This is a genomic window from Paenibacillus oleatilyticus, assembly GCF_018998565.1.
In the GTDB taxonomy this organism is placed as follows: domain Bacteria; phylum Bacillota; class Bacilli; order Paenibacillales; family NBRC-103111; genus Paenibacillus_G; species Paenibacillus_G oleatilyticus.
In genome coordinates, this window is record NZ_JAHNZO010000038.1 from 1 (window position 1) to 55,840 (window position 55,840).

Genomic DNA, 55,840 nt, shown 5'->3' on the forward strand with positions numbered 1-55,840 from the left:
GAATTAGCAGTATTATTGGTGAGTGTTTCGAGGATTAATTGTAGAAAATAAAAGCAAATCCTCCGCCTGTCGGATGGGTTTGCTTTTATTTTTGAATAGAAGAACCGAAGTAATCTTTGTTACTTAGTCAGTGGCTGGCCCGACGCTTTCCGCAGCTCGTTCGCCAGCCAATGAACATAATTGGCCTGCTGTTCATACGCTGCGGCCGCGGTACCGTCTCCAGCCTGTTCTGCCTCCTGCCGTTTTGTGTCCAGCTCCTTCCATGCCGGACTCATCCAAGTATCGATAACTGTGTTGGCTACTCCTGCATTTAGCATAGGCTCCTCCGCCTCCCCTTTCGTACATTCTTGATATTCGGCTACTACATCAGCGATGAATTGCTCAAACGTCTTCCCAAGAAGTTGGAACGCATTCATTGGGTCCGTCTTCCGGGACGGGTCTAAGATGTAATGACCGGTGATGTCCGTCGCCGGATTCAGGCCGTATCGATAACAGGCGTAGGCCAGCACCCATACGTACCGTTTGTACGCCTCCTTCAGATTGAGTCGAGGGCCATAGCAGAGCTCCACGCCACCAGCTGCATCGTTCGAGTTGCATCCGTAAAGCTCGTTGTCCGTAGTTACGTTATAGACGACGTGATACGCCTTCTCCGCAGCCCCCGTCAAAAACGGGATGCATTCAATAATCTCCTGGTCGTCTACAAAGATGTGCGCGGACGCTGTCGTTTCGTTTCGGCTGCGCTCGTAATACGATACATTTCCTGCCGCTGTTGATCCGGGGTTTCCTGTATCGTGAGCAACCATAAAACGAACGCCCGGCATCGGAATGCACGGGCGTCTTTTGCTTGGGCCGGAAAGGTATCGTGGAACGATATCAAATTTCATTTTGAACATTGGTCGTACCTCCTATTTAGGGCCAAAGTGTTTGCGGCGGTGACATTGGGTCCGGCGGCGCATCTACCGGGGCGGATTGTACTGTCTGCTGTAGAGCTACTACCTTCCTTTCTGCCATTGCAAAAGCAGTCACGGCATCAATGAGAAGCTGCAAATGGTCAGGCATCGGCGCTTGCTGGGATTGCTCTACTGGAGCATCGGGAGTTTCTCCGATTTTAGCTGCAGCCTGTGCTTTGTGCGTCAACACAGCCTTTTCGATGGCCGCACGAATAGCTGCCGGTGCCATTTGAATACCGGCCTCACCCAAATGCTTGCTCACATAGTCGATAGCGATGTTCAGCTTTTCAGTGCCTTTTTGTCCGGACATAGACGTTTCTACGATAGCAAAAGCTTCTTCTGCCACGCGGTGAAGCATCTCCCTTTGTTGCCCTGTTGTTTTAGTCTCGATCCAAGTTATTACATACTTTTTGAGTCGAAAAAACAAAGTGATAGCAACGAGGGCTACAAGTCCAATCACAAATTGTACGATTTCCGAAATGAACGGTTGAAAATCCATGGTTTTCTACACTCCTTTTAAATAAATTTGGTTACTCTTCCGGCTGTCCCGAAGCCCTGCGAAGCGCATTCGCAAGTGTCCGCTGCCATTCTCGCAGCGTTTTGGCTGCTTCCGCTCTTTCGACATCTCCTGAAATGAGTGCCGCCTGATACGAGGCATCGTGAGTCGCATATGCGGGTTTGAGATATCCGTCGATGATATTGTTTGCAATTCCCTGTTCCAGCATGGGCTTGTTTGCCTCCTCATCCAAATATTCGAATCTCGGTATAATTCCACGTAACTTCTCTGCGTAGTCTGGATCGCCATCGATTTCTTTCGGCGCATCAGTCGCATATCCGCATGCATAAAGAGCGTCGGCCTGTGTGTACGGGTCCGGCGCATCGATCACTCGTTGATATCGTTTAGGATCGTTACGAAATAGAAGCGCTTGGTCTTTTAGGCAATCGTAAACACTGTCATACGCCCGCCAGTCGGCCCGCTGCTTCGTGTCATTGACGCCATTGATTACTTCTCGCGTCTTTGTATTCACGCTGCGACCACGCCAAAAATCGGTCTGTTTACCGACGCCTACCTTGTAACCGACAATGTTGTTCCACTCCGGGTTATTTCCTCCCGTTTCAAGCAGTGTTTGCGCCATTAGTACCGATGGGAACAGCGGACCGCCTTCTTGCCTAATCCGGACCGTAATTGGCGCGACGATAGTAATGAACTCGTTCCTGTTCATGATGTTAGTCCTCTCTTTCTTGCCTTGGTACAGCGTCTAGCCGGTCAATCCGCTTATGAGCCTGTTTGGATGATTCCTCCACACGAGTCACACGCTCGGCCAAATCGTCGATTCTTTTCCCTTGTGTCCGCTGTTCAATCCTGATATCATCGACGCCGCGCTTGATGTACTCCACATCCGAATGAAGGGCTCCGCCGCTCTGGGCGTCATTTTTTATCTCCTGCTGAATTGCCCGGGCCCTCCCGGACCAACCGACGAAGATGCCGCTAATCGCGGCCACTACTGCAGTGATAGCTGTTAAGTCCATTTCAATCCACCTTCCTGCTCCTTATGAGCATAAAAATAGCCCCGATTGCTCGGAGCTTATTTAAACTTTTTAAGGTATTCTGCGAATTTCAGGCGCATTCTATCGTGACCGCCATCAGACGGATGGACGCCATCTTTCGTCGTGCCTACATCCCATTTGCTGGCGTCCTTCGGATGCTGAACGGCGGATGCGGTGTCTATTGTACCAGTGAGCAGACCAGGTGCCGGATTCGAGAGAAGCCAAGCGTTTGCCTGATCGCGGTCCGCCCCCTTCGAAAACTTTGTGCTTACGGCGGTTTGGTTCTCATGTGTCGCCCAAGCATCGGTTGAAGTGGTGCGCGGCGGAATGGTGAACTGATAGATTTCCTCGATACCGAAGTCTCGGAGAAGTTGCCATGTTGCTGTGATATCCGCTTTGAACTGATCAAATGATTTCCCCATGAGGTCATTCGTGCCATAGTGAACGAACGCTCGACGTCCGTATTTCAAAAGGCCTACGCGGAACATTGCCTTTCCGTTTGACCGGAAATCGTAGCTGCTTTCCCCGCCTTTTGCAACACGTATCCAAGGGAAATCGGTACCGAGTCCAGCAACGATAAACCCACGGTCTTGGGGGTTGTCGCCAGCGCCTTGCCCGATACTATCGGAAACCACAATGTTTCCGGGAACATCTGAAGGCCCTACAATCGCAATGGGATGATATACAAACTGGCCGTGTGTGTCCGGTGTCCCGGAATCCACTATGTTCTCATTTTTCAGCCCTTCACCGCGAGAGTTGTACGCGACAAGGCCGCGCGGGAATTTCCCGCCTTCCGGAACGGACACGCAAGTATACATGTAGAATCCGGTGCCTTTTTTTCCGTTGACACTCACCATATCAGATAGTTGTTTTGCTCCAGGGTCAAGAATGAATGTCCTACTCCCGCTCGATGTGAAGACTGGAATTCGTTTGGTACTCCCTATCGGGTACTCAATTGCAGCGCTGACCGAAATTTTATTCGGAACTGGAACGTCTTGGTCGTAAAAATTCCCAAAAACAACGGCGATTTCGGGCCGGTCCTCGGTGAATTCGTGATATGTTTTGGATGTCTGCTCTTTCACTACAGGATCGTCTACTTTTGTAGGATATACTCCGTTGCAAAGGTGACTGCCTCGCGTCGCCACGGCTTGAAGAGTACTTTTAGATGGTCCATTTTCATTTTTTTCCTCAACTAAACCTTGTTCCACAAGTTTTCTTGTGTGGCTCGACAAAATAGAGATGTACTCTTCATGAGGGTGATATGAACGGTTTGCGAGTGGGTCAAAAAAAGATTTAAGTGCCCTATACATTTGAATACTCCTTTGAAAATAAATTAGCCCCGCTAGGAACGGGGCCAATCTGAAACTATTTGCTGCTGGGTTATACGCAGGATCTTGTACGATCGTTTTCTAGAACTGTCACACCTCCTTCTGCTCGGTATGTTCGTACGGGATATCCGGTCGTGTATCAGCCACGAACGCCACGACAGCAGTCCTATCAGCGGTAGCGAGTGCGTTATAACTTGTGTCGATAATTGTTTTAAGGTCATCGGCCTCCGAATTCGAATAGCGGGTAATGCAGGCGCGGCCTATAATCCGGATTTTGTACGGTTCCATCGACATAGTTTACACGGCCCCTTTCGCGAAGAAGTCAGCAAGGGCTGTTTCGAGGTCCGCTATACGCTGTTCCTGTATTTGCTTTTCTGTCCGCCCGAGAAGATGCCGCTTGTCGTCAAATAACTTCGGATCAAACGGATCGTCGGGACGAAAATTTCCTTTCGAGGTCGAAACGTAATACCGCGTCTCATAAAGGATCGTTTCTTCCTCTATTGGATCGCCTTTTTCGTCGTATCCCACGTTTGTTTTGAATCGAATTGTTTCAATCTGTTCTGAACGGATCGTTCCATCATCGGTGACAAGAACGTCATGTGTGACTCCTCGGGCAGTTCCTGTCGATCCAATGATATCTTGACCGTCGATCATTTTTACGTCATCAACGAAGCCCACATATTTGCCGTCTTTGTACAAAATAGCAATCATCGGATCACACCTCCTCCTGCGGTATTTTCGGCGGTTGCGCCACTTGGTTGCGACCCATATTTCCCGATAGTTGAGGCATCGAACGCCCCCAGGACGTAAGAGTTCCCACCTCCGGAATTAGTTGAGGAAAACACTCTTGATACATCACTAGATATGATTGCATATTGCCGGTTTGAGATATCACAGCCACTTACGGAAACAAGACTCCGGCTCACTAGAATCCCAATAATTCCAGTGGCTGGTACATTGGTACGGCAATGCGATATGTTGACATTGGTACAACTGTATACATTAAAAGCTGCGACGTTTGGATTAAGTAATTTAAATCCACGCACCGAGACTTTTGCAGTAATGTAGTGAAGCACAAAATCATTAACCTGATAGTTATCGGAAACGGCCGTATCCCCAAAGATCTCCAAAAACCCTTTACCAGTAAAGCCGCGTATGAGAACGGATTCGTTGTAAATTCCGGGCGCGACGTTTATCGTTGCCGCGTGATTTAGTATCTGCGGAATGCGGTTTACTGCTGCTTGTATCGTTCGGAGGGCTGCCCCTGCCGTTAGGCCATCGTTTGCATCATTTCCAGAAGGCGACACGTACAGCGTGATGTTTCCGCTGCTCGCTGATATAGCTCCGTCATCTATCGAACCGCCTGATAATACCAGACGGTTCGTGGTACCAGTGGGCTGCGTACCTTCTACACCAAGACTTGCGCCATGGGCCGCTTGTAAGCCGTACACATTGCCCAAGCCGGAACAAAAGCCTGCGTGTACCTTGCTCGCATAGTCGCTGAAAATCGCAGCCCTTTTTGATGAGATTACAGCTGAGTAAATAAATGCCGTTGATTTTTCAAAGTATACGCCGTCGTAGGACGTATCGACATTCACCGATTTAATGGCGTTCATTTGTAAGTTTGTGCACCCGCGAATGAAGAAAGCACAACCAAACACGCTATGTTTTCCAGTCGCTTCCGCTGTATCAACAAATGTACGTAACGTCACACCATCGAACGCAAAGGCCTTTGCCATATAGTAGGATGACGAATCCGATTTTATCCATAATGCTCCCGCACCTGTAAATCCAGCTATCGTCACCTCTTCGTTATAAATGCCAGCCGTAATGATAATTTCGTAAAGATGATTTACAACTTGCGGTACGCTGTTCACAGCCTTTTGAATCGTCTTAAATGCTGTCGCTGTTGTTTTTCCGTCATTTGCGTCATTTCCTGTTGAGGCATTTACATAGAGCTTAAGCGGCTCTGTTGTTTTCAAGGAATCAATAAGCGCTTTGTCTGCTCCACTCAAAAAACCATTCGCTCCGTTCGCAACTGCTAATGCGTGTGCATTCCCGCCGCTGCCAATATGAGCACCTAACGTTGCGTCAATTATGTCCATGTTTCCGTTTGCGTCGGCAATGTTGTAATTTTCAGAACCAAGCGGCTTTTTCAAGTTAAAATTAGGTGTGAAATTAGGCATCAAGAACCTCCCTATTCATGGAAGCGCAGTCGCACGTAATTGGTCGTGTGTGCGACTGGACAATTGGTCATGTGTATACGATCGTAATTGATCATATTGGTTATAAAGAAAAGCGTATACTATCGCTAGATGCGCGGGCTTTATCTCCTCGACAGCAATTCGAACATCATCCATATTTGAAGGGATACCAACCACGCTACGGAACGTTACTTTGATTTCGCTATTTACAAACTCAACGTCAACGCCCCCATCAGTCCAACTATCAATAACAAGCTTAATCATGGCAGCATCGACTTTTCCAGTGCCCCGCATTTTGGATTTGATGACAGATCGCCGTTCCGATAGTGGTTTGTTTAAATCAGTCGGAATGCCCAACTCGCGTTCGAAGATCGAAAGCGCCCAAGTCGCTGAATCGACAGACAACTGTAATTGTAAATCGCCTGTCGCGTCCTCGCGCTTATTTATCTGATCCGCGTCAGCGTCAAATATGGCTTTGTACACTCCTGATTTACTCATAAACCCCTGAAGACGCCCCCGAAGACGTTTTAGCAGATCAGTGCCGGTTGTACTCAAATTATGGTCACCGTCCCTGTAACAGCGACTTCCTCATTGCCGATTGTAATCCCTGTTGTTCCTCCATTAACCGTCAGACCACTATAGTCTTGTGCGCCTTCGCTGTTAAGGATCGCTGCTCCAATACGTGCATAACTCACAACGGATTCTACAAAGGCGATTCCCTTGAGGTATGTCGTTATCGAGTCTACGATGTTGGATGTAACCTGAGCCAGTGTGTACCCGGACTTAATAGATACGGTCGCCGCGACGTTAATGTTAACACCTGTAGCGCTGACTATCGTAGCATATGCGCCGATTGGGGCAACGCCATTTCCAAGCCCCGTTACTCCCGGATCGATATAGTTCTGTGCGGCTGTCACAACGGCGTTTGAAGCTGGCTTTTTGTCGCTGCCGATGATCACCACCTTGACTGTGTTTGCGCCGTTCCAAAGCGGTACAACGCGGGCATCTCCAACGCCAGAAACCTCTTTAGCCCATTGTTTGTAATGGGCTACATTCCCGCTTGTGGCAGGTGTGCGTATTCGTTCGTAGTACCGCTTTAGCAAATCTGCATCGGACTCCGTATCGAATCCGTCCTGTGTTGGATTCTGATTGTTTACGGCTGTAAATCCTGATATAGTCACGGGAAAAAGCGTTATCGTATTAGCTGGTACATTACCGCTGCTACCCGGAACAACGGCTTCGACACTTATTGTGCCGCTGTTCGTTACCGACTTTGTTTCCGTCGACCGGAACCGGATTCCCCCCATAGTCTCAAAAAGATCGCCTTTCGTAATGGTACCGGTACCGGTCAGGACTACGCTCCCCTTCGAGTGGGTCGCTGCCTTGCGCTCGATCCCGGTACGCTCCCTTACGCGCTGGGCCAGCTCCACCCCGGTCAGGTTGTCGATATTGAGTTTACCCTTCACTGAATCTATAAAGATATCCATTTTTGCTAGTTGCTCCGCTACTGGGGATAGCGAGTCATAGATAAAGCTTCCAACGGACCGATCATATGAAGATGGGACCAACGCTAGCAGGGCCGATAAAATCTCATCCTTGGTTGCCACCTTCGACTCCCTCCAGCTCTTTCAAGATCACGTCAAACAATCGGTCAGGAGATTCATTGTACTTCTCGACAATCTTTCGCGTTACCATACGCTGTATTTCACCGTTTTTAATTGGTGCCGGGAATAAGTGTCCATACGCCTCAGAATATTTATTTTGCCCCCGCAGCGCTGCCGAATGAATCCCGGAGATTACAGTGCGGCTGACTTCTTCCACAATCGGCTCTACAACATCTACAAACAACGTCATAACGTCCTCTTGCGTTAACCTGATCTTGATTAGCTCCGCCAATTTGTCATCCGGCATCAAACAGTCACCGCCCCATCTGTTTCTCCGTATATACTTCCTACTCTGAAATTGATAGTCAGGCGCGCGCCACTCTGTGAAAATGAGAAGCTATCGACCAGAGTGATAGCGTCGTTTTGAAGAAGTGCCGCACGAATCATACGTTCATACTCGGCACGAGAGAAGTCTTGGTGAAAGCTTCTGCCGATCAATGTGTGGTGTTCGCTGCCGTATGTCGTCCCCTTGTAAATGAGTGTGCCCGCGACTGTACGCAATGCCTTTTGAATCCATACTTTCAAATACTCAATGCCCGTAAGTTTGACAAGTTTTCCGTCTATAAGGCGGAAATCACCAGTGGTAAAGTCCCAATCGAATGTTGCATGCACTGCCTCGCTGGTCGTACTTTCAATCACTTCATCAGCAGTGAATTGCAGATTAGCTATCTGCGGCAATGACATGACATCACCCCACCTTCCAAAGAACGTACCAAATTTTCAAATATTCATCCGGCGAGATAACAACCTTATCCCCAACAGCGAATGACAGTTTCCATGGTATTGTTTCCTCCACCATACTGCCGTTCGTGTTCATATAACGGTTCGGGATTTGGTACCCAGTCGTGTATACCTCCGGCAGAACAAGTTTGTCCTCGGTCAAGATGACATTCTCTCCCCACTGAATTTTTAGTGGGTTCAATTCCACAACCTCGCCTGTTCGCAGCGCTACACTGGGCGGGTTTTGGTTTGCTTTATTCATTTCCACCAACTTACGCGCTAATTTATCGATAGCATCCATGACGCGCCTCCTATTTTACGTCTTCCGGGAGAACCAATTCGATCTGCATCATATGGAGTTGTTTTGTTACTTCGTGCTTCGCGGTCATGATCATATATCGTCCTTTCATGCCCGTGATAGGCTCCGTCACATCGAGCAACCTTCCAGCCTTAAAATCAACGTCTCCCAGCAACGTAAGTGAGTTTGTTTCTTGAACACGATTCAAGCGCTCAAGCAGTATACGAGCGACTTCACGGGCTTTAGCTGCGTCTTCGGCGTCGATTTTGTATACTGACTCCAAAAGACCGTATTTTCGAATTGATTTCTCGTCTTGATTCATTGCCACGACTTCATATTTTGGTTTGTCTTTGTCCTTGCTGTCACGCTCGATCATGATTTTTACGCGGTTTTTCATCTCTTCTATAGATCTTTTCCGGGACGCGGAGAGCGGATTCGAAAATACGTCGTACAGTTCAACATTCCCTGCCAGTTGGAACGTGCCTGTGATTACTAGTTCTTCCATATCCTCGAAATATATTTTTCCTTCGCGCAGCTCAACATTGTACCGTTTACCACTACGTTTCTCATGCAGTTTGTAAATTTCATCAATGATTTCTGCTGGGCTTTTTTCAATATACAACTCTTCAATCAGCGTTCCCATTTCTGGAATAGCGCCGATCTGCATACCGAAGTCGTTTAGAATGCGCCTGATCGCTTGGGATGCGGGTATTTTGTTGAACTGATATACGGATTTCGACTTCCCCAGATACCAAGCATAGTCATATACAGAATACTTTATCGCTTCCCGATTGGATCGGCTCTCCGTAACGATGACTCCACGGTTCACCTCTTTGCTGCCCTCGTATAAAATAACAACGTCGCCGATATCACATGGATTTTCCGCAAAATACCGGGTATCGTTCCAAATGATCCCGAATTCCATTGCCGACATCATCGAAAGATTGGAATCCCACGTGATCGAGTCAACGATGGGTGTGATATCGTAGGAAACGTCACCCGCGTTTTTAATTAGGATTAGTTTGAACAAGCAAAATCACCGCCTATTCGTGTCAACAAAAGCGAATTCTTTCATGGTCATCGTATACCCAATATCTCCGTCTTTCTTCACGTTCCACTCTAACGAGTCCAGAGTTACAGCAATGTTCAAATTCTGTTTTCCGGACGAATCCGTGATAACAAGCCGGAGTGGTATCCGCTTTTCTCGCCAGCGTTCGATTGTGTCAATGTAGTCCATGCCCCACATTTCCCGGCTCTGCAAAAAAGGATAGTCATGCCCCTTGATCGGAAAAAAACTGGAGAACGAAACCTCTCGAAGTTGGCGGAGGCCGATTCGGTTCAAGGATTGTTGCAACCCAGTGACTTCTTCGCTACCGAATGTACTTTTTACGTTGTATTCGGATGGCGGTACCGGAAGCTGCATTACCTCTTCGTTGTTATTGATGGAAATAAACACCTGAATCATTAGGAAGACCCCCAAGCGTGACGTTCCACCCTAGCGAAAAGGGAGTCGGCTATCTCCAAAGCTGTCATGTCTTTCAGCTTGGCTTTTGTGTTTTCCTTCGTGGAATCCGTATTCACATCAGTTGCCGCTGTGTTAGCGTTTAGTGCACCTATTAATTCGTCTGTCTTCTGATCTGCTTGTGCTTGCTTCTCAGACTCTTTTTTGTTTTGCTCTGCCTCCGCCTTCTTTCGTTGCGCCATGATATCATCTTGACTGAATTTACCACCTTGGAAATTAGCCTGCGGGAGAATGTTCATATCTTCGCGCCATTTTGGAGCCTGCGCGTTTGCTTTCGCTGCTGCTATAGAGATTTGTGGTACAACGTCAGGTATATCCTCCCACCGTACTGGCTTCTCGTCAGCTTTAGCACCTCCGAAATTAACCCTGTCCAGTCCTTTGAACTCAACGGTTCCAATTCCAAGGTTGATGCCAGCCTTTCCGGCTAGGTTTTTGGCTTCGGTAATCAATGTGTTGATCCCGCCAACTGTACCTTTTATCATGTCTTCCAGGATTCCGATGAATGAGTTTGCCCCCGCTTCTGCAAAGCCTACGAGCGCGTTCCATACGCTTTTCCCGGCTTCCTTCACCTTCTCCCAAGAAAAGATAAAGGCCTTTGCAACGTTGTTTGCTGCGGTTATGAATGCGGTAATCCCTGCCTGCTCAGCTTCAACAAGCGCGTTCCACATGACAATCCCGGCGTATTTGATCGAATCCCAGACATATACATATACTTTGAGCACGGTGTTCACGAAGGTGAAATACTTGTTCGCTGCCCATTCTGCAGCGTCTACAAGGACATTCCACACTTCCATTCCCTTGAGCTTGACAAGTTCCCAGTTCGCTATTAAGTAGGTCCCGGCCGCAATGACCAAGCCTATTGCAAACGATATCCAGCCTAATGGCGTCATCTTCAAAGCGGTGCTCCACGCCCATGTCGCCGCCGTAACAGCTAACGTCGCTGCTTTTGATACAACAAGAGCAAGAGTGAATGCGCCGAGTGCGGCAGCGATTCCATAAACGAACGGGCCGATGAATGACCAGTTGTTTTTTATAGTATCCGCCACAGAAGAAATGCCCTGAACTAGCACGGCAAGTTGTGGTGCTAATCCTTGGTTGATCGGCGCCAGCACATCTGTAATGATTGCCCTACCTATATCCGAAAGTATGCTTGTGACTGTCTTTGGCTGATTCGTATCTATGTCCTGCATAGTTTGGTTTAAACGGGAAAATCCAGTATCAATATTAGAGAGTGCGGCCACAGCCACAGACTCAAGGTCTTCCCACTTGGTTCCGAACAATTGGACGCCGACGGTGTTTTTTAAGAGTGGATCTTGGATGCCCCCTAACGCCGTCATTACTTTTTGAAATGCAGCTTTCGCCGCTTCTCCTCCTGCTGCAAACTCTTTGTCGATACCCTCCATACGTATCGTTTTAAACGCTTCGGTTGTCGTCTTAGATCCGTCTTTTGTTTTGATTACGAATTCCTTGATTGCGTCGGCCACCATATCCGTATTCCGCGCTCCGGATTTAAGACCCGAGTTAAGTACGGAAAGCATCTCTTCGGCACTCAGGCCAATAGCCTTGAAATGTGGCGTGTACTCATTGAGCGTATCAAGAAAGTCACCGGACTTATTTAGCCCCTTTTGAAAACCTTGAGCAATTAGGTTTTGTGCCTCAGTTGACGACACCCCAAGGTTTTTCATGAGTTTAGATGATGCGTCGATGGTTTCTTTCACATCTTCGCCGAACGTTTTTTGAAGGAGCAGAGCATTCTTTGTTGCATCTTTGAGTGCCGCTCCCGTAAATCCTGTCGCTTGTGATACCCTAATAACCGCAGCAGCAGCGGACTCCATGTTTTCCGTCAAACGGCTGTCCTTGAACAACTGGTTAGTTACATCTTGCAATCCGGCTAATTCAGCTCCAGTGGCTCCAGTAGCGTTCTTTAATTTCGCGCTCGCCTCCGTAGCCTCGTCTCCAAATTTCACCATCGCTGCCCCAGCGGCGGCTATGCCGACTGCGGCAGCAGCCCATGCCGCATTTGCGATGCCTTTCAATTCCTGCAAGTTGTTCTTGTACGCTACCACGCCGCCATTAATTTTATTCAGAGTATTGGTCACGCCGTCGCGCAACACCATTGTTTTGGATATGTCTTTTGCTCCCAATATTCACCACCTCTTTTCTGAATAGAAAAAAGAGCCTCTTTTTACAAGAGACTCTTTGTCATTATTTGAAGCAACCTGTTACCAATGCTTTATACACCTTATCGTCGATTTCAAGCAAACTACGCTTCCCGTCTTTGAATTGAATCGCTACGATATGCGTCCTATTGTTTCTTCCAGTCATGCCACCAATAACTGCAGCAAAAGGCCCTAATAACAAGCCTCCTGCCGCCGCTCTACCAACTGTACTCAGCGCTCCCTTTTGTGTGGATTCGTCAAGTACTTCGTATGATTCTACGGTGTCACTAGTTAAATCCATAGGTCGCTTCAAAAAACCCATACTCATACTTGCAACATTGCTGACCGAAACCAAGACTTTACCTTTGTAATCTCCCGCAATCACCCTGTTCGATGCCATGTCAAAGCTCCTTTATTTAGTTTTATACCCCTTTCTCCATAGGCATCATAAATCCTTCTTTTTCCAAGGAAATTATTTCACACTCCACTTCCGGGCCTCCTCATCAAAATGAACGGCCATAGAACACATCATAAAACGTTTCGTCGTAAAATCCAGATTAAGTAAGTATTCTATAGCGAATCCGCGCTGTACGTAGTGGTGCAAAAAGTACAGGTCAGAGTCGCTTTCGATTAGTTTTTTAGTTCTTCGTCAACCTTTTTAACACCGCTCGCGTATCCTGCTAGTTGTAATGCATGGCCGGATACAGCACTGATTTCGCCTGGACGGAAAATGTACCCAACAATATCCGTCGGCTCTACGCATCCGAATTCCATTTGGAGCGTGGTGTCCTTCAAATTTGGTTCTACCACGCAATGATAAGTAATATGAATGTCTGCCATATCGGACTTTTCGCCTTGTGCCATCTCGATAGCTTCGAGGGCAAGATCGCGACTAGGCTCCTGAATGACGATTTCCGCATCAAGCGATTCGACATACAGTTTCTGTCTGCGCTTCGATTTATTTTTGAGCGCCTCTTTTTGTTCAAGCAGCTGTTGAATAGTCAATTGTTTTCCCATGGGTATTCCTCCTATTTATCGGGGTGTAATAGTATCCATCATTTCATAGTCACTGAATGCAAATGGAACCTCTTCGCTGCCAAGGGTCTTTTGCTCAAATTTCAGCAAAAGCATCTCGTTTACGGTGACGTCGTGCAACGCCACGCGTTCCGTACCGAATGCGTCCGGGTCTGCCACCTTACCAACCAATTCAAGCCGCGGGTATGTGCCGTTGCGAATACCGTCAGCCATAATTCGCTGTACGCGTGAGTATACCTTTTTAATCGTCATACTGCCTTCCCCGGCCCACCCCGTTGCTTTCTTGAACGTTGCACCTTCTCCGGCAAAGTTTACATCCTCATAATTAATTGTTGCCTTGGCCTCAAAGCTATCTACCTCAGCCCACAGTTCTCCATTCACCCACAATCGTCCATATGTGCCATTGATAACTCGTCTCGGATCAGGTCTTGCCATGTCTTCGCCCCCTTTCTACCTAAACAGAAATTGCCATCGTTAAGTCCTCGACGGCATCTAAGAACTTGAGATTTCCGGACAGAAACACCTTCGACTGGAAACTCATTTCCTTCACTTTTTGGTCGTCCCATGTGCTCGTGTCGGTGCCGATTCCCTGCCATGCCAGCCGCTGTGCGTTGATGTCAACGCCCACAGAGTTGTTTGCTGACGGGTCTAATACATCCCCCTCAAGTCCCTTTAAGTAGGCATTTACGGCAGCGATAAGCAGCGATTGATTGTCGTAGCTATTAACCACCTTGCCTACGTAATCATTTTCAAACGTTCGCGTAATGTCTTCTTGGATAAGGTCGTGACCCTCAATGACCTTGATTTTTTTCCAATCGGCACCTTTCGAGGTTGTGGTCGTCGTCAGGCTGTTTACACCGCGGGCAATTTTGATTTTTTCGCCATCATTAATCAAAATCAACTTCCCTGCGTCAACATCGGCATCAGGAGTTGCACTTTCCGTGATACCGGAAACTTCCGACAGAACGTAGTATGTTGCGCTCCGATTGAGTGCAAGCCCGGCGAGAATTCCGGCGATGCGCGCCGTATATTGAGAGGCTGAATATGTGTTCGATTCGACTTTGATCCCGCTAGTGGCAAAATTAATAACCCCTTCATGATCCGCGGATGCTTCTGGCAACACGGCTTTGAAGGTCTTCTTATTTGCATCGCGCCATGTCTTTACTTGTGTTGATATTGCCGTCACATCTGCAGTGGCAATCCCCGGAATCGCAAGATAGTTCCACTTTTTTACAGAGAGCCTTGTTAGTGCCGCGTTGTAGTTTGTCGCTGCAGTAGCAAGACGTTCAACAATGACTTTAGAAGGTACACCGAGAAATGCATCTTTGATATATCTGAGATTATCTGCTGTCCAGTCACTCGACTGTACATCGGAAACAGATGTGTATTCTTTAGTATCAAAGGTGCCGGTGCTATCCTTCAAAATGAGAGCTACAACCCCGCGCTGACTTCTTTGGATAGCAGATACAGCCAGCGAGGAGAATGTGATATTTATTGTCGGCAGTGGCAAACTGAATCCCTCCTACAATTTACTCATAATTTTGTGAAATTCTTCTTCCAAGATGCTCGTCCATTGGTTGTTGATCTCTGCCGCTGCTTTGTCGAATACAAAATACCCCTTTTGGAATCCATGTTCTTTCCCGTTCTTATCTACGATCCTATGCCCTTTTTCAATCAGATGAGCATGCGGTGCTCTGCTATATACTCGGATTTTGTATTCTCCGCTTGAGGCATCAACCCATACCTTACCTCGTTTAATGGACCGGAAATAATTTCCTTTTTTCTTCTTGACGCTCGTTCTTGCGCGTCTGGCAACAATGGCGCGGGCCTTTGTGCCAGAACGCCGCATGAGCGCCTTGGCTTCTTTGGGAAATAATTTTTGAAGATCGGATAATTCACGGGAGAATGCCTCTATTTTTTTCAGCCCTTGAATATCGAAGTCACCCATTGTATCCCAACTCCTGCATTTTTTCTCCAGTCTCTTCCGGGGCAGCGTCATCGAAATATGCGAAACGGAAATCGTAGTGAAGGACCCTGTCCATAACAAACGTCTCTGCTTCATCAATTGTAATCGTGCGGCCGAGAACAGAGAAATTTAGTCCGAACATTTTCTCCAACCTATCCTGTACATCGTATACCTCTTCCTTGAATTCATTCCGATCTGTTGGAAAAAAGAGAATCCGGCATGTCATATCACGTTGGAGGGTGAACTGAAACGTCTCGCTTGCATCAGTATCGATCTCAACAAAAAAAGAAGGGCGTTCAAATCCTTCTTCAACATCGCTGCTTTGAATTGATATGTCCGGGAATTCAGCAGAAATCCGCTCATTTACAGCCTTGTTCAATTGCGCACGGGTCAGCCTTGCCACTATGGAACCACCCTCTCCGTATGCAAAGTGAGAGTTTCGTGACGGTTGTACGGATCTTCGATATACCTGATATCGTATCGTTGTCCTGCAATCATCAGGAACATGTCCGGCCTGATTCCTTCCCGGTATCGAATTGTGACCTTGGCATTGTTTGTAGTTTCGATAACCCGACCGGACACATTCGCGGTGCCCCCGCCTACAAACTCAACTTGTGCAGGTAACGTGAATAACCTCTCCTTGCGAGGAGATTTTTCGCTCATGCTGTTTTTTACGGTAGTGTTATACCAAATTTCAACCGAATCCCGCAGTCTCGATAACCCGGTTTGTACCAAACTCAACGGCTGACAAATAAGCTCGATTTCTCGTTCATCTTCCCCGGTATGTGTTCGAATAATTTCGTAATCCATGCCGTTGTACGATAGGCGAGGCTCGTTTGCATATTCGTATGTCCAAACGACAAACGCTACTTCGGGACGTAGGCCATTCGCAAAAGCCGGGTAAAATTCGGATCGGTTTATAGACTTTCGATCCGCTAAAATACTGCGTCGTGTGCCTTCAGACACCATGTCCGTATCCGATCCAGTGACATAGGTCAATGGGATAAGTTGTATAGGGTATTTCCGCCGCCTGCTCATGTCATGTCACCGTAGATTTGATCGCTATTTGGGCTAAAAGCACATGGAATACGGGTGAGAATGCTACGTCTCCGCCTTTCAGGTTCCAAAGGTCGGTTACCCCCACTACAAGGCAGCCAATGGCAAGATCGCTGTTCAACATCGAATCCGATACCCCAGCATTTTTCATATACACTTTAACGGCACGCAGCTTCTGAGTGAGTACATTATCAAGTGACGCGTTGTCCAAGGAGATATCTAGTCCTTTTTTGCACTCTATAAGAAGCTCCGCGTCTGTCATGATTCGGCCTCCGCTTTCTTCTGCGTCTTCGGCGTTGCGGAGGCTTCAGTCCTGGCTAAAAGACCTCCAGCAATTAGACGCTCCACGTATTCACTATCTTCGTACGTTTCCCCTACTTTATACGCTCTTTGTGTGTATGGATCAAAAAATGCTTTAATTACCTGTAACATATAATCACCATCCTATGACTGTGTTAGCGGGAGTCTTAGCTCCCGCCGTCTACGATTTCTTAACTCTGACAAAACCTTTATGCATTGTCACGTTTCCGCCAGCCCAAACAGAACCGCGGTATGCGATTTGTCCCGATTTGAATTTGTAGTCTCGGGATTCCTCTACCGTAATTTGTGAGAATACAGGCAATTCATATGCGGCCGGGAAGCCGTATGCCATACAATGAGTGCCAGAAGCTGTTCCTGCTGCCGACATTTGCGGCGCAGCCGAGTTAAGGAGGAACGGCACCTTGTACGAACGAGAAGCAGAAATAGTGCCGACGTTACCATCCAATGTGATCTCGTATAGTTTTTCGCCCGTAGTGCTTCTGATCGCAGCGAAGGCAGCGAGGTCGTTTTTGTTCAAGACCAAGAAAGCGCCACCTTCCACGTCTTCCGGTCCGCCATAACCAAACACGATACGATCCAGCGTATCCGCGTCAATAGCCGCAATGCTGATATCCGTAGCCGTCGGAATGACTTTTGCTGGGGCATTGAAGATACCTGTCAAGGAGTTTGCGCCACCGGATCCCACCAAAATTTGACGCGTGATTTTTTTTCGCAATGCTCTACCAATGCTCATTGCAACACGAGATTGGTAATCGATGTTAGGGAGCTTCTTTGTTTCGTCCGTAATCTCCGAGTAGGCCGTGATCTTTGCTTTATTAAGAGTGACATAATCAAAAGCCGGGTCCGCATCTGCATAGTTCCCATCCTCCAGTGTGTAGTCGCCTTCGCCGTCGGAAACCTCAAATCCCGCAGTGTAACTTTCTCCGCCGATCAGCGGTACCGCGTTGACAACATCAATCAGAGAAGAGATTTCATTGAATTTCGGAGCCAAATCAGGCTTATATTTCTTCTCGGTAACCAGTGTTCCGCCACCGACCGTAACCGCACGGAACTCGGGGAACTCGTCTACCGTAAACGTGACAGCGCGCCCTTCTTTTAAGTAAGCACCTCGTTCTTCGTACCTCTCGTTCAATTCCTTTTCGCGCTGAGCTTCGTTATTGTGGTCCCCATAGGCAAAACTTCCTAGTGGACGGAATTTTCCGTTAGGCATGCTGCGGAATTCGTCGCCTTCATGCGCTTCCTGACCTCGTGTTTCCGGCTCCTCTTGGTTTTTACCACGGTCTTCTGTCGCCTCGGCTTCAGCTATCAAACTACGCAATTCAGAAATTTCATCGTTTAATTCCGAAAGCTCAATGTTAATCGACCTCAATTCCGCGACATCCTCCGATGCAGCCGCACGCTGGGATAGTGAGGATTTCCGAGTTTCCTTCTTAGCTAACATGTCCTTCAATTTTTTGATATCCATAAGTTCCACCTTAACCTTTCGCTAGTATTTGAGCTTTAAATTTTAAAATTTCCAACTCTCGCTGCTCGTTATTGGAGTTATCCAACCCCTTAGACCTTGCGTTGTCCAACGCAAGCCGGGCATTATCCAATGCCGTTTTGTCGCGAGCCTGTATATCAGTTCCGGTATATGCCGGAAACGTAACAGCGCTAGTTTCTATTACTCTTTTAATTTTTTGTATGCGTCTCGTAGGCATATCAGAGTCGAGGTTCTCCCACTTTTCTTCTTGGATATAAAAAATAAAAGACATTCCTTGAATGTCTCCTCTACCTACAGCGCTATGCAATGCTCTCGACTCGGTATTGTTCTCTGTATCCAATTTTGCCTTGATGAACAATCCCTTAGTATCAACTGATAGTTGTAATGTTGAATTTGCGTTGTTTCTACGGCTACGTGCTAAAGGAATCTTTTTCAAGTCATGATTGATACTGAATAAAACGTCATCAAAATTACAGCCATCGAACGCCCCTCGTTCTATCACTTCAAAAAACCAACCACCTATGTTGGTTTTTTGGTCAAATACCGCCGCGTGACCTTCGATGGTTTTTTCGTCTGCATCAGCACGGATATCTGGCATTTCGAAACTTCGTGCTATAGGATACACGCTGCCCTCTGCCTTCTCAGGTCTGTTCGGCATTTGGTTTTCCACCTTTCATCTGGTATTGATTGATGATTGATTTGTCAATGTAGTTCAGTGATTGCGTCACGCGCTCGCCCCCCTCAACTGGCGGATAACCCAAAAGAGCAAGCTTCTGATTGTCCTGCAGCAATCCTTGCTCGCCAGCAATCTTAAGCAATTCAAGCTTCGACTTCATGCTCATGTACTGCATATCCCGCTGATAAAAAACGATCTCGTTTCCGACTGATAGCTCTCGATCTGTGAACAACGTTCGACTAAAAGCCTGTCCGAATCCTACGACAATCGGCTCCAAAACCCGCTCGTAGAAAGCTTGGTATTGTTCGTCTGTGTAATCCCCGGAAAGAATCGCAAGAGACACGCCATACCATCGTAGGATACGGCTTTCAATTAGAGCCAAAGTATCTTTATCTAGCAGCTTCGGATCAGGCTTTAGGTCGATGTATTCTCCTTTTAGGTCTAGCGGTAGAATCCCAGATTCTGAACTTCGGATAGCTTGCTCAAATCTCTTCCGCTCTGCTTGTTGCCCTGCGTCGTCCATCATGGTATTTATTTTTAAGATTCCGCGTATTAGAAGGCTTGTTTGAACAGCTCTATCCACGCCTTTCACAACGTTGTGGTCAATCTCCAGCATTTTCAGCAGGGCCTCGTTGTCTGGCTGTCCTGTCCTCCCTCCGCCCATAATGTCGTTTACCGAAAACTTCTTCCGTAAATGAATCACGTCTGCATAGGGGAGTGTGTAGCTATCGCCAGCACGGAACTGCATTCGAACGAACAATTTCCCGTTCTCGTCCTCTATAAACTCAACTTGCGTCGGCTGCAGGGGATAGAATCCTGTGTAAATCCGGCGCATGCCACTAGCTTCTTTCACTAATTCAAACATTGGATATACAAAGGCGTTATAATTCAAAAAAAGTAGCCAAGTTACCTTTTCAAGAAAGTCTCTCGTTGTCATCAATGGGTTCGGCGCATATTTGAATAGGCGATTAATATCACTAGCCGGTATAGTTTGCATTCCGCCGTTGTCTGTTCGGATGTGTTTCGGTTGAAGTTTCGAGATTTCCGTCGCGATACAATCTACAGCCATTTGAACGAGGTCGCTTGCATATATGTTTTCGCCAAACTGGGAAAAAACGGGCAGTTCGCCGTTCATCATTTTCACGTAGCGCGCCGCACCATTTGGTGCCTTCCTGAATTTCTTAAAAACATCCCACAGAGCCAAAACAATCACCCCCTATCTGAGCAGATTAGTAAATTCTGTCCGGTGCTTTATATACATGGCGTAGGCTATGATCTTTGTCACCGCGCCGTCTATCCGCAGGTTTTGCAACCCCTGCGTTTTTACCGGCATGACACGGCCCAAATTATCAACCTTAATCCCTGTGTTCCCGAGGCACCATTTGTCAATTGGATTCCCGTCATACACAACGAGGCTGCTTTTCAAGTCTGCCTCCAGCAGCTTCATAGGGTTGCTTAGGCCCCAGTCCATACCCACGGTTTCCGTATCAAATCCGTATCCGTCAAGTTCTTTCATCAGGTATTTGGCATTCCACTTGTCCAGCCCGATCTTGAATACGCGTATACCCAATTCCTTGTATAGTTTCACGTACCAAGCGGTGATCATGGAATAGTCGTTCTCGTTGCCTGGACAAATCTCAACCAGCCCCTGTTTCGCCCAATCGAGATAATTTTTTCGATCCTCTTTGCTTCCCTGCTCTACTTTCGACTCCGGGATGAAGTACTTTGTCAAGAAGTACTTTTTGAGGTCATTCTTCCGCATAAGCATCGCCTTCGCACAACATAAGTCCGTCGTTTCGGACAAGTCTACAGCGCCGAGCGCAACGTGATCGCGAAACTCTTCGACGTTGAAAACTACGTCGCTTTCGTACTCGTTCTGTGTCAACCATGCCGCCGCATTGTTTGTCTTCCAGTTGAAGTCCTTTGCTAACATAAAAATCCGCTCACCCTTGTCTAACTGGGCTTTGCGGATTTGGTCTTTCAGGTATTTGACTTTCTTGATATTCCCCAAGCTTGGGTTTGATTTTTGCCAGCTGCGTTCATCCTGCCATATCTCGTTCTCGCTGTCCTGCGTATAGAGCCATGAAAGAAGCGTAGCATCCTCCAGTTCACCAGCGAGGACTGCACGTGCGTATTTTAGCTCGTTGTCCAAATATCCGTCGTTCACGAATCCTTCGGTTGTAATGTTGACGAACCACGGCTCGTCTTTTGTGGATTGCGACTGATCGATGGACTTCGCAATGACGTTGGTTTCCATCTCGTTTGACTCGTCAAGGATCGCACCATCAATGTTCCGGCCCTCCTTGTTCCGCGTCCGATCCGAGAGCTTGAATATGCGTGACTTGTTCTTGAGATTGTATATCCCTTTCAGGTTCTTATGTGTTCGCTTCCCTTTCGGGTCAAACATTTCCCGGACGTTATTCACTTCCTCGAACACAATTGACGCTTGCGCATCGTCGTTTGAGGAGCATACTATGTCAGTTCCTCCAGCGCCACACATAAACTCCGTGAATGCAAGCGCGCTTGACAATGTGGAATTGTGAGTGACCGTCATGCGTTTACCTGCTAGGTATAGGTGTTTAGGCGAATCTACGGAGATACATTTTGTTGGAACACTTGGTACCTCGGCTATGTTTATTATGCTTTTGTTTGGACTTTTGTTTTGCGTTTTAGCCGTCCAGATAACCGGCACATAATACCGTCTGCAAATAAAATCCTCTGCGATAGATTTTGTCGTAATGTCGAAGTAATCATGATGTCCGCTACGCTCCCGTTCAGTCGTTACATACCAGATATGGTCCGCATCTGAAATGATTTTTTCGCCATCCTCAAACGTAATCTCATAGCAGTTATGTCCGACAAACACATCTGACGTAGCCACGACTAGCACCGGTCGTCCACACGCGTCGTAAACGGTATCGCCAACTTGTATCTGGCCCATCGTTTTCCATCCGTGAGGTGTTGGGATGGGGGTATCCAACGCTAGGGCCTTCCCGTTCTTTCGACTGACTAGCAAGATCGCCTTTTTAAAACGCCGCAGATAAGGTTTATTCGGTTTTTCACCGTAGTAAGCCTCGTATCCTTCATTCGTCCACTTGAATGAGTAGAACGCCTCGATAAACGCCTTCTGCCACAATTCCAAAATGAACGGCATGCCATAAAACGGGGACTTCGTATGCCGACAAAAGCGCTCAATGAACTCGATACGGAATTCGGCATCTTTGGTATCGTAAATATATGCCGGGTTATCAAGGTCTGCAATGAGCGCGTCTAGCTGCATAATCAAGTCCCGCCCGGCCACAATCTCGCCGCTCTTAATCTTGCTATGGTATTCGACAAGATAGGACATGTTACATCACGTCATTTCCGCTCGTTCATGAATTTATCAAAATCGTCATCATCCTCAACAGTATTTTTTTGCAGAATACCATTTAGGGTCTTGATGACTACTGCGTAGCTGTTAACGTTTTTTAGGTACTGTAGCGCCCCCTCAACAGGCTTTTGGATAGCGGCATTCTGTGGGTGAACCTTCACCATTCCTGTCTGCCCCAAAACTTCGCGAAGAGCTTTGTTTTCGACACACAGAAAGGCAGCATCCTCCATAAGCCCCTGAATCAGTTTAGCTTTGTTTTCTTCTACATCAGCGAAAAGTTCGCTCAACTTCGCCAACTCTTGGGCATACAACTCAGCCTTGTCCATTTTTCTCAGCCTTTCGATCTGATTTCAAATTTTTAGGTTCCTGTGAAAAAAGGGGAGGGAGAGCGGTTATCGCGCCTAGCCGCCCCTTTCTGGCCCCGGGGGGTGAGGTTGTTGTCCTCACTTCTCCGTAACAGACTGGTAGTCAGAATCCAGGCGCAAAATAAGTCTCACAGTATCGTAGTCTATCTTTACCCCGTCGTCGTTCGCTCGCCTAATGATGTACCCTATCCTTGTATCATCTTTATGTTTTGCTTCTTTCCATCCTTTTGGTGGGGTTTGTATTTTAACCATGGCTTGATCAGCGCACCTTTCTGGCTTGAATTCTCGTAAAGGAACAATCTCGCCGGAACATTTTGGGCAGTACATTCCATCTTTCAGTTGTTGTGTCATCATGGTCCAGTCACAGTATAGGCATCCATACTCCATTATGCTACTCGCTTTTGTCTTGGTAGATTGGTTGATTGGTGCGGCTAGTTCAACCAAATCATAAGTTGTAACCGACATAGAATCGATTCCCAACCCAAGGAGATACTCCAACATCGTTTGAGCTTCCTCTACGATAACTCTCTTGATATCCATTCGTTTCAATTCATTTGGTGTGATTACCTTAACATTAGAGAATTTTAATCGTTTAGCCACTCCTTCAAGGAATCGTTTCATGTTGTTATCTCTTGTCAGTATAGGAATACTTGTTGCATCTGCCCTTTCGAGTACCCTTGTTGTTTTCCCACTATTTCGTTCGCCAGCGTAAACAGCCGGGTAGAAATCTTTAGGGTCCATGTTTTCATTCATCAAATTATCACTCCCTATATTCATCGAACCATTTGCTAATGTACCCTTCATATTCTTTCTGCCGGTGACGCAGCGATTCATCCATGCTCAATCGTTCAAGGCATTCAGCTTGTGTAGCTTCACAATAGATCATCTCAGCCCCGAGGTCGTTTGCTAAACGCTCGCGCCGTACCTTATCGGCGTACCCACCAATTACCCACGCATTCAACCATTTTCCATGTCGGGTCTTAACGTGATCGAGAAGTGCGTTATGGATGCCTATTACGTTTTGAAATAGATTGTCTGGCTTGTCGTACCTTGGAAGCCCGGAAACTGCTGTATATATTGCATCCATGTCAACGATGATATCTCCACGCTTCATGCTCTGGTGAACGATATCCATATGTCCGGCTAGTGGAGGACCGTATACTAAATACACCTGCTTACGGGCGCTGCTGTGGTAACCAAATCGCTGATGCTCCTTATTATGGCAATCCCAGCATGTCAGGCTAACTTTATCCGGGTTTAATGCTATTGCCACGTCATGCACATTTTCCGGCGTCAATTCCGTCTCGTGGTGACCAATTATATCCGACGTTTTCGCTATTATGCGTCCGCACTCCTCGCACTTATTTCCTCGTTCTGCAATAAGTCCCAGCCTGAAACCTCGCCATTTCCGAGAAGCGTAGAATGTTTGGAGAATGCTGTGACTTGCCATCAGAACACCTTCATTTCCGTGGCCTTAATGTCGGCTCTCATTTTGTCCAATTTCAATTTCTCCTCCTCAGTCATATAAGGAAGATATCGTTCGAGCTTTTCCAAAGCCCTCATTTTGTCGTGAAGCTTCACGGACACTCCTTCTCTGGTCTTCTTGACTTCGCTAATGACGGTGCTATCTATTTCATCAGCATTTTTTAGAGCTACATAATTGAACTTTTCGGTGATAGGTTCACCATTTTCGTTCAGAAGGACTTTCCCCTCATCATCCCGCAGCGGAATGTCATGTAGACCAAATTCCATTACATCCGAGATATCGGCAAAAGCAATCTTCATTAGCTCCGCAATAACCCGTTGGACCTCAAGTCCGAGTTCACCCGTTACTATTTCTTTGTATCTTTGAATTTCTTCCTGTATTTCAGGTTTTCTCAGGATTTCCCAACCTATGGAGTAGGCCGTCTTCTTGCTATAGCCCACAGCGATTGCAGCTCGGGTAGCATTAAAGTCTCTAAGATATTCCAAAACAAAAAGCCGACGCTTTTCCGTAAGATCGATTTCTCTCTCCGGTTTTGGAGACGGCTTTTCACGTTCTGTATTTAATTTGGAACGTTCCATATTCTCAGAGCGCTCCGCTTCTTTTTTTGGAACGTTCCGTTCCGTATTTCTGACATGGTCAAACTCTTTGATTAATACCTCACGAGGTTTATCTCCTTGGTAAGGACCAACATATCCGCGCTTTTCCATTTCATCAATTAACCGCGCAGATCTTGTATAGCCAATCCTCATCCTTCTCTGCAGTAGTGATGTGGATGCTTGCTGTAATTCGACAACTATTCGAACGGCGTCTACAAATAATTCATCTTGCTCTCTGTATTCACCGGCGTTTTCCAGATCGTCCCGTTCCGTATTCCCGTCTGAACGCTCCGCTTCTTCCGCTATACAGACTAATCGTTTGTCCCACTCATCCTTTGCTTTCCATCCCCTGACAGTTCCGTCAGATATGCCGAGTTGACGTGCGATCTCGACTGGATTTATCTGTCCATTGCTATCTTTCCATATTTCGAACGCTTGATCGCGCTTTGGATCGCGTTTCCTTGGCATCTACAAATGTCACCACCTCCAGTTATTGTGTTGGTTCTTGATCTATCGAATGAAGGCGGCTGTCAAGAAAACACCTGTCCAAACCAGGGCGCTTATTACCACCCCATTAAATATGCCTCTTGCTGCGCTCAGTTTATCGTTCATGATTTCACCGACCCCTACGCTTTATTGCATGCAACCAAGAGCTTGCCCGGCGGATCTTTGATCCCCTTTTTCCTCACGCGGCTCACCCTCCCCTTCGCCATCGATGCGTGATAATTACCCAGCACAAAAAGAGCCGCATTTCTGCGACCCTATGTGCAACCCAATTTTTATTTTTCGTATCCTCGTTCCTTCGGCAGCAACCCGGCCATAGCCGGACCACTGAACAAGGAATGAACATATTATTTTGAGTCGTTTGTCAGAGCAAGGCATCTGAACCTCCGATTAACTTACGGATACCGCGCCTACTTTTTTCTCTGGCTACTTTGTCCTTAGACGTTTCGCACGACTTATGAAGTTGTCAAGGTACAGTATCGTCTGGAGTTGGGTTTTTGTTCCCGTCTCCATGGATATACTGTACCTGACATTTAACCCTCAAAAGTCCCGAAAAAGTACCACTTTACCGCCAGCCTAATTTTTCAGCAATTTTAAATATGATTTCATCTCTCCAACGAATAGCAGTTGTCCGCCCTACATTTAACTCCATTGCTATGCCGTCCCATGTTAGAAGCTGTGGGCGAGTCCAAAACAGCATTTTTATTAGTGCCTGTTTCTCGGGTGGAAGTTGTTCAACTACATTTTCAATCGCTTCTGTGATTCGCTCCATCTGTTCAACCGTGCGATGCATAATTATAAGAGTCGCGGTACGTTCGCCATGCGCTTGCAGCAGCTCGTTTTTGAGCTTTACAATTTCTTTTCTTGTATCGTTGTATGCATAGAGTTCAGATTCGATATGATGAAAGGTGCCTTTCCTGATTTTAGGTTGCGTCAAACGTCTTCACCTCTATTTCAAATGGACAATTTGTCTTTTTGTAAGGTATCAAGATAGAACTCGCAAAATACTAATTTACAATAAAGGAAAACACTGTTAATATAATATTGTAGTAAATTATTCCATTTAAAGGAGATGATTTACATTGAAGAAAATGGTTATCAACGGCTTGTTGGCCCTTTCGCTTACGGCCGGGATTGTAGCTTCTCCTATCGGAGATTCTACTGTGCAGGCGCAGACAACAAACGGTGTTCAGTCAACACAAGCACAAGTACAGCCATCCGGGTATTATCGCTCTATTTGGTTTGAACATGATGATTTAAGGTATAATGATGGGTGGTTTACAGCGCGAGATAAATTAACAGTTACTAGCAACACAAACTACACACTTCAAGTTAAGCAATACACCTATTTCAATGACAATTCAAGCATTGATAATGTAGAATATTGGGTACTTAATGAAACACCTGGCGGCTCGGGTAATTATGGTTTCAGACTGAAAGGAAACGGAAAACATGTAAGAAACTTCACGCTACCACCGGGAAACTACAAAGTCGAATACAGAAGTAACCATAAGACCCCTGTCGAGATTAGAGGCGACCTCTTCCCCTCATAATCCTTGCCGTTCCCCCACTAACCATGTGGGGGAGTCGTCATTTACACTAATCCCCTCACCCTTTCTCTTGGGATACCTCTCCTCGCGCCCACCTTGCGAAGCTGTGAAGAGACAAGGTTTCAGTAGTGCCTTTATAACGTCCTGATACCTGAAGGAATAAGATTCGTTTTCCTTCGCGACCATCAAAAATTTCAGTAACCTTTCTTGCTGAATATGACCGAGGTCCTTGCTTTCCATTGTGGTAGGTCTTGCCTACTTCGATTTCATTTGGACTCATGTCTCGCTTCCTCCGCTCTCCCCGAATCTATCCCTCAAAAGGCTTAAATTCAATTCCGACCAACTTGCAAAGCTCTTCAATTGCAGCATCATATCCGTGGTGAAGTGAGACGATGCGCTCTCCATATTGCTCACGTTGATAGTACAAATCTTCAATGAGTTTTTTGATCTTTTCTTCCATGTTCATTTACCTCCGTCCTTTACAATCAATTAACTATCCCTAGTACATTCAGATTGTTATACTATCCTTGAACCACTGTAAACCCGACATATCTAGCGGTTCGGCGCCTTTGCTTTGGCCCCGATTAAAATCCGAATCAGCAGTCTAGCTAACTGCTCCCTTTGGTCGAGGTTTAATTACAGTGGTTTGTTCATTTACCTCCGCTCTCTGGCTCGATATTCTCTGGATTGAATGCATCGGTTACCCAGATTACGCCCCATGGATGAGCGAAATTATGAGTCACCTTGATCCGGCGCCCAGATTTTGAATACCCTGCAAATCGTGCGTCGTGGAGCTTGCGCTTTTTGTGCCTTACCAGTTGGCCCTCATAGTATTGTTGGTTCATCCATATACACCGCCTATTCCCATTTATTTTGATGCATGAACAGCCTTTTTTACCGTTGTGAGAAAACCAGAAGACATTGATTTAACGTCGACTTTTGAGTAGCAAGAAGGTCGTTCCATGCTATCGCAAAGTGGTATCCGTATCTCCATGGCACACTGTTCAAACACTTTGTACGTTCCCGTTTTCTTTCCGCACATTACGCAAGGACGTCTTTCGGTTGAAGAACTATGCCATACTTTCATGCCATTCACCGCCTATTCCTTGTATTTCTGTATTCATCACTAAATTTCATCAATTTCATTAACTTCATATTCGTCCACTTCAATTTCGTCCAATTTCGCGGTGTCTCGCCATTTGCTAGCTTGGTCCAAAAGTGCAGTTCGGTCGTGTTCAGTCATCGCATCGAACTCTTCTTCCGTCATGTCTATCTCTGCCTCAAATTCAACTGTTAACCATACCGTTCCCGTTACTTTAATCACTCTGTTTCTCCTCCTTCAGGATCGTTCGTTCATTTCCTTAATGTAATCTTCCGTTTGGCAATCCGCACAATCTTTATACTTAAGCCCGTGTTTGCAGCTATACTGCAAGGCGTGGTAAAATCCATGATGCTTTTCTGTATTGCAACAGTGTTCTTTCCCATTGAATTTTCGAGTGCCATTAGCTCCATAATCAGGTCCGCATACTGGACAAATTATCATGCTGATCCCCTCCTATTCAGTTTCTTGTGATGCCTTGATACGGACCAAGGCGTCAGCAGCCATATGAGCAAGTGCTATAGAGGAACGTTCACCTTGTGATATTTCTTTCAGGGTTTCGACTGCCACTGCAAGTTTGGGGGATAACCGGCACATCTCACGTTCATGATGCAAAGAGACTCTCTGCTCTTCTTCTAGCTTGATTTTGGTTGATTTTAGCTCATCGACAACAGCAGATAGAGATTCTTTTAAAACCGAACTCTGCTCCCCCAGCGCCTCCATCTCAGCTTTCAGGTTGTCGTATGCCTTCCATGCTTCTGCGGCACTGGCTTCGGCCCGATCCGCTCGCTCCCGGTGCTTGTGGAGAGCCTTACAAGCTGCTTCGTATGCATCAGGTGTTGGGTACTGCTGGAGAGCTTCGCGTTTCCACTTTTCAAGATCCACAGACTGCTGCTGGACGATTTCCGTTAGCTTCTGGAGCCATGTGGTGGCCCTAGCGATTAGAACCCTCTTCCACAGCCCTGGCGGAGTTACTTCTCTAGCCGCTTGGACCTCTTCCAGCAGCTCCGTGATCTGTTCTGGAGTGTATTTCATGGCTTTTCACCTTCACCTACAATAACTTTGATGCATGCTATGGCGGCATCGCTTGAGTGCCAGTAGCCGATTTCCCTTCTTACGTCGTTCAACATTTTTTGCAGCGCTTCGTATTTCATCAGCAATTCCACATACTGCCCGTTTGTATAGTTCCGTCCTTCTGGACCGTGGTCGTCTCGTTCTTTGGTGAGGCGTTCGATCTCAGCAAGCAGTTTTAAAACGGTTCCGCGTACGTATTCTTCGGAGTATTCGACAGGTTGCACGCGGCCTTCCTCGTCTACTGGATGCGTCCGAAACTCTTTTCTCAACTCCGCAAGCTGTTTGTCGTTGAAGTACATGCTCATCCCTGTTCCCCTCCGTCTTCCAAAATAGCAAGAATCCTGTTATATGCTTCTTTCGTTGTAGGGTATGGACCATGCATCCGTTCATGGATCACTACGATAAACTCTTCTTTGGTTTTGATTACGCCGATACCGTCAATTACTGAGATATCCATCTATTCCCCTCCTCTCAAGGCTAGGAGAGCAGCCTTACATATGGCTTCGGGGGCTGTGTCAGCAAAGATAGCAGGGGAGTTAGGAACTCCATATTTTCCAAATGCACAGCGAATGCTTCCTTTTGACATCCCGCATTCGATAACTCCCCAGTAAGATTCGTTCATCTTCTCCATCACTTCCCATGCTGCGGATATATCGGTGGAAGGCGAGTAGTCAATCCTTGGTTCACCATCTTGGTCAAGGTAGTATTCTTTGCGGATCAGGGTTCCAACACTTCTCGCCGGGACATATTTGAACTCCATAATTTCTGTTGCAACGAGTAAATCCAATTGGTAGGGCTTCATATCCCGTATCTGTTGTTCTGTATAGGTCATTGGCTTTTGGCCTCCTCTAATAGATGTGGATGCTCGTGGATGTTGCCGATGACTTCCGCCATGTCGATATCTTCCCAGAAGGTTTCAAGGTCGACGGACTCGCGACCTGTCACATCGAATTTCGCTTCATCTGCGTGCCACTCAATTACGCCCGTACTGAGTTCGTACCCACTTTGTGATCTAGTGCAGGGGTCCGGAAATTGAATGATATCTCCTTCATAAATCTCCTGCCCGTTCGGGTATTCCTTGGTTCGCTTGCTGTCTCGTAGGCCAGTCCACTCGTCGCGCCCCTGTAATTCCCACTCGAATCCTAGACTTTGTCGCAATGAGGTGTAGAAATCCTTGGAACCCTCAATTTGTTCCATACTCAAAACAAGTGAGCATGTTTCCCCAATGTGATTTTTGAACCGATAGCGAAACTTGTATTCTCTCATCCGTTCCATTCCTCCCTATTGTGGGGAGAAGGCTTATTTACCTTCTCCGGTATCAAATTCATTCACACAATCCATACTGGCTGGAGCAAACAGGCACATTGTCAAACTCTATTGCCTTGATCAAGTCATATTGCTTGCCGCCATATGCTGTTTTCGACCATTCCACTTCATCATAGATGCCGTTCCCATGACCATTTGCCGTCGGAAATAAGGTTGCCGCTTGTCGCTTGGAGGCCATTTTAACGAGGCGTTCCCATTCTGCTACGCGAGCCACTTCCTCCGGGAACCTGCGGGCAATTTCGAACAATTCTGCTTTTCCGCAGTTTACGCATGGAAGGCACCCCACTCGGCCCATGCCGAGCTTGTATAACGGATTCGGCTCGATCCCATGCTTTCGATGCATGGCAAATACTTCTTCTACCGTCCAGCGCAGGATCGGCCTATATATCCTGTAGCCTTCCGGTGTATCTTCCCAGTCTGGAAGCTTGGCACGAGCTGCGCTCTCTTCCGCCCGTACACCTTGCCACGATATGGGAAGCATGCCTTCTTCAAGCATTGGGCAATATACTTGTTCCCACGCCGGTCGAACCTTTAATTCGATTGTACAAAATCGATTTTTTGTACCGGGAAAGCGCCCTTTCCATAAGCAGAGGTCCAGAAACGGAATACCGGTCGGATACAAGACAGAAAGGGCCGTTTCAACGACTTGCGCAGCTTCCCGATCCGTCATGCCCTTTTGCATTGGGAGCCATGCCCATTCGTTCCAAGTTAAGCCCTGCTGCTCTCGGTTCTCCGGTTCCCAATCCGGTGCCGAATGCTCAGGCTCCTCTTCATCCGTATACCAATGCCCGTTTACATCGATTGTAAGCTTGCGAGGCCACTGCTCCTGAACGTACAGCCGCTTTCGGGCTATTTGTGCCGTGAAATCAGCTTTGATATGCCTGACTGGACCGAGTTTCTTTTCAAGATACTCCATATATTCATAGGTCAGAGGATGCTCATGGCCTGTGTCGCAGAACACTGGCATCAATTTGACGCCACGTTCCAGCCCGAGCAACCACATCGCTGTGCTGTCTTTTCCGCCCGAGACAGTGGCGACCTCTACTCTATTGCTCATCCCGTATCATCCTCTCCTTGGGGAGCCGAAACTCCCCGATATATTCTTGATTCGGCCTCCGCTTCGCTAAGCGGTTTCGGTCGTCTCGATGGCCTTCGGCAAAGAACTAATTAGTTTCTCAAAGTCGTAAAAGCTCTTGTTCACTCTGTTTTCCATGTTTTTGATTGGCAAAATGATGAATTTCCCATCACATAAGAACGCTGGAGAATGAGGACCATCAGCAAAAATCGGTTCGTCGACAGCGTCATATAAGAGGCTGATGTATTTGTCTTGAATGAATAAGCTAAACCCAGAAAACTGGGTCCATCTGTAGCGCAAATGTTTATCCGCATAGATGAATGGGGTAACCTTACCTTCGATAATTGACTTATTTGCAAACTGCTTTTCGAGCGTCTCGGCTATTTTGCTGGCTCGATTTTCCGTAACATCGCCATATTTCATGATCAAAGTCATGCCTTCATCGGGAGACTTATCAAAATGACTTTCAAGACATTCGAGCAATTCCCAACCTTCTGTGGTTTCATCCGCATCTTCTTTATCCACTACAAAGGCTAAGCACCTGTTAGTGATATAATGCTTGCCGCCATGTAATGACCACGCCCAAAAGCTGTCCTCTTCTTTGATTAAATGGTCCACTTGTTCAACGTCTATTTTTTCTAACATCCGTTTCATCTCCTTTATCCCTTATGAGGGGCCCCGATGTAGTCCTCAATGGCCGTCTGATTCCTGTCCTCGAATGGACCCGTGTCCTCCATACGAATTTCAAAAAGCTTCTTCAGCAGCTCCGTCGGCTTTTCGTGTGCTACGAGCTGGTCGATGATTCGAGCTTGCTTCTTCGTCAAAGCTTGCCCGTGCCAGTTCGTAACGATCTTAACGAGGCATTTTGCGATGTGTTCACGTTCTTGCTGTTTCGCCGCCGCCGCCCGTTCGGCCTCAATACGTTTGTGATGCTCCGCCCAATCTTGTTCGTCATACCAGAAATACGGCCCGTATCGCCGTTCCCATTCTTCGATCCAGCGTTGGAGCTCCGATTCGTCCGTTTGGATTCGATCATGACACTCTCCGCTGAGCCGCATACCGTTTGTTTTCACTCCGCGTCCGCTTCGACCACGGGGCATGACGTGATGGGTGGTTTCTCCTGGCCGTCCGCAGCCGCATTGACAAAGGCCGTCGGACTCGGCAATTAATTCTTTAACAACCTTCGAAGGAAATTCATTCCGATCCGCTGCCGACGGACGGCTGTGATGGTGTAAAAATAGATTTTGTTTCCATTCTGGAAGGGGCTTCTTTTCCTTTTTTCGCTGAAGGCTATTGAATGATTTTTTCACTTTCGGTTTACGTTCTGGTTTTGGAATTATCACATCCCATACCCCCTAAAGCTTTTGGCCTCCTAGATACACCAAATTTTATTTACGACGGGCAACCAATCTACTGGAACAAGGCCTGACTTCACTACCTCGGCGTGTACGTCCAATGCTTCCAGTGATATACTTTTGCAGCCTCGAACCCCATCTTCCCGGCGGTCCCAGAAAGTTTTGAATGTTGGATACGGAAGCAGGTAGATCGTGTTTACTTGCACTAATTCAATGAGTACAAAGGCAATGCCGCCCAATAAATGACACTTCGCAAGATATTCAACTTGATGATCGGAAATGTTATCTAGGTCAAACCTTGGCGCTTTCTTCACTTGCTTTGCTTCGAAAACCACTGATCTGCCACCGCTCAACGTACCGTCAAAATCAACTGTAGACGGTTTTTCGTAGAATCCCGACAACTTACCTTTTACGTTTTTAACTACACGTACCGGAGTCGGACGCTTATTTACGATTGCCAATCCTTCAGTTTCATAAGCGCTATTGCTGCGCTCTATAAGTGCTTCAAAATCCATTCCTCTGTTGGCATGTGTCAAGCCCTCATTCTCCTTCCCCAAGCCCCTCCAGGACGCTTAGTAATAGCTCCGAGTCGACTACGATCCATTGCTAATATAGCTACCTCGTCGGGGTCGCGATTAAATGCTACTGCGATATCCGCGATGCTTAACCCATCTGCCCAAGCCCGATCAAATTCTATTACCTCAGCTTCTTGCCAATCGAAATCCAAATCTTCGCAAGCGATATAAACGCTCATTTCATCCCACCTTCTTGGCTCCAGCCAATAACCGAGCTTTGGCCGGGATGATAATCAGGATGATCCTCTGGCAACTCCGGTACCGAGCATAAAGGACAAGGCAAGACACTTAATACCCATTGTTTGGTGCTGGTCAATATAACCCGGCGTTCGTCGCACAATTTGCATGTTTTTTCTCTTTGGACGTTCATGTTTCATCCCTTTCGATACGCATGAAACGATGATCGAATACTTTCACAGGGTCCAACCCTTGCTCGCGTTCTTCCCTCGTCAATCGGAACCAAACAAGCCGATCTTGCTTCATATCGCTTGGGTGTTTGCATCGATCAATCATCCTACCGGCAAAGCTTCGATCTAGGCTCATGAGTTCCGCAGGTGACCACTCCGTACTGAAGACTGTCGGCAAATCAAGCTGGCTACGGTGATTTATGATGTCCCACGAAGCATCGGCTTCCCAATCAGCTATATCGCGATTACCGTTCTTGTCTCGTTTTTTCGTTTTAAACAAATCGTCCCAAAGCAGCACGCCCCGGAATTCCCTTAATCGCTGATATAGACCCCCGTCTTCGAATCCGTTATTTTTGATCCGGTTAAACTCTTCCCTGTGCTGGAAGTACAATACCGGCACCTTTCGGGAAAGCAGAGCATTTCCAATCGCAAAAATCAAGGTCGTTTTTCCTGCGCCCGGTTCGCCACATAAAAGCAGGCCGTTTTCCTTGGTTCGCTTTTTATCGCGAATTCTGGAGAAGTAATCTTTGACTGCCAATTCGACGTACTGTTTGCTCGTTCTAAGAGCTGTGGCGAACAAGTGGTGTTTACCCTCTGTCTTGTAATCACCGAAGCTTAGGCGCTGAAATTCTTCTGCAATTCCGCTGCTTTTCAGCCTTTTTTTTGCTGCCTTCCATTCTGTGCATTCGCAAACGACATCTACCCACTGTTCTTGTGGAATGTCTTGGTATCCAATGACAGCGTTATTTGGACCATGGATCGGGCGGCGAACTACAGCTTGTTTTCCTGTGTCGGGGTCGATAACAGGAATCAGTTTCGATTGCGGCTCATCCTTGCATTTTTCACATTCGTATTGCTTAATGGCCGATACCGAAGCTATCGAATTGTTCCTCGGTGATCCTTCTGCCGCCCGTCTTGCTCGTGCCTTTGCCTCCTCCAGCCATTTGATGAATTTGGTCCCCTTGATAGCTTCCCCCAGGCTTTCCAATGCCGTCACCGCCCTTCCTCTCAAGGTTCATCTTCATTGCCAATTCGGTGAATTTGCTCCGCAGTTTAGATGCGCTAAGTATATTGGTTTGCCAAAATTCATGTGCAGTTGCCCAATCAATAACGTCCCGAATTAACTCCTTCTTCACGTCATCCAGCTCAAGCAGCTTCCTGCAATCATCTGCCCACGCTTGGAGATTAGCTCGTTTTACTAGGTGCCCGACTCCTGAAACTTCCGCGTGCTCCATGATTTTTTGATGCAAATATACAGCCATTCTGTAAGGGGTCGAATCCTCGGCATACGTTTTTTTGTGCCGAGTCCTGATGTTATTTTTTTCTTCTTGTTCTTTTTCTTCTTCTTTTTCTTCTTCTTTTTCTTCTTCTTTTTCTTCCCCCGAGTCTATGGGCACGGTATTGATACCGTATCCATACCGTTTACATAGGTCATGAAAATGGTCTATAAACCCTTTGTGTTTGACGGATTCAAGCTCTCTTACAATGCACGCTTTTACCTTGGGACTATTAATGAAATTGTATTTCAACCAGTTAGGGAGCATTAGTTCTTGAGTTTCCTCGCAGTAAATTATCTTTCGGTAATTTATGAATCGATCGAGCAACTTATCTACGGTATCCCGGTTGTATCCGGTCTCCATTTCGATCACTCTTTTTGGAAGCTCATAAATTCCGCACTGCGTTGTCTTACTGTTTGTCATAAGGTAAATGTAGAAGTACTTTTCCTCCGGTGTTAAGCCGAGAACAAAACCATCTTGCCAAAAACTGGTTTGCACTTGTCTGTAGGTAGCCAAATTTATCACCTCACCGGATCATATACATACCTTCTGCCTTGCCAAAGGATCACACTGGGTACTTCCTTGTGCTTCTTCAGCACTTCAACCTCTGATAGACTTGCCTCCCCGATGAGCTTTATTGCTCTGGCAGAGCCATAAATCCGTTCTACCAATCCTCGCGCCTCAAGGATATCCAAATATCTATGCACATTTGAGGTTGATCTTAAGCCGACTGCATACGCAATTTCACGCACGGTCGGAGAGAAGCCCTTTTCCTTGTAATGTCTTGCGATGAAATCAATAATGGCTTGATGCTTACCCAAAACATTCACCCTTTCGTCGTTTAATTAATGCCCATTAAATGAGCTATTGTTTTACACAGAGGGGCCTTATTCTTTTCATTGATATCTGCAGGAAGCTGAATGTTATATTCAGCAGCCAATGCCCTCATATCCGACTCTTCCAGCGCCATTAGCTCATCGAATGTAGATGGCCTGGTAACCGTCTTAATAGGCTCGACATGATCCGGCAGCTTGTGGAGTATATCCGCTACCTCGCCCGCCTCGGCTTTGGTCAAATTTGCCGGGTCATTTGCAATCCTGCCCTCGGTTTGCGCCTGATAGTATGACCGCAGTTTTGTTTCCAGTTTGAAGCCCTTGATCTTTCCTAAGGAAACCAACTGCTCATAATCAAGTTGGTCTACAAGATCGTCCTTCATCCTGCTTGCTTGACGTTTTTTGCGAGGTTGCATATGCTCGCCCAGCTCCGCGCCAGATACAAAGTCATCATCCAAAATACCAAGGTACGCGTCAGCTCCGACGCCAAGGATCGACGTGGACCGCTTAAGCCCCTTAGACAGCATCCCCTTGCGTGCTGATCCCTTTTCAATGGATTCATGGTCCGTCGGGATTGGCGGCACCGAATGGACTGTTACCCATTCCCATTGATTAGTTTCTTCTGAAAGCCGCCGGTAGCCTATCAGCAACTCAATATCGCCGCTATAGACGTACTTGGTGCGGCTATTGGACGTTATCCCTTCTTCCACTGCCTCATTCGTAACTTTCCACGTCCAGTTCGTTGGACCGAAAACATAATTCATGCGGTCGACATGGGCCTGATAGGAATATCCTGTTGAATCATAGCTCCTGCCGATGTCCGCACCTCTGGCCCTTTGAATTGATCCTTCATCAAGTGGCATCCGCAGCAGAGGCATGAGCTTATCTACATCAGCTGGAGAAAAAGGAGCTACAAGGGGTATTGTGACGCCAAACTCCTGTGCTGCTGCTTGCATTCGTTTATAGTCTTCAATCATGCGTTCCGCAGAATTAATTTTCATTCACAAGCCCTCCATATTTAGTTATAATGGGGGCAAGAGCACCGATTTAGCGGATCGATGCCTTGCCAAAAGTCTAGCGATATTTCTTTGGAAGCCAGCCTTAGCGGGGCTGGTTTTTCCCTGTTGTTCCCACGATCTTCAATTCCCCATCACCATCCAAACCAAGTAAGCAATGCCGCAATACGCTATTCCAAAAAGCGGAAAGGCGACAAATACTATCAAGAAATCTTCAAGCGTTGCCTCTTTCAAGAGTTCCTTGATCTCTGTCAGCGACAAATTGTTCGCCCTCCAATCCTTCAATATGATTGTGAATATCATCAATCAATGAAGGCATCCGCGGAGCTTCGTTATAAAGCCATACAGAAATATCAGCTAATACACCGGCCGGACTGCCACTTGTGATGCGTCCTAAATTTTCGACGATTTGTCGAAGCTCGTTCAGCTCCTTGCAGTTCACTGCGCCTCCCTCCGTTCAATTCCGAAATGCCGGAGTGCGCACTCTTTCTCGAAAAACATCAGCCCATTTAAATCCGTATAATAAGAATCTCCGCGATAAATCCCCTCGCCACAACCACAGGCGCAAAGATCAACAAGTTCAGCATCCTTTAGTTCGCCAGTGAATCTATCCATTAGATGTAGTCCTCTGGATGGAAATTCTGAACAAACTCTAAAGCGTCGGAAAAATCCATCCTTCGAATATGGGAGTACTTCGCAACACTGAAATGGTCCTTAAGCTTGCTCCAGATCATGCGACGGTGTCGCCCAACCATTACGTTAAATTTTTCATCCGAATCCTTAAAACGATCCTTGGTCAGTTCATTTGATTTCGTGCGCACAGCGTATTGAAGTTGAAAGCACTCGGCATCAGTCAAGGTGATGCTGTCTCGCACTTCTTGAACCATGATTTGCATTTCTTCGACTTGCTCTTGCGTTTTCTCCGCTTGCTCCTGTGCTTTCTCGGCTTTTTCAGTTACATCTGAATGCACACGCCTGATGCCTTCGATCAAGGCTCGAATAGATGCGCCTTGAGATTCAGTCATTTGCATTTGTTTTTCGACGATGGACAGAAAATCGGGTTGTTCAGCTAATGACATTCTTCTCTACCACCTTTCTGGCATTTATGGCTGGTCTTAATTGGTCAATTAAAGCTTGTAGCATGTCCAAACTTTCATTAAGACGCTTCTTTTCGCTGGAGCTTGCACTAGCTATTGCGCCAAGCATGAAAGATGTAATACCTACTTTTTGAAGAAATTGCTTTGTATGAATGCTGATTTGGATTGTATTGCTATCGGCCTCGAAACGAAGCTTTTTCATTTGAGCCTCTGCCATTTGTTCATCAAAATCGGCTGGCTGCTGGAGTTTCAGGGATTCCAGTTCTTCCTTCACGCGTTGGTACCCTGATTTAAGTTGTTCAGCCTTTAGTCGCTCGGACTCAAGATCGTCGCGCAATTTATTTTTCCAGTATTCATCACGCTGTTTAAGCCGGGACTCTGTTTCTTTTTCTTTTTGTTTAATAAATTGCGCTGTCTCTTCTTGGTGCCGTTCGACAGCGGCAGCTTGAATATCTGGAATTGCATCGCGCGGGATGGAATCACGGTACTTTTTTTCGATCTGAGCCTTTTCGTACTCGACCGCCTCGCGCATTATTCGCTCCGCCTCTTCCTTGGCAGTCTTGCCGATTTCATCTCCGAACGCATGATATAACTGGGTTTGTTCTTCCACCGTAAGAGAGGCCAACTTTTCAGCAAATGTCGTGCCCAGCTTTTTGGACTCAACCAGTTTTTTCAATTCCGGGATAAGATCATTAAGCTTTATTAGCCGCTGGGTTGTTTTTTCGGACTCGCCAATCGCCTCAGCAATATCCTTAATCGAACGGACATTTTGTCCATTTGTTTTTTGGTTTCCGCCGCGCTTGATTCCCCAACGTTCTTTTAATGTTGCCGCCAGCTTCGCCTTCTGGATCGCCGTTAGATGTCGCCTGTGTAAGTTGTCTTCCACAAGAAGGCGTTCCACATCTTCGACATCTTGGATGTCTTCAATAATGACCGGAACGGTTGTTAGCCCCAACTCCTTTGCCGCTCTTAAGCGTTGGTGCCCGCATATAACTTGAAAATCAGTCGTGATTCGGAGTGGATCGCGGATGCCGTTTTCTCGAACGTCGTTCAAGAAAGATTCCCAATCGTCACCAGAAAGATCATCAAAATAAAGATTGTTGCTCGGATGCGGACGAAGCTTTTCAATTGATATTCCGCTCAATTTAAAATCTCCTTTCTAAAAAGGTTTTATCTCCTAAGTTGTCGAATATTGGTAGTTGTCCAGACTTACCAATCCAACGAAAGGAGGCTCAAACATGTCAAAACGTATTTCTGCAATTTACCAATCACACTGCCCGCAATTAGAAAAACAGCATAAAATTGAAATTGAATATGAAGAATTGTTTTTTGCTGGAAGCCTTAATCCAAGCTATAAGAAAATGGGTTACAACTGTGACAGTTCAATCAATTGTAGTCACTTGGATTCCTATGGGCGATGTCCATTATTGATACAGGCTCCAAACGATCCTTTCGCATGCTAAATCCAACGCCTGTAAGGATACTCAGCCTTTGGAAAGTAGGAAACCAGTCAAGAGAACATGTCTTATCCAACGCAAACTTACAATCAATGCATGGCTTTCCAAAGTCAGCCGTTTCCTTGTTTTTTGCATCCTCATAAAAACTGAATAGGTGTTTTGAGATGCAATGCAAGTCCTTCGTGTCCAAGTTGTTGCTTGAAATCGCTGTTACCACAGCGGTTTCTTTTTTTCGTTCTTCCAAACCCCTCTCCTCCTTCCCCATCAGATTCAGATCAAGCGTTTTACTGGTCGCCAACTCTTCGACAGCCTTTTTGATTTCCTCTCGCACAATCTCCCGAATGCGCTGTTCGTCGATTTCGTTCTGCACCTCTCCCTTTAAATGCTTGTCCATTATATTCACTGATTCAGTTTACTTCGTTTGCTCATAAAGCCATTTCTCCAGAAACGCCCTCGTATCACGCACCGGGAAATACCACTTACTTCCTACTTTTCGCTTTGGAAACCTCGGATCAAAGAAGAAAGCGTCCTGAATCGTATTCCAACTCATGCAGGTTCGTTTTTTTAACTCCGCCGTATCCCAGAATACGTATTCCGCATCAATTTCTTTAACTAACTCGTCGATTTTCTCGCGACAAAGTTTCATTACTTCGTCCCTATCTACTTGGACGTTCAGCATTGGCTACCCTCAACCACCTTCCTGTAGATATGGTTCAGTTCATAAAATGGATAAATAAATTACCCATTTTGAGTAAAAAAATACAACAGATTGATTGACAGGATAAATTAAATTATCTATAATTCAAAATAGATAATTTAATTATCGCTTTATCCTGTATCGGAGCACTTAAAATAGTCGGGGAAAAGATTCTCGACCGGAACGTCAAAATAATTCGAAAGTCGGAACATCAGATCCCTGCCAGGTAAGAATGTTCCATTTTCAATCATCCGAAGATACACAGTAGAAATGCTGTTATCGCGAGCGACTTTAGCTTGAGTACCTTTTGTTTTGCGGAGTTCTTTAAATAACTCGCGCTTCTTACTCATCTCCATCACCCCCCTATCGATAATTGGATTATAACGGATAATCATTTTATCCGTCAAGGGGGTTTGGATAATTTATTTTTGAAAGGGCGTTTAAAATGGATTTTGCAGCAAAATTAATTCGCTTGCGTGAGGAGAGAGGTCTAAGTCAATACGAAGTGGCTGATCGTCTCGGAATCAAAAGGCCACGATACAATGCTTGGGAGCAAGGTTTGTCTAAACCGAGGGTTGATATGATGAATAAAATTGCTATTTTTTTTGAAGTAAGCCCTGACTATCTGTTGGGATACGAAAATGCTCCAGAATGGGCTACTCCGAGAGATGTACGTGACATCAAGAAAATTCTTGAAGAGGATCTTCCGGTAATGTTCGATGGCAAGCCCCTCGACGAAGATGCGCGTCAGCGCATTAAAGATATGCTTACTGGGTTTTTATGGGAAGCAAAAGAAATGAACAAGAAAACATATGGAAGAAAGAAGCCAAAAAACACCGACAGCGAGAAGTAAGGTGAGAGCCTGTGCAGAAAATTATTCCAAAACTGATCCGTCGATTCGGCACCAATGACCCATTTGTGATTTCTGCGGGGCTTAATATTCATATTAGATTTGCCGATCTTGGCCCAGACACCAGGGGTTTATATTTTCGCAAGCTGCGTCGCCGCTGTATTTTTATACATGAACAACTGGACGAACACTGGCAGCGTTTTGTGTGCGCGCACGAACTGGGGCACGATCGACTTCATCCCGGATTTAGTCGTTTTTGGTTAGACGAACATACTTTGTTTAATCCCGGTAAATATGAACGGCAAGCCAACAAATTTGCTGTCCACCTGCTTACTGCTAACGATCTTCTGGAAAACGAGGAATCCATCCAAACTATGCTCAGAAGGAATTGTGTACCGGAGGAAATGTATAAATTTTATTTGTAACTTTTTGGTGCTTCCCAGCCGAAAGGCTGTTTACTATATACTCGTTACCGAACATACATTCTGTTTCAGGAGGGAATAATATGGCATCTTTTCGCAGGCGCGGTTGCAAATGTGAAGGTAAGAAAAGATGTACATGCGGCGCAACATGGGAATATCGAATCGTTTATACTGACCGTCGAACCGGCAAACAAAGAGAAAAAACGAAGGGAGGATTCCCTACTAAGAAGGAGGCGCAGCTCGCAGCAGGCGAGGAAGAAAGACAAATTCAGTATTTTGGTTTTGCCGAAAACGGAAATGAATCGCTTGAAAAATTTTTCAACGAATGGTTGGAAATATATAAAAAGCCGCATGTCAAACCGATTACATATTCTGTTCAGGAGCGAAACGTCAGACTGAATATTTTACCACGATGGAAGAACTACAAACTAAAAGAGCTCACTCGCAATGAATACCAGAAATGGATCAATGAACTTCGTGATCATTATAGCGAGGGAACAGTTCGCAGAATCCACAGCATTTTTAGTACGGCTATAAATGACGCTGTTCACGAATTTAATATATTGCGAGAGAATCCTATACAAAAAATCAAAATACCTAAAGACATTGAAAAATCAGAAAAAGTATCCTTCTTCAAAAAAGAGCAATTGGACGTTTTTCTTAATGCTCTCAAAACTCCTATGAAGAACGCTAAGTACCAGCATTCCATTCAGTATTACGCTTTATTTTCTCTTCTTGCACGAACGGGATTGCGGATCGGCGAGGCCCTTGCACTGACTTGGGACGATATCGATACAACCGCTAAAACTGTTACGGTTAATAAAACACTTGTCTATCCACTAAACTCAGAACCGTATCTATCGACTCCTAAATCCAAAACCAGTGAACGAACAATTAGATTGGATGATGCAACCGTAGCACTGATGAAGCGGCACCGAATTAATCAAAAAGAAGTCGTACTCCGCTACGAAAACTATCAGGCATCCAAGGATAATTTGGTTTTTCATCAACAGGACGGTCGATGGTTGCGCACCAACGTTGTCCGTGATTATTTCAAAATAGTGTGTAAGCGAACAAATCTCCCTATATTATCCCCTCATGCTCTCCGGCATACTCATGCAGTCCATTTGTTGGAAGCTGGTGCAAATATAAAATACGTGTCCGAGAGACTTGGGCACGCGAGCGTGAAAGTCACAGCGGACACGTATTTGCATGTAACAAAGAAAATCGAAGAAGATGCTCTTAATCTCTACGAAAGGTACGTCGGAAATTAATTAATGGGCAAATCATGGGCAAATGCATCACGTATGCCCCGGAACGCTTGATATATAAGGCTTATCCGATACTGCCTTCCATTTCGAACTTGATGAGACGGTTCATCTCGACCGCATATTCCATCGGCAGTTCTTTCGTGAACGGCTCGATGAAGCCCATAACGATCATTTGCGTCGCTTCCGCTTCCGTCAAGCCGCGGCTCATCAGGTAGAACAGCTGATCCTCCGATACTTTCGAGACGGTCGCTTCGTGCTCCAGCGTAATGTTGTCGTTCATGATTTCGTTGTAAGGAATCGTATCGGACGTCGATTCGTTATCCATAATGAGCGTATCGCACTTGATGTTCGCTTTGGAACCTTCCGAGTTGCGTCCGAACGAAGCCAAGCCGCGGTACGTTACTTTGCCGCCGTGCTTGCTGATCGACTTGGATACGATCGTGGATGTCGTGTCCGGCGCCAAGTGCGTCATTTTCGCACCGGCATCCTGATGCTGGCCTTTGCCCGCAACGGCGATGGAAAGCACCATGCCTTTTGCGCCGCGGCCTTTCAGCACAACCGCAGGATATTTCATCGTCAGCTTGGAACCGATGTTGCCGTCGACCCATTCCATTGTCGCGTTTTCTTCCGCAACTGCACGCTTCGTAACCAGGTTGTAAATGTTCGGTGCCCAGTTCTGAATCGTCGTGTAGCGGACGCGGGAATCTTTGAGGCAAATGATCTCAACCACGGCGCTGTGCAGCGAGTTCGTGCTGTAGACCGGAGCCGTACAACCTTCGACATAATGCACGAAGCTGCCTTCGTCGGCGATGATGAGCGTACGCTCGAACTGCCCCATGTTTTCCGAGTTGATCCGGAAGTAAGCTTGCAGCGGAATTTCCACCTTCACGCCCTTCGGCACGTAGATGAAGCTGCCGCCGGACCATACCGCGCTGTTCAGTGCGGCGAATTTATTGTCGCTCGGCGGGATGATCGTCCCGAAATACTTCTTGAAAATTTCCGGGTGTTCTTTAAGCGCCGTGTCCGTGTCCATAAACAGCACGCCTTGCTCTTCCAGATCCTTCTGCATGCTGTGGTAGACGACTTCGGACTCGTACTGGGCGGATACGCCCGCCAGAAACTTCTGCTCCGCCTCCGGGATACCGAGCTTGTCGAACGTTTCTTTGATTTCCGTCGGCACTTCTTCCCACGTTTTCCCCTGCTTCTCGGAAGGCTTCACGTAGTATTGAATGTCGTCGAAATCCAGATCGTCCATATTGCCGCCCCAACGCGGCATTGGCATTTTCAAAAACTGTTCAAGCGACTTCAGGCGAAACTCCAGCATCCATTCCGGTTCGCCTTTCATTCTGGAAATCTCGGTCACGATTTCACGGGTCAAGCCTTTTCCGCTCTGGAACACGTTTTTGTGCTCGTCGCGAAACCCATATTTATATTCTTCCATTTCCGGCATTTTCTTTGCCATGGGTGCCATACCTCCTTATTTGTTGGTGTTCACTTGGTCGATTCCTTTGCGCAGCGCGTTCCAAGCCAATGTCGCGCACTTGATCCGGGCAGGGAATTTGTTCACACCGGACAAAGCTTCCAAATCTTCGTATTCGAATTCCACAGGCTCGCCTTTCATCAGGCCGGAAAACTTCTCGGCCATTTCCAGCGCCTCTTCCAACGTCTTGCCTTTTACGGCCTCCGTCATCATCGAAGCGGAAGAAAGGCTGATCGAACAGCCTTCGCCTACGAACTTGGCCGCCTTGACCTTGCCTTCCTCGACCTGCATTTGAAGCTGGATTTTATCGCCGCAGGTCGGGTTGTTCAGATCGATACTGACAGACTGATTCTCGAAAGTGCCGCGGTTGCGGGGGTTTTTGTAATGATCCATAATGACTCTGCGGTATAAATCATCCAATTGCATAGCCGAAGTACTCCTTTGTTTTAATAAGGGAAGCGACCAACCGGTCTACATCGGCTTCGGTATTGTACAGATAGAAGCTTGCACGGGCGGTTGCCGTGACATTCAGCCAGCGCATCAGCGGCTGGCAGCAATGGTGGCCGGCACGTACCGCGATCCCGTCGGCGTCGAGCACGGTGGCTACGTCATGCGGATGCACATCGTCCAAGTTGAACGTGATCAGCCCCGCACGATTTTGCTGTGGACCGTAAATCGTTAAGCCATCGATCTGCAGCATCCGTTCCATCGCGTAAGCCGCCAGCTGCTTCTCATGCTGCTCTATGGCATCCAAGCCGATGCTTTCGAGGAAATCGATTGCCGCTCCCAGCCCGACGGCGCCTGCGATAATCGGCGTGCCGCCTTCGAACTTCCAAGGAAGGTCTTTCCATGTGGAGTCGTACAAGCCTACATGGTCGATCATCTCGCCGCCGAATTCGATCGGCTCCATTTCCATCAGCAGCTCTTTACTGCCGTAAAGCGCGCCAATCCCGGTAGGAGCGCACATCTTGTGGCCGGATAACGCATAAAAATCGCAGCCCAGCGCCTGCACGTCCACTTTGAGGTGCGGCGTGCTTTGTGCGCCGTCCACCATCACTTTGGCGCCGTGGCGATGGGCGATTTCCGCGATTTCCTTCACCGGGTTAACAACGCCGAGCACATTGGATACGTAAACGACCGATACCATTTTGGTGCGCTCGGTAATCGTTTTTTCCACATCCGCCAGACTAATCGTTCCATCCGGCTGCAACGGGATATATTTCAAGACAGCGCCGGTCGCTTTCGCGACCTGCTGCCATGGAATGAGATTGCTGTGGTGCTCCATCGGCGTAATGACGATTTCGTCCCCTTCGCCGCATACGGCCCGCGCATAGCTGGAGGCGACCAGGTTGATCGCCGTCGTCGTCCCGCGGGTAAAAATGATTTCTTCCGTGGACGAAGCGTTGATGAAGCGGCGCACCTTCTCGCGCGCGCCCTCATAAGCGTCCGTCGCACGGGAGCCGAGCGTGTGAACGCCGCGGTGCACATTCGCATTATCAAGCTCGTAATAACGTTTGACGGCTTCGATAACCGACACCGGCTTTTGCGATGTGGCTGCCGAGTCCAGGTAAACGAGCGGATGTCCGTTCACATCCTGATGAAGAATGGGAAATTGACTGCGTATGTCCGCCGTATTCATTGTCCCAGCTTCCTTTCCACGAGAAGCTGCAGCTGTGACGCGATCTGCTCCAGTGGAATTTGAGACACCACCGGTGCCAGGAAGCCGTAAATGATCAACCGTTCGGCTTCTTCACGCGAAACGCCGCGCGACATCATATAGTATACCTGTTCTTGGTTCACTTGACCCACGCTGGCCGCATGGCCCGCCGTAACGTCGTCCTCGTCGATCAGCAGAATCGGGTTGGCGTCGCCGCGCGCTTTCGGGCTGAGCATCAGCACTTTTTCCGTTTGCTCGCCGTTCGCTTTGGTCGCGCCCTTCTCGATTTTGGTAATGCCGTTGATGATCGCCGTTGCCCCGTCGCGCATGACGGCGCGGGTAATCATCTGGCTGTCGGAGCTTTTGCCGAAGTGAACGGCCCGGGTGGACACATTCAGCTTCTGCTCGCCGGTACCGACGCAGATCACCTTCGCATCGGAGGTGGAGCCGTTGCCTTTCAAAATCGACGTCGTATCCGACATCGCGTTGCCGTAGTGCATCTCGCCGACGATCCACTCGATGCTTCCGTCGTTCTCTACGAGCGCGCGACGGTACGTCAGATCGGTAATCGATTCGTCCAAATTATGCACCGAAGCAAAGGTCACCTTCGCTCCAGGCTTGACGACGACTTCCACAACGCCGTTCTGCACCAGGCCGTTCAAGCTGCCTTCGGAAACGAAGTTGTCGACGTAAGTCACCGACGCATGCTGCTCGGCAACGATCAGGACATGCGGCGAAAAGCTCGCTTCGGCGTCGTCCGTTACGAACAGCGCTTGTACGGGGACTTCCACCTGCACATTTTTCGGAACGTACAGGAACACGCCGCCGCTCCAAAGCGCCGTATGCAGCGCCGTCAGGCGGTTTTCGTCCTTGCCTACGACAGACATAAAATATTTCTGCACCAGCTCGCCGTGGGTTTGAAGCGCTTCTTCGAGGCTCGTAAACACGACGCCCTGCTGCTTCAACGTCTCGGAGACGCTGCTGTACACGACGCCCGAGTTTTTCTGCACGATCAGATTGTCCGGGTGTCCTTGCCCGTCGTTCTGCAGCAGGCTCTTGGCCGAGGCCGGCAGCTCTTCGAGCGATGCGAGCTTGGCGCCCGCTTTATAGGTTCCGAAGGAAGCGAGGTTCCAACGGTCAATTCTTGTTTTCTCCAATGTCGGCAATTCGAGCGTTCCGGCAAGCTCCAACGCTTGCCCGCGCAGAGTCGTCATCCACTCCGGCTCTTGTCTCGCTTTGGACAGCTCTACCAAGCTTGCGCGATCGATCGGAAGAACGGTTTGTGTACTCATGGTTAATCCTCCTGTTCCCTTTCGATAGCTTAGTATTTCGGAGCCGTCGTATTCATCGGAATCTTGAATTCCTCTTCGTCCTGGCCTACCCGCTCGTCCACGATCCCAAGCTCTTCCTTAACCCAGTCATAACCTTCGTTCTCCAGACGCTGAGCCAGCTCCGGTCCGCCGGATTTCACGATGCGCCCTTGCATCATCACGTGAACGTAGTCCGGGGTAATGTAGTTCAGCAAGCGTTGGTAGTGGGTGATGATCAGGAAGCCGCGCTCTTCGGAACGCATCGCGTTCACGCCCGTCGCCACGATGCGCAGCGCGTCGATATCGAGGCCCGAGTCGATTTCGTCAAGAATAACGATGCTCGGATCCAGCATCATCATTTGCAAAATTTCGTTACGTTTCTTCTCGCCGCCGGAGAAGCCTTCGTTCAAATAGCGGTGCATGAACTCCGGGTTGATCTCCAGCTCTTTCATTTTCGCTTCCATCTGACGGATGAACTTGATCAGCGAAATTTCGCTGCCTTCCTCGCGGCGGGCATTGATTGCGCTGCGCAGGAAGTCCGCGTTCGTCACGCCGGTAATTTCGCTCGGATACTGCATGGCAAGAAACAGGCCGGCACGCGCTCTTTCGTCCGTCGCCATCTCAAGCACGTCCTCGCCGTTCAGCGTCACGCTGCCTTCCGTTACTTCGTATTTCGGGTGGCCCATGAGAGTGGACGCCAGCGTACTTTTGCCCGTTCCGTTCGGTCCCATGATCGCATGCACTTCGCCGCCCTTAATCGTCAAGCTAAGGCCTTTCAAAATCTCTTTGCCCTCGACAGTCGCTTTCAAACCGTCTATAGTAAAATGCGGTACGTTTGCCATAGTTTCGTGCCTCCGAGTTTTAATTATTATTTAATGATAATCATTACAAACTGATTATCAATGATTCTCAATAATAATATTATATCTCAATATACAAAATCAAGAAAGTCCCGTCCGCGGATTTCCCGGAACTATTTTTGTGCAAGCGCCTCCCGAATCCGGTTGGCCTCGATCGCAAAAGCTTCGTCCGTCAGCACCGGCCGGCGCGGTGCCCCATGCAGCGATTCGGGAAGCCCGATCCACGATTTGCACCCGTTGTATTCGTCCAGCACCGGAATTCGTACAGGCTCGTCCAGCGCATACACCCTCAGCAGCATGACATGCAGCGGCTTCGTCCACTTCCACTTCAGCCTTTCTTCGGCCAGCCTGTCCGTCCAAATGTGAAACGGCTTCAGCTTCGCGAGCTGTTCCTCAGTTTCGATCAGGATATCCTCGGCAAGCTCGACGTAGCATCCGATTTCCGCTTGTTTGCCGCTCCATTCGGGCGCCCGCTCGTCCACCCGCTCCGCGAACGCCGGCTTGATCAGCTCTTTGCGCTGGTGTTCATAGGTCGGATACAAATAAAAGCTTTCTGACTCCACTTGAAAATCCCGGGTTTCCTCGCGGATGCCCCCTTTGCGCATAATGAGGATTTGCTCTCCCTGCTTCAAAGCCTCGACCGCTACGGCCCATTCCTTCAACCCGACCGCCTGTCCTTGCGGTATCATCTGTTGCCTTCTCCTCCCTTCCGTAGTTTAGCCCATTCGTTTACGCTATTATAGATTTCCAGCCAAAACATTGCAATTCCGAAAGAGCATAAAAACGATCGCAAAAATCGATGCTAAAAAGGCTACATCATTCAATCCGCTGCGAGGAGAGTGAAGAGGTATGCGCGAAGGTCTGATTCCAACCGTTCTCGGTACGGCTGTCGCAGCATCCGGCGCGGCAATGCGAAACAAATTCCCGATGGCGGCCGCGGCAGTCGTCGGTTTTGGGCTCGCACACGTCGTGCTGGGAGCCATTGACTTGGTGGAGCATCGCAGAAGAACGGAGTAGTCCCCGGGCTATTGCTCCGGCAAACAAAAAGGGAAGGCGCCCAGGCCTCCCCTTTTTCACATGCAATCGTTCGCTCGATCAATTTCCGTTCTGTACATAATAATTGGAAGCCGGGATTTGCTGGTACTGCTCGTGACTCGCTTTTAAAGGATTGGCATGCAGGGCTACGGACGGATTTTCCGGCGAGGTCCACCCGAGCACGCACAGGATGGCAAAGCACGCCGCGACAAACAGCAATCTACCGAGCAGTTTCTCCATATCAAAAACCTCCAGCTCCGCGTATTTACCTTTATTGTATCTTCCAGCGTTAAGCGCATATTATCGGGGTATGAACATTTTGTAAATGACACGACCAAGACCGGGCAAAGCACCGTTCAGGAAAACGCATTTCCTCTATTCCAACGCAAACCAAATTCATTTATACTAGAGAGAATGGCAGTTTTCATATGGAAAAAGGAGGAATTCATCCCATGTCCGCATATCATCCGCTGACGGAATCGGAAGCTATCGATTATGCAAGAAATTTGCCCGACCTGTTTCAACCCGATTCCGAGCTCACGAGCCGCGAAATCGGGGACGGCAACTTGAATCTGGTGTTCCATATTTCGGAGCCATCTACCGGGAAAAGCATCATTTTGAAGCAAGCGCTCCCCTATGCCAAAGTCGTAGGCGAATCGTGGCCTCTGACCTTGGACCGCGCCCGGATCGAGAGCGAAGCGCTGATGATTCAGGAATCGCTGTGCCCTGACCTTGTCCCGCACGTATACGCTTATGAGCCGGACTTGGCACTTACGGTCATGCAGGATTTGAGCGACCATACGATCATGCGGAGAGGCTTGATCGAGCGTAACCAATACCCGCTGTTCGCCGGTCACATCGGAACGTTTCTGGCCCGTACTCTTTTTTACACGTCCGATCTCGGCATGAACCAGCAGGAGAAAAAAGAACGGGTCAAGCGGTTCATCAACCCGGAGCTGTGCAAAATTACCGAGGATTTGATTTTCGACGACCCATATACGGATTCGCCGAACAATAACGTTCCGCCTGCCATTCGCGACGCGGTAACCGCCATCTGGCAGGATACCGGGCTTCATCTGGAAGTGGCGATTCTGCGCGAGAAGTTTTTGACGCACACCCAGGCGCTGCTGCACGGCGATCTGCATACCGGCAGCATCTTCATCAAGCCGGATTCGACCAAGGTCATCGATCCGGAGTTCGCGTATTACGGACCGATGGGCTTCGATATCGGCGCGGTATTCGCCAATCTGCTGCTGAACTTTGCCGCGCAGGAAGGCTGGGGTGAAGACGAGGCTTCGCGCCAAGATTTCCGCAGCTACCTGATCGGCACGATCCGCGACGTGTGGGAGACGTTCGAGCGAGAGTTCCGGGAGCTATGGGACCAGCACGGTACCGACCGGATCGCCACAACGCCGGGCTACCAGGACTGGTACATGAGAGAAGTGCTGCGGGACACGTTCGGCTTCACCGGCAGCAAGATGGTGCGCCGCGTGCACGGTCTGGCGCAGGTGGCCGACATCAATCAAATTCAGGACGAAGCGGCCAAAGAGCGGGCCCAGCGGCTGGCGCTCGCCATCGGCACGTCGCTCATTCAATTTAACCGTCAGGCGTCTTCCATCGGAGAAATGATTGACATCGCCGAGAAGGCCGTGAAATAGATAAAGGAGAGTGCTGACACCTTGACTACGGAACAAACCAAACAAGCGGACTGGCTGCAATCGGTCCGCTGGAATTCGCTGGAGGACCGCTTGGATCTGCTCGATCAGCGGCTCCTGCCCGACGAAATCGTCTATTTGGAGCTGACGACCTCCGAGCAAGTATGGGATGCGATTAAGCAGCTCGCCGTCCGCGGCGCGCCGGCCATCGGGATCGCGGCGGCGTTCGGGGTCTACCTCGGCGTGCGGAGCTTCTCCGGGAGCCGGGATGGGCTGCTGGCGGAAGTCAACCGCCAATGCGATTACCTCGCGACGTCGCGTCCGACGGCGGTGAATTTGTTCTGGGCGCTGGACCGGATGCGAGGACGGGCCAAGGCGCTGCTCGGCGCAGCGGCACCGGAGGAAACGACGGTGGAGAGCGCGCAGCAAGCGCTGCTGGACGAGGCCCGGGCGATCCAGGCCGAGGACGAGGAAACGTGCCGCTTGATCGGCGAGCACGCGCTGTCTTTGTTCGAGGACGGCATGGGCGTCCTCACGCACTGCAACGCGGGCGGCCTTGCGACCGCCAGGTACGGGACGGCACTGGCGCCGATGTACCTGGCGCTGGAGAAAGGCATCACGCTTAAGGTGTTCGCGGACGAAACGCGGCCTGTGCTGCAGGGAGCGCGCTTGACGGCGTTCGAGCTGCAGCAGGCGGGCGTCGACGTGACGCTGATCTGCGACAACATGGCCGGCGCGGTTATGGCGAAGGGCTGGGTGCAGGCAGTCATCGTCGGTACCGACCGCGTAGCCGCCAATGGCGACGTCGCCAACAAGATCGGCACCTACAGCGTCGCCGTGCTGGCCAAGGCCCACGGCATTCCGTTCTACGTCGCGTGCCCGATGTCGACGATCGACTTGAACACGCCGACCGGGGCCGATATTCCGATCGAGGAACGGCACGAGGACGAGATTACGCAAGGGTTCGGCAAGCGCACCGCGCCGCAGGGCGTGAAGGTGTTCAACCCGGCGTTCGACGTGACGCCGAACGAGTACGTGACGGCCATTATTACGGAAAAAGGCATCGTCCGGGCTCCGTATGGGGACAATTTGCGGAAGCTGTTTACGGAATAATCGCGGCATTAACAAAAACGGCCGTTTCCTGTGCGTCTTTGCACGGGAAACGGCCGCTTTTCAGTTTAAGGAGCAAGCGAATTTGACGAACCCGGCTCTTTCATGTAAACCGGATGAATCATCTTCAAAATAAAGAGCACATCGTCCCGGTCGAACTTGCCATCTCCGGTAACGTCCGTTTGAGCGCGGATCGCCTTCGTCGCCGAATCCAAATCGCTGACGACCGGCAAAGGAGGTCTCACCCGGTCGATCAAGATGGTGTATAACGCCATATTTCCGTTCTCAGCCGTCACTTGCAGCTCGACCGGAAGCCTTTGTCCCAAGATGAGCGATTTGGCATGCAGCATGCCGCCGCTCCACTCGACGTTGGCTTGCTGATTTTTGAGCCCCAGCTGCGCCTTTGGATCGTCCGGAACGATCTGCAAGCTTACGGCGTCGGTCTCGGGACCTACGGTTAACAGATACTTATCGGGCGCAACCAGTACAAGCGGAGCCGAATTGTAGGTTATGGAACGAAGAGCCGTATTGCCGGATGGGCCGGATTGCCGGGTGACCTCCACTTGGAAGCTGCTTGTAAAGCCGCTCCCGATTTTCGCGACAACGGAAAACGATCTCGTCCGGTTCTCGATCAGATCCGATACCGTAATCGTCCGCCCGTAGACGTCGTAGGTTACTCCGGTCACCGTGGGCGGGACATAGAACGTCGCATTCGGATCGTACAGCGTAACGCCGAGCTGCACCTGAGTCACATTCCCGGGCACGCTTAGCGAGTACGTCCGGGTATCCGGTTTGTAGGTCAAGGGGGCGTTGGCGTACGAAATGCTCATCTCGTTCAAGGTGATTTCATACGGCTGCCCGTCCGTACCCGAGCCGCCCGTCAGCACGACGCCTTCCTTCAGCGCGATCACCGGCAGCACCGAACGCGTGCCGTTGTCCTCCTGATCCCGGTTATCGAACCACGCCTCGCCCTCGGCGTTGACAATCAGCGGATACGCTTTGTTCGCTTGAGCATCGTTCAGCGGATTAATCAGCCAGTGACCGGAAAGCAGCTTAGGATCTATGAGTCCTGATAATTTGGCAAACTGATCTTTGGTCAGAAGTCTGACATTCGCGTTGACGGTAAACGAACCCTTTTCCACAAGTTGATCTTTCACAAAATCGTAGGTCTTGATATCGAACGGCGAAGCGGCGATCCATCGCTTCGTTTCGCCCAGGCTGTTGTAAAAATCCTGGTTCAAATACTTGCCTACAGAGCCTTCTGCGGCCGGATCGAAGCGATAAGCCGGATTGTCGGCGTTAAATATATTGCTTTTATAGGCATTATTCCAATATAGGCTGGCAACCTGCGTCCCCGGCTTCAAAACCATGGTCCGGCTCGCAGGATCAATTATCAACCATTGCTTTCCGGCGTAGGAAACGACATCTCCAACGGACAACAACGTCAACGAATCGCCCGCGGCGGGCTGCCTCGCAATCGTAATTTCATAAGCAGCCTTGGTCCCAGTAACCGAATCGGCCACCTCGAATGTAATCCTGCTTTGTCCCACAGGCAGTTGCCCAATCAATAGCCGGTTTCCGCTATAAGACGCGGTTGCGCCGGAGGAGCCCGCTGAAACTTTTTCGACATTCATCCCGGAATGGCTCAGCACCATATCGAGGGTCACAGCGTTCATATCGCGCGGAAGACGAAGGCTATAGGCTCCCGCCCCTTCACGGTTCGCTACTTTTCGAACGGGAATTCCGTTCGTTGCGGTCAACGACTTGACGGGAGACAAATCGATTTCGATTGGGGCCGCGCTGTACTCCGGAGCCATCGTTTTCCCCGTTCCGAGCTGGCCGCGGCGGTTATCCCCCAACCCGTACAGCTTGTTTTCGCTTGTGAGCATATAGGTGGCCTTCGCTCCGCCGACAATACCGTCGACTTGCTCTCCGGAGTGTAAGCCCGAATCTTGCCCTGTACCCGTTTCGGAACCTCCGGTCCCCGGCAAAGGTACCGCAATCGGAAAGGCGGCGTTAGAGCGGTCAGGACGACCGGCTTGTCCGAAATCGTTAAGCCCCGTAACGTACAACGTGCGCGGAGCGATCTCTCCGTCCCCGCGAATGAGCAGCGTATGATCGCCGCCTGCCGCCGCGCCCCTCGCGTCTCCGATCGGATTGCCGTTTTCCGTCGTCATGCGGCTGGCATAGCTTCGATGGCCTAAAGTCGGGCCGAGCCCCAGCTGCCCATATTCGTTACTGCCCCAAACGTAGACGCTCTGCCCGTCGCCCTTGGCGACCGAATGCTCGTTCCCCGCCGAAATGCCGTAAACGTTCGTCAGCTTGTCGCCTAACGTTTCCGACCGGACGACCTCCACCGGCAAGCGCTTGTCGGTCGTCGTGTTGTCGCCGAGCTGTCCTTTGTTGTTGCGGCCCCAGGCCAGCACGGTTTTGTCTGTCGACCGGGCCAAGCTATGGTAAGCGCCTAAAGCGATCTCTTTGATCTCCGTGAGATCCCCTGCGCCCTCCTTATTTTTCACAAAAACCGGAAAACCGCTTGGCTCCTGATCCCCGCTACCCAATTGCCCGTAGGTATTGTCGCCCCACGCCGCTACTTTTCCGTCGCCGAACAGCAGGGCAGCGTGATCGTAGCCGGCAGCCACGGCCGCTACCGCTTCCGCGTCAAACGCATAGCCCGCGCCAAGCATGACATTGCCGGGAGCGGTTCTTCCGTTCATCGTCCCGTCGCCAAGCTGGTACTTGTTGTTGCTTCCCCAGGCCTTCACTCTTTTGCCCCCGTCTTCCCTTGTCAGCACCAGCGTAAACGCACTTTTGGCGCCCTCCGTCGGGTTTCCGCCGGCCGCCGCCGCCGAGGCGTTCGCGATTCCCGGAACCTGCCGCGGATACGGCTGATCGGCCCCTCCGGTATCGTAACCCAGCTGTCCGAAATCGTTCGCCCCCCATGTCCATACGGTTCCGTCCTCCCGTACGGCAACGGTATGCGAATAAGAGGATGATATGGAAACGAACATCGTATTCGACCCGTCCTGGCCGTACGCCTGACTGCGTCCCGGAAGCGGCAGCAGCAGACTGAGGCAGACGATGATTGCGAGAATCCAAAGCATTCCTTTTCTTTTGAAGCTTGCGCGAGAATAAAAGCCTGAAACGTCGACCCGGTCGACCAAATCCACTTGTACTTCACTCCTTCTGCACAAAATCACAGGGATTGCTCTATGAGGCTATTACTTTATTTTACCTTATTTTACCGCCCCTGTGGGTGAATATTGTCATAATTTTAGAAACCTGCGCCCCGATCCGCAAGAGTTCGAAAGTCTCAAAAACATGCCGCTTTAGGCCGAAAACAGTTGCGAAAACCAGGAATATTGGCTATGATGAAGAAGAAAATATTTTTCATCATTTTTAGCGGTATGAAGAAAATGATTTACAAAATCTTTGCAAAACAGGTGATCTGATGTCCGGTATTTTGCAAGCCTTACGGGAACAGCAGCACCAGATGAATCCGAAGGAACAAATTCTCGCGCAATTTATTTTGGAGCATGCCCACGAGGCCGTTCATTTGAGCATTACGGAGCTGGCCGGGCGTTCGGGAACGAGCACTGCGACGGTGTCCCGCTTTTGCCGCAGCCTGCTGTTTAAGGGCTACGGGGATTTTCGCATGAAGCTGTCCGCCGAGCTCGTCCAGCCTGTTTCGGCGAAGCCTTCCTACCAGGACATTGTCGCGGGCAACACGCTTCACAGCATCGCCCAGGCGATCGAAACGAACCATCTGCGTTCGATCTCGGATACGACGCGGCAGCTCGACCTTACGGAGGTCCAGCGGGCGGTAGATGCGCTGCACGATGCCCGGCGCATCGATCTGTACGGGATGGCGACCTCGGGGATGGTCGCGTACGATTGCCAGCAAAAGCTGGTGCGCATCGGCAAAATGGCGCAGCACTGGTCGGATTCCCACATGCAGATTACGTCGGCAACGAGCCTCGGCGAAGGCGATGTGGCGTTCGCTTTCTCCTATTCCGGCGAAACTCCCGAAACGCTTGACGCCCTCCTGTGTGCCAAGGAGCGGGGAGCCACGACGATTTCGCTGACCAAGTTCGGGGC

At 48.6% G+C, this 55,840-nt stretch carries 69 protein-coding genes (1 of these 69 cut by a window edge); 8 read left to right on the forward strand and 61 right to left on the reverse strand.

The window, feature by feature from the left end:
• Positions 1–119: 119 nt before the first annotated feature.
• The 32 genes from KQX66_RS31840 to KQX66_RS31995 form a co-directional block, all read right to left on the reverse strand.
• Positions 120–893 carry a peptidoglycan recognition protein family protein gene (locus KQX66_RS31840; protein ID WP_216797590.1) on the reverse strand — a complete coding sequence of 258 codons (774 nt, stop codon included), beginning with the start codon at positions 891–893 and terminating at the stop codon, positions 120–122.
• A gap of 16 nt (positions 894–909) precedes the next feature.
• Positions 910–1,449, reverse strand: coding sequence for a phage holin (locus KQX66_RS31845; protein ID WP_216797591.1), 540 nt, complete (start codon positions 1,447–1,449; stop codon positions 910–912).
• A gap of 31 nt (positions 1,450–1,480) precedes the next feature.
• A complete protein-coding gene (locus KQX66_RS31850) occupies positions 1,481–2,173 on the reverse strand; it encodes a glycoside hydrolase family 73 protein (protein ID WP_216797592.1) in 693 nt (230 codons plus the stop codon).
• Between the two features lie 4 nt (positions 2,174–2,177).
• Positions 2,178–2,480 carry a hypothetical protein gene (locus KQX66_RS31855; RefSeq protein ID WP_216797593.1) on the reverse strand — a complete coding sequence of 101 codons (303 nt, stop codon included), beginning with the start codon at positions 2,478–2,480 and terminating at the stop codon, positions 2,178–2,180.
• Positions 2,481–2,536: 56 nt separating this feature from the next.
• Entirely contained in the window at positions 2,537–3,808 is a 1,272-nt protein-coding gene (locus KQX66_RS31860; RefSeq protein WP_216797594.1) for an SGNH/GDSL hydrolase family protein, read from the reverse strand.
• Between the two features lie 315 nt (positions 3,809–4,123).
• Positions 4,124–4,537 carry a hypothetical protein gene (locus KQX66_RS31865; protein WP_216797595.1) on the reverse strand — a complete coding sequence of 138 codons (414 nt, stop codon included), beginning with the start codon at positions 4,535–4,537 and terminating at the stop codon, positions 4,124–4,126.
• Positions 4,534–6,012 carry a hypothetical protein gene (locus KQX66_RS31870; protein WP_216797596.1) on the reverse strand — a complete coding sequence of 493 codons (1,479 nt, stop codon included), beginning with the start codon at positions 6,010–6,012 and terminating at the stop codon, positions 4,534–4,536. The genes KQX66_RS31865 and KQX66_RS31870 overlap by 4 nt, the downstream gene beginning before the upstream one ends.
• A gap of 15 nt (positions 6,013–6,027) precedes the next feature.
• On the reverse strand, positions 6,028–6,585 hold the full coding sequence (locus KQX66_RS31875) for a putative phage tail protein (RefSeq protein WP_216797597.1): 558 nt from the start codon (positions 6,583–6,585) through the stop codon (positions 6,028–6,030).
• Positions 6,582–7,637 carry a baseplate J/gp47 family protein gene (locus KQX66_RS31880; protein WP_216797598.1) on the reverse strand — a complete coding sequence of 352 codons (1,056 nt, stop codon included), beginning with the start codon at positions 7,635–7,637 and terminating at the stop codon, positions 6,582–6,584. Before KQX66_RS31880 ends, KQX66_RS31875 begins: the two co-directional genes overlap by 4 nt.
• Positions 7,621–7,941: a hypothetical protein gene (locus tag KQX66_RS31885; protein ID WP_216797599.1), complete on the reverse strand. Its 321-nt coding sequence runs from the start codon at positions 7,939–7,941 to the stop codon at positions 7,621–7,623. The genes KQX66_RS31880 and KQX66_RS31885 overlap by 17 nt, the downstream gene beginning before the upstream one ends.
• The gene (locus tag KQX66_RS31890) at positions 7,941–8,378 is read right to left on the reverse strand and encodes a DUF2634 domain-containing protein (RefSeq protein ID WP_216797600.1); all 438 of its coding nucleotides are present in this window, start codon (positions 8,376–8,378) and stop codon (positions 7,941–7,943) included. Before KQX66_RS31890 ends, KQX66_RS31885 begins: the two co-directional genes overlap by 1 nt.
• A gap of 4 nt (positions 8,379–8,382) precedes the next feature.
• On the reverse strand, positions 8,383–8,715 hold the full coding sequence (locus KQX66_RS31895; RefSeq protein ID WP_216797601.1) for a DUF2577 family protein: 333 nt from the start codon (positions 8,713–8,715) through the stop codon (positions 8,383–8,385).
• Positions 8,716–8,725: 10 nt separating this feature from the next.
• Positions 8,726–9,742 (reverse strand): XkdQ/YqbQ family protein, encoded by a 1,017-nt coding sequence (locus KQX66_RS31900; protein WP_216797602.1) that lies wholly within the window; start codon positions 9,740–9,742, stop codon positions 8,726–8,728.
• A 6-nt stretch (positions 9,743–9,748) separates the two neighbouring features.
• Entirely contained in the window at positions 9,749–10,177 is a 429-nt protein-coding gene (locus tag KQX66_RS31905) for a hypothetical protein (protein ID WP_253957574.1), read from the reverse strand.
• A complete protein-coding gene (locus KQX66_RS31910; protein WP_216797603.1) occupies positions 10,177–12,378 on the reverse strand; it encodes a phage tail tape measure protein in 2,202 nt (733 codons plus the stop codon). Before KQX66_RS31910 ends, KQX66_RS31905 begins: the two co-directional genes overlap by 1 nt.
• 61 nt (positions 12,379–12,439) lie before the next feature.
• Positions 12,440–12,793: a hypothetical protein gene (locus KQX66_RS31915; RefSeq protein WP_216797604.1), complete on the reverse strand. Its 354-nt coding sequence runs from the start codon at positions 12,791–12,793 to the stop codon at positions 12,440–12,442.
• Positions 12,794–13,023: 230 nt separating this feature from the next.
• The gene (locus KQX66_RS31920; RefSeq protein WP_216797605.1) at positions 13,024–13,410 is read right to left on the reverse strand and encodes a phage tail assembly chaperone; all 387 of its coding nucleotides are present in this window, start codon (positions 13,408–13,410) and stop codon (positions 13,024–13,026) included.
• Between the two features lie 15 nt (positions 13,411–13,425).
• Positions 13,426–13,863, reverse strand: a complete 438-nt coding sequence (locus KQX66_RS31925; RefSeq protein WP_216797606.1) for a phage tail tube protein — start codon at positions 13,861–13,863, stop codon at positions 13,426–13,428.
• 19 nt (positions 13,864–13,882) lie between these two features.
• Positions 13,883–14,938 carry a phage tail sheath subtilisin-like domain-containing protein gene (locus KQX66_RS31930; protein WP_216797607.1) on the reverse strand — a complete coding sequence of 352 codons (1,056 nt, stop codon included), beginning with the start codon at positions 14,936–14,938 and terminating at the stop codon, positions 13,883–13,885.
• A gap of 12 nt (positions 14,939–14,950) precedes the next feature.
• Positions 14,951–15,376 (reverse strand): HK97 gp10 family phage protein, encoded by a 426-nt coding sequence (locus KQX66_RS31935; protein ID WP_216797608.1) that lies wholly within the window; start codon positions 15,374–15,376, stop codon positions 14,951–14,953.
• A complete protein-coding gene (locus KQX66_RS31940) occupies positions 15,369–15,797 on the reverse strand; it encodes a phage tail terminator family protein (protein ID WP_216797609.1) in 429 nt (142 codons plus the stop codon). The genes KQX66_RS31935 and KQX66_RS31940 overlap by 8 nt, the downstream gene beginning before the upstream one ends.
• Positions 15,797–16,432: a phage head closure protein gene (locus KQX66_RS38045; RefSeq protein ID WP_216797610.1), complete on the reverse strand. Its 636-nt coding sequence runs from the start codon at positions 16,430–16,432 to the stop codon at positions 15,797–15,799. The genes KQX66_RS31940 and KQX66_RS38045 overlap by 1 nt, the downstream gene beginning before the upstream one ends.
• A 1-nt stretch (position 16,433) precedes the next feature.
• On the reverse strand, positions 16,434–16,712 hold the full coding sequence (locus KQX66_RS31950; RefSeq protein WP_216797611.1) for a hypothetical protein: 279 nt from the start codon (positions 16,710–16,712) through the stop codon (positions 16,434–16,436).
• Positions 16,713–16,931: 219 nt separating this feature from the next.
• Positions 16,932–18,236 carry a phage major capsid protein gene (locus tag KQX66_RS31955; protein ID WP_216797612.1) on the reverse strand — a complete coding sequence of 435 codons (1,305 nt, stop codon included), beginning with the start codon at positions 18,234–18,236 and terminating at the stop codon, positions 16,932–16,934.
• A 10-nt stretch (positions 18,237–18,246) separates the two neighbouring features.
• Positions 18,247–18,912, reverse strand: coding sequence for an HK97 family phage prohead protease (locus KQX66_RS31960; RefSeq protein ID WP_216797613.1), 666 nt, complete (start codon positions 18,910–18,912; stop codon positions 18,247–18,249).
• The gene (locus KQX66_RS31965; protein WP_216797614.1) at positions 18,896–20,134 is read right to left on the reverse strand and encodes a phage portal protein; all 1,239 of its coding nucleotides are present in this window, start codon (positions 20,132–20,134) and stop codon (positions 18,896–18,898) included. Before KQX66_RS31965 ends, KQX66_RS31960 begins: the two co-directional genes overlap by 17 nt.
• Positions 20,135–20,146: 12 nt before the next feature.
• The gene (locus tag KQX66_RS31970) at positions 20,147–22,279 is read right to left on the reverse strand and encodes a terminase TerL endonuclease subunit (protein ID WP_216797615.1); all 2,133 of its coding nucleotides are present in this window, start codon (positions 22,277–22,279) and stop codon (positions 20,147–20,149) included.
• An 11-nt stretch (positions 22,280–22,290) separates the two neighbouring features.
• On the reverse strand, positions 22,291–22,629 hold the full coding sequence (locus KQX66_RS31975; protein ID WP_216797616.1) for a hypothetical protein: 339 nt from the start codon (positions 22,627–22,629) through the stop codon (positions 22,291–22,293).
• Positions 22,630–22,746: 117 nt separating this feature from the next.
• Positions 22,747–23,421 carry a hypothetical protein gene (locus KQX66_RS31980; RefSeq protein ID WP_216797617.1) on the reverse strand — a complete coding sequence of 225 codons (675 nt, stop codon included), beginning with the start codon at positions 23,419–23,421 and terminating at the stop codon, positions 22,747–22,749.
• A 7-nt stretch (positions 23,422–23,428) separates the two neighbouring features.
• Positions 23,429–24,118, reverse strand: a complete 690-nt coding sequence (locus KQX66_RS31985) for an HNH endonuclease family protein (protein ID WP_216797618.1) — start codon at positions 24,116–24,118, stop codon at positions 23,429–23,431.
• Positions 24,118–25,218 carry a terminase small subunit gene (locus KQX66_RS37895; RefSeq protein ID WP_216797619.1) on the reverse strand — a complete coding sequence of 367 codons (1,101 nt, stop codon included), beginning with the start codon at positions 25,216–25,218 and terminating at the stop codon, positions 24,118–24,120. The genes KQX66_RS31985 and KQX66_RS37895 overlap by 1 nt, the downstream gene beginning before the upstream one ends.
• A gap of 601 nt (positions 25,219–25,819) precedes the next feature.
• Entirely contained in the window at positions 25,820–26,191 is a 372-nt protein-coding gene (locus tag KQX66_RS31995; RefSeq protein WP_216797620.1) for a DUF722 domain-containing protein, read from the reverse strand.
• Between the two features lie 145 nt (positions 26,192–26,336).
• Between KQX66_RS31995 and KQX66_RS32000 the strand changes: the two genes are divergently transcribed.
• A complete protein-coding gene (locus KQX66_RS32000; protein ID WP_216797621.1) occupies positions 26,337–26,807 on the forward strand; it encodes a hypothetical protein in 471 nt (156 codons plus the stop codon).
• Between the two features lie 55 nt (positions 26,808–26,862).
• On the opposite strand, the gene KQX66_RS32005 is transcribed toward KQX66_RS32000, so the two are convergent.
• From KQX66_RS32005 to KQX66_RS32105, 21 genes are all read right to left on the reverse strand, one after another.
• Positions 26,863–27,084, reverse strand: coding sequence for a hypothetical protein (locus KQX66_RS32005; RefSeq protein WP_216797622.1), 222 nt, complete (start codon positions 27,082–27,084; stop codon positions 26,863–26,865).
• 27 nt (positions 27,085–27,111) lie between these two features.
• A complete protein-coding gene (locus tag KQX66_RS32010) occupies positions 27,112–27,264 on the reverse strand; it encodes a hypothetical protein (RefSeq protein ID WP_192812243.1) in 153 nt (50 codons plus the stop codon).
• A 666-nt stretch (positions 27,265–27,930) separates the two neighbouring features.
• The gene (locus KQX66_RS32015) at positions 27,931–28,128 is read right to left on the reverse strand and encodes a hypothetical protein (protein WP_216797623.1); all 198 of its coding nucleotides are present in this window, start codon (positions 28,126–28,128) and stop codon (positions 27,931–27,933) included.
• Positions 28,129–28,359: 231 nt separating this feature from the next.
• Positions 28,360–28,938: a hypothetical protein gene (locus tag KQX66_RS32020; RefSeq protein ID WP_216797624.1), complete on the reverse strand. Its 579-nt coding sequence runs from the start codon at positions 28,936–28,938 to the stop codon at positions 28,360–28,362.
• Positions 28,935–29,282 carry a hypothetical protein gene (locus KQX66_RS32025; RefSeq protein ID WP_216797625.1) on the reverse strand — a complete coding sequence of 116 codons (348 nt, stop codon included), beginning with the start codon at positions 29,280–29,282 and terminating at the stop codon, positions 28,935–28,937. The genes KQX66_RS32020 and KQX66_RS32025 overlap by 4 nt, the downstream gene beginning before the upstream one ends.
• Positions 29,279–29,434: a hypothetical protein gene (locus KQX66_RS32030; protein ID WP_216797626.1), complete on the reverse strand. Its 156-nt coding sequence runs from the start codon at positions 29,432–29,434 to the stop codon at positions 29,279–29,281. Before KQX66_RS32030 ends, KQX66_RS32025 begins: the two co-directional genes overlap by 4 nt.
• Positions 29,435–29,809, reverse strand: coding sequence for a BC1872 family protein (locus tag KQX66_RS32035; protein ID WP_216797627.1), 375 nt, complete (start codon positions 29,807–29,809; stop codon positions 29,435–29,437).
• Entirely contained in the window at positions 29,806–30,243 is a 438-nt protein-coding gene (locus KQX66_RS32040; RefSeq protein ID WP_216797628.1) for a YopX family protein, read from the reverse strand. Before KQX66_RS32040 ends, KQX66_RS32035 begins: the two co-directional genes overlap by 4 nt.
• Before the next feature lie 58 nt (positions 30,244–30,301).
• On the reverse strand, positions 30,302–31,360 hold the full coding sequence (locus KQX66_RS32045; protein ID WP_216797629.1) for a phosphoadenosine phosphosulfate reductase domain-containing protein: 1,059 nt from the start codon (positions 31,358–31,360) through the stop codon (positions 30,302–30,304).
• A gap of 66 nt (positions 31,361–31,426) precedes the next feature.
• Positions 31,427–32,023 carry a hypothetical protein gene (locus KQX66_RS32050; RefSeq protein WP_216797630.1) on the reverse strand — a complete coding sequence of 199 codons (597 nt, stop codon included), beginning with the start codon at positions 32,021–32,023 and terminating at the stop codon, positions 31,427–31,429.
• 14 nt (positions 32,024–32,037) lie between these two features.
• Positions 32,038–32,451 carry a hypothetical protein gene (locus KQX66_RS37640; protein ID WP_253957575.1) on the reverse strand — a complete coding sequence of 138 codons (414 nt, stop codon included), beginning with the start codon at positions 32,449–32,451 and terminating at the stop codon, positions 32,038–32,040.
• A gap of 299 nt (positions 32,452–32,750) precedes the next feature.
• The gene (locus KQX66_RS32060; RefSeq protein WP_216797631.1) at positions 32,751–33,269 is read right to left on the reverse strand and encodes a Holliday junction resolvase RecU; all 519 of its coding nucleotides are present in this window, start codon (positions 33,267–33,269) and stop codon (positions 32,751–32,753) included.
• Positions 33,270–34,572: 1,303 nt separating this feature from the next.
• Positions 34,573–35,508: a phage replication protein O gene (locus tag KQX66_RS37645; RefSeq protein ID WP_253957576.1), complete on the reverse strand. Its 936-nt coding sequence runs from the start codon at positions 35,506–35,508 to the stop codon at positions 34,573–34,575.
• Between the two features lie 5 nt (positions 35,509–35,513).
• Positions 35,514–35,813 (reverse strand): LexA family protein, encoded by a 300-nt coding sequence (locus KQX66_RS32070; protein ID WP_216797633.1) that lies wholly within the window; start codon positions 35,811–35,813, stop codon positions 35,514–35,516.
• A 20-nt stretch (positions 35,814–35,833) separates the two neighbouring features.
• Complete coding sequence (locus KQX66_RS32075; RefSeq protein ID WP_216797634.1) at positions 35,834–36,826, reverse strand: hypothetical protein; 993 nt, start codon at positions 36,824–36,826, stop codon at positions 35,834–35,836.
• 229 nt (positions 36,827–37,055) lie between these two features.
• Positions 37,056–37,283, reverse strand: coding sequence for a hypothetical protein (locus KQX66_RS32080; protein ID WP_216797635.1), 228 nt, complete (start codon positions 37,281–37,283; stop codon positions 37,056–37,058).
• A 172-nt stretch (positions 37,284–37,455) separates the two neighbouring features.
• Complete coding sequence (locus KQX66_RS32085; RefSeq protein WP_216797636.1) at positions 37,456–37,920, reverse strand: ORF6C domain-containing protein; 465 nt, start codon at positions 37,918–37,920, stop codon at positions 37,456–37,458.
• Complete coding sequence (locus tag KQX66_RS32090) at positions 37,907–39,082, reverse strand: ParB/RepB/Spo0J family partition protein (protein WP_216797637.1); 1,176 nt, start codon at positions 39,080–39,082, stop codon at positions 37,907–37,909. Before KQX66_RS32090 ends, KQX66_RS32085 begins: the two co-directional genes overlap by 14 nt.
• Positions 39,083–39,324: 242 nt before the next feature.
• Entirely contained in the window at positions 39,325–39,789 is a 465-nt protein-coding gene (locus KQX66_RS32095) for a hypothetical protein (protein WP_216797638.1), read from the reverse strand.
• Between the two features lie 18 nt (positions 39,790–39,807).
• Positions 39,808–40,074, reverse strand: coding sequence for a group-specific protein (locus tag KQX66_RS32100; RefSeq protein WP_216797639.1), 267 nt, complete (start codon positions 40,072–40,074; stop codon positions 39,808–39,810).
• A gap of 149 nt (positions 40,075–40,223) precedes the next feature.
• Positions 40,224–40,442 carry a helix-turn-helix transcriptional regulator gene (locus KQX66_RS32105; protein WP_216797640.1) on the reverse strand — a complete coding sequence of 73 codons (219 nt, stop codon included), beginning with the start codon at positions 40,440–40,442 and terminating at the stop codon, positions 40,224–40,226.
• 95 nt (positions 40,443–40,537) lie between these two features.
• Here KQX66_RS32105 and KQX66_RS32110 point away from each other — a divergent pair, with 95 nt between their 5' ends.
• The 3 genes from KQX66_RS32110 to KQX66_RS32120 all read left to right on the forward strand — a co-directional run bounded on the left by KQX66_RS32110 (position 40,538) and on the right by KQX66_RS32120 (position 42,638).
• The gene (locus KQX66_RS32110; protein WP_216797641.1) at positions 40,538–40,945 is read left to right on the forward strand and encodes a helix-turn-helix domain-containing protein; all 408 of its coding nucleotides are present in this window, start codon (positions 40,538–40,540) and stop codon (positions 40,943–40,945) included.
• Between the two features lie 11 nt (positions 40,946–40,956).
• Complete coding sequence (locus tag KQX66_RS32115) at positions 40,957–41,367, forward strand: ImmA/IrrE family metallo-endopeptidase (protein ID WP_216797642.1); 411 nt, start codon at positions 40,957–40,959, stop codon at positions 41,365–41,367.
• Between the two features lie 80 nt (positions 41,368–41,447).
• The gene (locus KQX66_RS32120) at positions 41,448–42,638 is read left to right on the forward strand and encodes a site-specific integrase (protein ID WP_216797643.1); all 1,191 of its coding nucleotides are present in this window, start codon (positions 41,448–41,450) and stop codon (positions 42,636–42,638) included.
• A 61-nt stretch (positions 42,639–42,699) separates the two neighbouring features.
• Here KQX66_RS32120 and sufB read toward each other — a convergent pair whose 3' ends face one another.
• From sufB to KQX66_RS32150, 6 genes are all read right to left on the reverse strand, one after another.
• The gene (gene sufB, locus KQX66_RS32125; RefSeq protein WP_010492175.1) at positions 42,700–44,097 is read right to left on the reverse strand and encodes a Fe-S cluster assembly protein SufB; all 1,398 of its coding nucleotides are present in this window, start codon (positions 44,095–44,097) and stop codon (positions 42,700–42,702) included.
• 15 nt (positions 44,098–44,112) lie between these two features.
• Positions 44,113–44,541 carry a Fe-S cluster assembly sulfur transfer protein SufU gene (gene sufU / locus KQX66_RS32130; RefSeq protein WP_216797644.1) on the reverse strand — a complete coding sequence of 143 codons (429 nt, stop codon included), beginning with the start codon at positions 44,539–44,541 and terminating at the stop codon, positions 44,113–44,115.
• Positions 44,528–45,754, reverse strand: a complete 1,227-nt coding sequence (locus tag KQX66_RS32135; protein WP_216797645.1) for a cysteine desulfurase — start codon at positions 45,752–45,754, stop codon at positions 44,528–44,530. Before KQX66_RS32135 ends, sufU begins: the two co-directional genes overlap by 14 nt.
• Positions 45,751–47,064 carry a Fe-S cluster assembly protein SufD gene (sufD, locus tag KQX66_RS32140; RefSeq protein WP_216797646.1) on the reverse strand — a complete coding sequence of 438 codons (1,314 nt, stop codon included), beginning with the start codon at positions 47,062–47,064 and terminating at the stop codon, positions 45,751–45,753. Before sufD ends, KQX66_RS32135 begins: the two co-directional genes overlap by 4 nt.
• Positions 47,065–47,093: 29 nt before the next feature.
• Positions 47,094–47,924, reverse strand: coding sequence for a Fe-S cluster assembly ATPase SufC (sufC, locus tag KQX66_RS32145; protein WP_216797647.1), 831 nt, complete (start codon positions 47,922–47,924; stop codon positions 47,094–47,096).
• Between the two features lie 131 nt (positions 47,925–48,055).
• Entirely contained in the window at positions 48,056–48,631 is a 576-nt protein-coding gene (locus KQX66_RS32150) for a DUF1802 family protein (RefSeq protein WP_216797648.1), read from the reverse strand.
• Positions 48,632–48,791: 160 nt separating this feature from the next.
• On the opposite strand from KQX66_RS32150, the gene KQX66_RS32155 reads away from it, so the two are divergent.
• Positions 48,792–48,959, forward strand: a complete 168-nt coding sequence (locus tag KQX66_RS32155) for an asparagine synthase (RefSeq protein WP_216797649.1) — start codon at positions 48,792–48,794, stop codon at positions 48,957–48,959.
• Between the two features lie 78 nt (positions 48,960–49,037).
• Here KQX66_RS32155 and KQX66_RS32160 read toward each other — a convergent pair whose 3' ends face one another.
• Complete coding sequence (locus KQX66_RS32160) at positions 49,038–49,217, reverse strand: hypothetical protein (protein WP_216797650.1); 180 nt, start codon at positions 49,215–49,217, stop codon at positions 49,038–49,040.
• Between the two features lie 212 nt (positions 49,218–49,429).
• Between KQX66_RS32160 and mtnK the strand changes: the two genes are divergently transcribed.
• Together mtnK and mtnA are read left to right on the forward strand one after the other, a co-directional pair.
• Positions 49,430–50,635, forward strand: coding sequence for an S-methyl-5-thioribose kinase (gene mtnK / locus KQX66_RS32165; protein ID WP_216797651.1), 1,206 nt, complete (start codon positions 49,430–49,432; stop codon positions 50,633–50,635).
• 21 nt (positions 50,636–50,656) lie between these two features.
• Complete coding sequence (gene mtnA / locus KQX66_RS32170) at positions 50,657–51,745, forward strand: S-methyl-5-thioribose-1-phosphate isomerase (protein WP_216797652.1); 1,089 nt, start codon at positions 50,657–50,659, stop codon at positions 51,743–51,745.
• 65 nt (positions 51,746–51,810) lie between these two features.
• Here mtnA and KQX66_RS32175 read toward each other — a convergent pair whose 3' ends face one another.
• Complete coding sequence (locus KQX66_RS32175; RefSeq protein WP_216797653.1) at positions 51,811–54,912, reverse strand: RCC1 domain-containing protein; 3,102 nt, start codon at positions 54,910–54,912, stop codon at positions 51,811–51,813.
• 281 nt (positions 54,913–55,193) lie between these two features.
• Between KQX66_RS32175 and KQX66_RS32180 the strand changes: the two genes are divergently transcribed.
• Positions 55,194–55,840, forward strand: the 5' portion of a protein-coding gene (locus KQX66_RS32180) for a MurR/RpiR family transcriptional regulator (protein WP_010492196.1). The gene runs 214 nt beyond the window's last position; the window shows 647 of its 861 coding nt (coding positions 1–647); its start codon is at positions 55,194–55,196; its stop codon lies off the right edge, out of view.

Excerpts from the sequence above, each read along its gene's own strand:
- KQX66_RS31840 (WP_216797590.1), bottom strand. The coding sequence starts at position 893 with ATGTTCAAAATGAAATTTGATATCGTTCCACGATACCTTTCCGGCCCA.
- KQX66_RS31845 (WP_216797591.1), bottom strand. The coding sequence starts at position 1,449 with ATGGATTTTCAACCGTTCATTTCGGAAATCGTACAATTTGTGATTGGA.
- KQX66_RS31850 (WP_216797592.1), bottom strand. The coding sequence starts at position 2,173 with ATGAACAGGAACGAGTTCATTACTATCGTCGCGCCAATTACGGTCCGG.
- KQX66_RS31855 (WP_216797593.1), bottom strand. The coding sequence starts at position 2,480 with ATGGACTTAACAGCTATCACTGCAGTAGTGGCCGCGATTAGCGGCATC.
- KQX66_RS31860 (WP_216797594.1), bottom strand. The coding sequence starts at position 3,808 with ATGTATAGGGCACTTAAATCTTTTTTTGACCCACTCGCAAACCGTTCA.
- KQX66_RS31865 (WP_216797595.1), bottom strand. The coding sequence starts at position 4,537 with ATGATTGCTATTTTGTACAAAGACGGCAAATATGTGGGCTTCGTTGAT.
- KQX66_RS31870 (WP_216797596.1), bottom strand. The coding sequence starts at position 6,012 with ATGCCTAATTTCACACCTAATTTTAACTTGAAAAAGCCGCTTGGTTCT.
- KQX66_RS31885 (WP_216797599.1), bottom strand. The coding sequence starts at position 7,941 with ATGCCGGATGACAAATTGGCGGAGCTAATCAAGATCAGGTTAACGCAA.
- KQX66_RS31890 (WP_216797600.1), bottom strand. The coding sequence starts at position 8,378 with ATGTCATTGCCGCAGATAGCTAATCTGCAATTCACTGCTGATGAAGTG.
- KQX66_RS31895 (WP_216797601.1), bottom strand. The coding sequence starts at position 8,715 with ATGGATGCTATCGATAAATTAGCGCGTAAGTTGGTGGAAATGAATAAA.
- KQX66_RS31905 (WP_253957574.1), bottom strand. The coding sequence starts at position 10,177 with ATGATTCAGGTGTTTATTTCCATCAATAACAACGAAGAGGTAATGCAG.
- KQX66_RS31915 (WP_216797604.1), bottom strand. The coding sequence starts at position 12,793 with ATGGCATCGAACAGGGTGATTGCGGGAGATTACAAAGGTAAAGTCTTG.
- KQX66_RS31920 (WP_216797605.1), bottom strand. The coding sequence starts at position 13,410 with ATGGGAAAACAATTGACTATTCAACAGCTGCTTGAACAAAAAGAGGCG.
- KQX66_RS31925 (WP_216797606.1), bottom strand. The coding sequence starts at position 13,863 with ATGGCAAGACCTGATCCGAGACGAGTTATCAATGGCACATATGGACGA.
- KQX66_RS31935 (WP_216797608.1), bottom strand. The coding sequence starts at position 15,376 with ATGGGTGACTTCGATATTCAAGGGCTGAAAAAAATAGAGGCATTCTCC.
- KQX66_RS38045 (WP_216797610.1), bottom strand. The coding sequence starts at position 16,432 with ATGAGCAGGCGGCGGAAATACCCTATACAACTTATCCCATTGACCTAT.
- KQX66_RS31950 (WP_216797611.1), bottom strand. The coding sequence starts at position 16,712 with ATGACAGACGCGGAGCTTCTTATAGAGTGCAAAAAAGGACTAGATATC.
- KQX66_RS31955 (WP_216797612.1), bottom strand. The coding sequence starts at position 18,236 with ATGGATATCAAAAAATTGAAGGACATGTTAGCTAAGAAGGAAACTCGG.
- KQX66_RS31960 (WP_216797613.1), bottom strand. The coding sequence starts at position 18,912 with ATGCCGAACAGACCTGAGAAGGCAGAGGGCAGCGTGTATCCTATAGCA.
- KQX66_RS31970 (WP_216797615.1), bottom strand. The coding sequence starts at position 22,279 with ATGTCCTATCTTGTCGAATACCATAGCAAGATTAAGAGCGGCGAGATT.
- KQX66_RS31975 (WP_216797616.1), bottom strand. The coding sequence starts at position 22,629 with ATGGACAAGGCTGAGTTGTATGCCCAAGAGTTGGCGAAGTTGAGCGAA.
- KQX66_RS31980 (WP_216797617.1), bottom strand. The coding sequence starts at position 23,421 with ATGAATGAAAACATGGACCCTAAAGATTTCTACCCGGCTGTTTACGCT.
- KQX66_RS31985 (WP_216797618.1), bottom strand. The coding sequence starts at position 24,118 with ATGGCAAGTCACAGCATTCTCCAAACATTCTACGCTTCTCGGAAATGG.
- KQX66_RS37895 (WP_216797619.1), bottom strand. The coding sequence starts at position 25,218 with ATGCCAAGGAAACGCGATCCAAAGCGCGATCAAGCGTTCGAAATATGG.
- KQX66_RS32005 (WP_216797622.1), bottom strand. The coding sequence starts at position 27,084 with ATGAGTCCAAATGAAATCGAAGTAGGCAAGACCTACCACAATGGAAAG.
- KQX66_RS32010 (WP_192812243.1), bottom strand. The coding sequence starts at position 27,264 with ATGGAAGAAAAGATCAAAAAACTCATTGAAGATTTGTACTATCAACGT.
- KQX66_RS32020 (WP_216797624.1), bottom strand. The coding sequence starts at position 28,938 with ATGAAATACACTCCAGAACAGATCACGGAGCTGCTGGAAGAGGTCCAA.
- KQX66_RS32025 (WP_216797625.1), bottom strand. The coding sequence starts at position 29,282 with ATGAGCATGTACTTCAACGACAAACAGCTTGCGGAGTTGAGAAAAGAG.
- KQX66_RS32030 (WP_216797626.1), bottom strand. The coding sequence starts at position 29,434 with ATGGATATCTCAGTAATTGACGGTATCGGCGTAATCAAAACCAAAGAA.
- KQX66_RS32035 (WP_216797627.1), bottom strand. The coding sequence starts at position 29,809 with ATGACCTATACAGAACAACAGATACGGGATATGAAGCCCTACCAATTG.
- KQX66_RS32040 (WP_216797628.1), bottom strand. The coding sequence starts at position 30,243 with ATGAGAGAATACAAGTTTCGCTATCGGTTCAAAAATCACATTGGGGAA.
- KQX66_RS32045 (WP_216797629.1), bottom strand. The coding sequence starts at position 31,360 with ATGAGCAATAGAGTAGAGGTCGCCACTGTCTCGGGCGGAAAAGACAGC.
- KQX66_RS32050 (WP_216797630.1), bottom strand. The coding sequence starts at position 32,023 with ATGTTAGAAAAAATAGACGTTGAACAAGTGGACCATTTAATCAAAGAA.
- KQX66_RS32075 (WP_216797634.1), bottom strand. The coding sequence starts at position 36,826 with ATGAAAATTAATTCTGCGGAACGCATGATTGAAGACTATAAACGAATG.
- KQX66_RS32085 (WP_216797636.1), bottom strand. The coding sequence starts at position 37,920 with ATGTCATTAGCTGAACAACCCGATTTTCTGTCCATCGTCGAAAAACAA.
- KQX66_RS32095 (WP_216797638.1), bottom strand. The coding sequence starts at position 39,789 with ATGGACAAGCATTTAAAGGGAGAGGTGCAGAACGAAATCGACGAACAG.
- KQX66_RS32100 (WP_216797639.1), bottom strand. The coding sequence starts at position 40,074 with ATGCTGAACGTCCAAGTAGATAGGGACGAAGTAATGAAACTTTGTCGC.
- KQX66_RS32105 (WP_216797640.1), bottom strand. The coding sequence starts at position 40,442 with ATGAGTAAGAAGCGCGAGTTATTTAAAGAACTCCGCAAAACAAAAGGT.
- KQX66_RS32110 (WP_216797641.1), top strand. The coding sequence starts at position 40,538 with ATGGATTTTGCAGCAAAATTAATTCGCTTGCGTGAGGAGAGAGGTCTA.
- KQX66_RS32120 (WP_216797643.1), top strand. The coding sequence starts at position 41,448 with ATGGCATCTTTTCGCAGGCGCGGTTGCAAATGTGAAGGTAAGAAAAGA.
- sufB (WP_010492175.1), bottom strand. The coding sequence starts at position 44,097 with ATGGCAAAGAAAATGCCGGAAATGGAAGAATATAAATATGGGTTTCGC.
- sufU (WP_216797644.1), bottom strand. The coding sequence starts at position 44,541 with ATGCAATTGGATGATTTATACCGCAGAGTCATTATGGATCATTACAAA.
- KQX66_RS32135 (WP_216797645.1), bottom strand. The coding sequence starts at position 45,754 with ATGAATACGGCGGACATACGCAGTCAATTTCCCATTCTTCATCAGGAT.
- sufD (WP_216797646.1), bottom strand. The coding sequence starts at position 47,064 with ATGAGTACACAAACCGTTCTTCCGATCGATCGCGCAAGCTTGGTAGAG.
- sufC (WP_216797647.1), bottom strand. The coding sequence starts at position 47,924 with ATGGCAAACGTACCGCATTTTACTATAGACGGTTTGAAAGCGACTGTC.
- KQX66_RS32150 (WP_216797648.1), bottom strand. The coding sequence starts at position 48,631 with ATGATACCGCAAGGACAGGCGGTCGGGTTGAAGGAATGGGCCGTAGCG.
- KQX66_RS32155 (WP_216797649.1), top strand. The coding sequence starts at position 48,792 with ATGCGCGAAGGTCTGATTCCAACCGTTCTCGGTACGGCTGTCGCAGCA.
- KQX66_RS32160 (WP_216797650.1), bottom strand. The coding sequence starts at position 49,217 with ATGGAGAAACTGCTCGGTAGATTGCTGTTTGTCGCGGCGTGCTTTGCC.
- mtnK (WP_216797651.1), top strand. The coding sequence starts at position 49,430 with ATGTCCGCATATCATCCGCTGACGGAATCGGAAGCTATCGATTATGCA.